The 57,671-nt window shown below is 42.3% G+C and carries 57 protein-coding genes, 1 pseudogene and 1 riboswitch (1 of these 59 running past the window's edge); of the genes and pseudogenes, 43 read left to right on the forward strand and 15 right to left on the reverse strand.

The genetic code is table 11. The features are described from left to right. From J7E32_RS19355 to J7E32_RS19395, 9 genes and pseudogenes are all read left to right on the forward strand, one after another. Window positions 1-326 (forward strand): annotated as a pseudogene (locus J7E32_RS19355) (hypothetical protein); the annotation flags it as partial. A 530-nt stretch (window positions 327-856) separates the two neighbouring features. Then, on the forward strand, window positions 857-1,219 hold the full coding sequence (locus tag J7E32_RS19360) for a hypothetical protein (RefSeq protein WP_214910831.1): 363 nt from the start codon (window positions 857-859) through the stop codon (window positions 1,217-1,219). 276 nt (window positions 1,220-1,495) lie between these two features. Next, on the forward strand, window positions 1,496-1,594 hold the full coding sequence (locus J7E32_RS19365; RefSeq protein ID WP_079508178.1) for a YjcZ family sporulation protein: 99 nt from the start codon (window positions 1,496-1,498) through the stop codon (window positions 1,592-1,594). A gap of 37 nt (window positions 1,595-1,631) precedes the next feature. After that, window positions 1,632-1,763: a YjcZ family sporulation protein gene (locus tag J7E32_RS19370; RefSeq protein WP_192472635.1), complete on the forward strand. Its 132-nt coding sequence runs from the start codon at window positions 1,632-1,634 to the stop codon at window positions 1,761-1,763. Window positions 1,764-2,015: 252 nt separating this feature from the next. Next, window positions 2,016-2,543: an RNA polymerase sigma factor gene (locus J7E32_RS19375; RefSeq protein WP_214910833.1), complete on the forward strand. Its 528-nt coding sequence runs from the start codon at window positions 2,016-2,018 to the stop codon at window positions 2,541-2,543. Next, window positions 2,527-3,144, forward strand: coding sequence for a hypothetical protein (locus J7E32_RS19380; RefSeq protein ID WP_214910835.1), 618 nt, complete (start codon window positions 2,527-2,529; stop codon window positions 3,142-3,144). The genes J7E32_RS19375 and J7E32_RS19380 overlap by 17 nt, the downstream gene beginning before the upstream one ends. Before the next feature lie 133 nt (window positions 3,145-3,277). Further along, the gene (locus J7E32_RS19385; RefSeq protein ID WP_214910837.1) at window positions 3,278-4,573 is read left to right on the forward strand and encodes an ABC transporter substrate-binding protein; all 1,296 of its coding nucleotides are present in this window, start codon (window positions 3,278-3,280) and stop codon (window positions 4,571-4,573) included. Between the two features lie 192 nt (window positions 4,574-4,765). Continuing rightward, the gene (locus J7E32_RS19390; protein WP_483297624.1) at window positions 4,766-5,707 is read left to right on the forward strand and encodes a carbohydrate ABC transporter permease; all 942 of its coding nucleotides are present in this window, start codon (window positions 4,766-4,768) and stop codon (window positions 5,705-5,707) included. After that, complete coding sequence (locus J7E32_RS19395) at window positions 5,704-6,573, forward strand: carbohydrate ABC transporter permease (protein ID WP_214910841.1); 870 nt, start codon at window positions 5,704-5,706, stop codon at window positions 6,571-6,573. The genes J7E32_RS19390 and J7E32_RS19395 overlap by 4 nt, the downstream gene beginning before the upstream one ends. Before the next feature lie 132 nt (window positions 6,574-6,705). On the opposite strand, the gene J7E32_RS19400 is transcribed toward J7E32_RS19395, so the two are convergent. Both J7E32_RS19400 and J7E32_RS19405 read right to left on the reverse strand, forming a co-directional pair. Continuing rightward, entirely contained in the window at window positions 6,706-6,942 is a 237-nt protein-coding gene (locus J7E32_RS19400; protein WP_214910843.1) for a hypothetical protein, read from the reverse strand. Window positions 6,943-7,130: 188 nt separating this feature from the next. After that, window positions 7,131-7,583 carry a YkvA family protein gene (locus J7E32_RS19405; protein WP_214910845.1) on the reverse strand — a complete coding sequence of 151 codons (453 nt, stop codon included), beginning with the start codon at window positions 7,581-7,583 and terminating at the stop codon, window positions 7,131-7,133. A 293-nt stretch (window positions 7,584-7,876) separates the two neighbouring features. Here J7E32_RS19405 and treP point away from each other — a divergent pair, with 293 nt between their 5' ends. The 5 genes from treP to J7E32_RS19430 all read left to right on the forward strand — a co-directional run bounded on the left by treP (window position 7,877) and on the right by J7E32_RS19430 (window position 13,451). Further along, window positions 7,877-9,283, forward strand: coding sequence for a PTS system trehalose-specific EIIBC component (gene treP, locus J7E32_RS19410; RefSeq protein WP_214910847.1), 1,407 nt, complete (start codon window positions 7,877-7,879; stop codon window positions 9,281-9,283). 43 nt (window positions 9,284-9,326) lie between these two features. Further along, window positions 9,327-11,012, forward strand: coding sequence for an alpha,alpha-phosphotrehalase (gene treC, locus J7E32_RS19415; RefSeq protein WP_214910849.1), 1,686 nt, complete (start codon window positions 9,327-9,329; stop codon window positions 11,010-11,012). Between the two features lie 265 nt (window positions 11,013-11,277). Further along, window positions 11,278-11,688 carry a YugN family protein gene (locus J7E32_RS19420; RefSeq protein ID WP_214910851.1) on the forward strand — a complete coding sequence of 137 codons (411 nt, stop codon included), beginning with the start codon at window positions 11,278-11,280 and terminating at the stop codon, window positions 11,686-11,688. Between the two features lie 176 nt (window positions 11,689-11,864). After that, the gene (locus J7E32_RS19425) at window positions 11,865-13,013 is read left to right on the forward strand and encodes an alanyl-tRNA editing protein (protein WP_286183582.1); all 1,149 of its coding nucleotides are present in this window, start codon (window positions 11,865-11,867) and stop codon (window positions 13,011-13,013) included. Window positions 13,014-13,238: 225 nt separating this feature from the next. Then, entirely contained in the window at window positions 13,239-13,451 is a 213-nt protein-coding gene (locus tag J7E32_RS19430) for a hypothetical protein (protein ID WP_214910855.1), read from the forward strand. A 119-nt stretch (window positions 13,452-13,570) separates the two neighbouring features. On the opposite strand, the gene J7E32_RS19435 is transcribed toward J7E32_RS19430, so the two are convergent. Next, the gene (locus J7E32_RS19435) at window positions 13,571-14,440 is read right to left on the reverse strand and encodes a metal-dependent hydrolase (RefSeq protein WP_214910857.1); all 870 of its coding nucleotides are present in this window, start codon (window positions 14,438-14,440) and stop codon (window positions 13,571-13,573) included. A 449-nt stretch (window positions 14,441-14,889) separates the two neighbouring features. Between J7E32_RS19435 and J7E32_RS19440 the strand changes: the two genes are divergently transcribed. The 9 genes from J7E32_RS19440 (at window position 14,890) to J7E32_RS19480 (ending at window position 29,469) form a co-directional block, all read left to right on the forward strand. Further along, complete coding sequence (locus J7E32_RS19440; protein WP_286183594.1) at window positions 14,890-16,464, forward strand: peptide chain release factor 3; 1,575 nt, start codon at window positions 14,890-14,892, stop codon at window positions 16,462-16,464. 405 nt (window positions 16,465-16,869) lie between these two features. After that, window positions 16,870-18,267 carry a Na+/H+ antiporter NhaC family protein gene (locus J7E32_RS19445; protein WP_214910861.1) on the forward strand — a complete coding sequence of 466 codons (1,398 nt, stop codon included), beginning with the start codon at window positions 16,870-16,872 and terminating at the stop codon, window positions 18,265-18,267. Window positions 18,268-18,983: 716 nt separating this feature from the next. Further along, window positions 18,984-22,247 carry an efflux RND transporter permease subunit gene (locus tag J7E32_RS19450; protein WP_214910863.1) on the forward strand — a complete coding sequence of 1,088 codons (3,264 nt, stop codon included), beginning with the start codon at window positions 18,984-18,986 and terminating at the stop codon, window positions 22,245-22,247. A 352-nt stretch (window positions 22,248-22,599) separates the two neighbouring features. Beyond that, complete coding sequence (locus J7E32_RS19455; protein WP_214910865.1) at window positions 22,600-23,697, forward strand: SDR family oxidoreductase; 1,098 nt, start codon at window positions 22,600-22,602, stop codon at window positions 23,695-23,697. Window positions 23,698-23,725: 28 nt separating this feature from the next. Continuing rightward, a complete protein-coding gene (locus J7E32_RS19460) occupies window positions 23,726-25,273 on the forward strand; it encodes an aldehyde dehydrogenase family protein (protein ID WP_214910867.1) in 1,548 nt (515 codons plus the stop codon). 329 nt (window positions 25,274-25,602) lie between these two features. Continuing rightward, window positions 25,603-26,037: a hypothetical protein gene (locus tag J7E32_RS19465; RefSeq protein WP_286183595.1), complete on the forward strand. Its 435-nt coding sequence runs from the start codon at window positions 25,603-25,605 to the stop codon at window positions 26,035-26,037. Window positions 26,038-26,361: 324 nt separating this feature from the next. Further along, window positions 26,362-27,531 carry a DUF5667 domain-containing protein gene (locus J7E32_RS19470; RefSeq protein ID WP_214910871.1) on the forward strand — a complete coding sequence of 390 codons (1,170 nt, stop codon included), beginning with the start codon at window positions 26,362-26,364 and terminating at the stop codon, window positions 27,529-27,531. 109 nt (window positions 27,532-27,640) lie between these two features. After that, a complete protein-coding gene (gene sigI, locus J7E32_RS19475; protein WP_483297623.1) occupies window positions 27,641-28,396 on the forward strand; it encodes an RNA polymerase sigma factor SigI in 756 nt (251 codons plus the stop codon). Further along, complete coding sequence (locus J7E32_RS19480; protein ID WP_214910875.1) at window positions 28,393-29,469, forward strand: anti-sigma factor domain-containing protein; 1,077 nt, start codon at window positions 28,393-28,395, stop codon at window positions 29,467-29,469. Before sigI ends, J7E32_RS19480 begins: the two co-directional genes overlap by 4 nt. Before the next feature lie 106 nt (window positions 29,470-29,575). On the opposite strand, the gene J7E32_RS19485 is transcribed toward J7E32_RS19480, so the two are convergent. After that, entirely contained in the window at window positions 29,576-29,776 is a 201-nt protein-coding gene (locus J7E32_RS19485) for an alpha/beta-type small acid-soluble spore protein (RefSeq protein ID WP_214910941.1), read from the reverse strand. Between the two features lie 274 nt (window positions 29,777-30,050). Between J7E32_RS19485 and J7E32_RS19490 the strand changes: the two genes are divergently transcribed. Further along, window positions 30,051-31,406 carry a TrkH family potassium uptake protein gene (locus tag J7E32_RS19490; RefSeq protein ID WP_214910877.1) on the forward strand — a complete coding sequence of 452 codons (1,356 nt, stop codon included), beginning with the start codon at window positions 30,051-30,053 and terminating at the stop codon, window positions 31,404-31,406. Between the two features lie 78 nt (window positions 31,407-31,484). Here the strand turns inward: J7E32_RS19490 and J7E32_RS19495 are convergent, their stop codons facing one another. Next, window positions 31,485-31,832 carry a DUF3905 domain-containing protein gene (locus J7E32_RS19495; RefSeq protein WP_214910879.1) on the reverse strand — a complete coding sequence of 116 codons (348 nt, stop codon included), beginning with the start codon at window positions 31,830-31,832 and terminating at the stop codon, window positions 31,485-31,487. Between the two features lie 137 nt (window positions 31,833-31,969). On the opposite strand from J7E32_RS19495, the gene J7E32_RS19500 reads away from it, so the two are divergent. Next, the gene (locus J7E32_RS19500) at window positions 31,970-32,131 is read left to right on the forward strand and encodes a hypothetical protein (RefSeq protein ID WP_214910881.1); all 162 of its coding nucleotides are present in this window, start codon (window positions 31,970-31,972) and stop codon (window positions 32,129-32,131) included. Beyond that, window positions 32,131-32,274, forward strand: coding sequence for a hypothetical protein (locus tag J7E32_RS19505; protein ID WP_214910883.1), 144 nt, complete (start codon window positions 32,131-32,133; stop codon window positions 32,272-32,274). The genes J7E32_RS19500 and J7E32_RS19505 overlap by 1 nt, the downstream gene beginning before the upstream one ends. 33 nt (window positions 32,275-32,307) lie before the next feature. Here the strand turns inward: J7E32_RS19505 and J7E32_RS19510 are convergent, their stop codons facing one another. Both J7E32_RS19510 and J7E32_RS19515 read right to left on the reverse strand, forming a co-directional pair. Beyond that, window positions 32,308-34,068: a B12-binding domain-containing radical SAM protein gene (locus J7E32_RS19510; RefSeq protein WP_214910885.1), complete on the reverse strand. Its 1,761-nt coding sequence runs from the start codon at window positions 34,066-34,068 to the stop codon at window positions 32,308-32,310. Between the two features lie 165 nt (window positions 34,069-34,233). Beyond that, a complete protein-coding gene (locus tag J7E32_RS19515; RefSeq protein ID WP_214910887.1) occupies window positions 34,234-35,277 on the reverse strand; it encodes an acyltransferase family protein in 1,044 nt (347 codons plus the stop codon). Between the two features lie 328 nt (window positions 35,278-35,605). Between J7E32_RS19515 and J7E32_RS19520 the strand changes: the two genes are divergently transcribed. The 4 genes from J7E32_RS19520 to J7E32_RS19535 all read left to right on the forward strand — a co-directional run bounded on the left by J7E32_RS19520 (window position 35,606) and on the right by J7E32_RS19535 (window position 41,832). Further along, entirely contained in the window at window positions 35,606-36,619 is a 1,014-nt protein-coding gene (locus J7E32_RS19520; protein WP_214910889.1) for a 2-oxoacid:acceptor oxidoreductase family protein, read from the forward strand. After that, complete coding sequence (locus J7E32_RS19525) at window positions 36,619-38,913, forward strand: thiamine pyrophosphate-dependent enzyme (protein ID WP_214910891.1); 2,295 nt, start codon at window positions 36,619-36,621, stop codon at window positions 38,911-38,913. Before J7E32_RS19520 ends, J7E32_RS19525 begins: the two co-directional genes overlap by 1 nt. A 580-nt stretch (window positions 38,914-39,493) precedes the next feature. Continuing rightward, window positions 39,494-41,077, forward strand: a complete 1,584-nt coding sequence (locus J7E32_RS19530) for a PAS domain-containing sensor histidine kinase (RefSeq protein ID WP_353654077.1) — start codon at window positions 39,494-39,496, stop codon at window positions 41,075-41,077. 170 nt (window positions 41,078-41,247) lie between these two features. Further along, on the forward strand, window positions 41,248-41,832 hold the full coding sequence (locus tag J7E32_RS19535; RefSeq protein WP_214910893.1) for a DUF2087 domain-containing protein: 585 nt from the start codon (window positions 41,248-41,250) through the stop codon (window positions 41,830-41,832). A gap of 84 nt (window positions 41,833-41,916) precedes the next feature. Here the strand turns inward: J7E32_RS19535 and J7E32_RS19540 are convergent, their stop codons facing one another. Beyond that, complete coding sequence (locus tag J7E32_RS19540) at window positions 41,917-42,144, reverse strand: hypothetical protein (protein ID WP_214910895.1); 228 nt, start codon at window positions 42,142-42,144, stop codon at window positions 41,917-41,919. A gap of 54 nt (window positions 42,145-42,198) precedes the next feature. Beyond that, the gene (locus J7E32_RS19545; RefSeq protein ID WP_214910945.1) at window positions 42,199-42,981 is read right to left on the reverse strand and encodes a carbon-nitrogen family hydrolase; all 783 of its coding nucleotides are present in this window, start codon (window positions 42,979-42,981) and stop codon (window positions 42,199-42,201) included. A 127-nt stretch (window positions 42,982-43,108) separates the two neighbouring features. On the opposite strand from J7E32_RS19545, the gene J7E32_RS19550 reads away from it, so the two are divergent. From J7E32_RS19550 to J7E32_RS19575, 6 genes are all read left to right on the forward strand, one after another. After that, entirely contained in the window at window positions 43,109-44,284 is a 1,176-nt protein-coding gene (locus J7E32_RS19550) for a pyridoxal phosphate-dependent aminotransferase (RefSeq protein ID WP_214910897.1), read from the forward strand. A 79-nt stretch (window positions 44,285-44,363) separates the two neighbouring features. Beyond that, window positions 44,364-44,470, forward strand: a riboswitch (SAM riboswitch). A 91-nt stretch (window positions 44,471-44,561) separates the two neighbouring features. Continuing rightward, window positions 44,562-45,785, forward strand: coding sequence for a 2,3-diketo-5-methylthiopentyl-1-phosphate enolase (gene mtnW, locus J7E32_RS19555; RefSeq protein WP_214910899.1), 1,224 nt, complete (start codon window positions 44,562-44,564; stop codon window positions 45,783-45,785). Next, window positions 45,782-46,444, forward strand: coding sequence for a 2-hydroxy-3-keto-5-methylthiopentenyl-1-phosphate phosphatase (locus J7E32_RS19560; protein WP_214910901.1), 663 nt, complete (start codon window positions 45,782-45,784; stop codon window positions 46,442-46,444). The genes mtnW and J7E32_RS19560 overlap by 4 nt, the downstream gene beginning before the upstream one ends. Then, window positions 46,441-47,076 (forward strand): methylthioribulose 1-phosphate dehydratase, encoded by a 636-nt coding sequence (locus J7E32_RS19565; RefSeq protein ID WP_214910903.1) that lies wholly within the window; start codon window positions 46,441-46,443, stop codon window positions 47,074-47,076. The genes J7E32_RS19560 and J7E32_RS19565 overlap by 4 nt, the downstream gene beginning before the upstream one ends. A 64-nt stretch (window positions 47,077-47,140) precedes the next feature. Then, window positions 47,141-47,674, forward strand: a complete 534-nt coding sequence (locus J7E32_RS19570) for a 1,2-dihydroxy-3-keto-5-methylthiopentene dioxygenase (protein ID WP_214910905.1) — start codon at window positions 47,141-47,143, stop codon at window positions 47,672-47,674. 155 nt (window positions 47,675-47,829) lie between these two features. Continuing rightward, window positions 47,830-48,075, forward strand: coding sequence for a Spo0E family sporulation regulatory protein-aspartic acid phosphatase (locus J7E32_RS19575; protein WP_353654078.1), 246 nt, complete (start codon window positions 47,830-47,832; stop codon window positions 48,073-48,075). Between the two features lie 5 nt (window positions 48,076-48,080). Here J7E32_RS19575 and J7E32_RS19580 read toward each other — a convergent pair whose 3' ends face one another. Beyond that, entirely contained in the window at window positions 48,081-48,284 is a 204-nt protein-coding gene (locus J7E32_RS19580; protein ID WP_214910907.1) for a hypothetical protein, read from the reverse strand. Window positions 48,285-48,551: 267 nt separating this feature from the next. Here J7E32_RS19580 and J7E32_RS19585 point away from each other — a divergent pair, with 267 nt between their 5' ends. From J7E32_RS19585 to J7E32_RS19600, 4 genes are read left to right on the forward strand one after another with little or no spacing between them, the layout of a single operon-like run. Then, window positions 48,552-49,379 (forward strand): electron transfer flavoprotein subunit beta/FixA family protein, encoded by an 828-nt coding sequence (locus J7E32_RS19585; protein WP_214910908.1) that lies wholly within the window; start codon window positions 48,552-48,554, stop codon window positions 49,377-49,379. Window positions 49,380-49,406: 27 nt separating this feature from the next. Continuing rightward, window positions 49,407-50,432 (forward strand): electron transfer flavoprotein subunit alpha/FixB family protein, encoded by a 1,026-nt coding sequence (locus J7E32_RS19590; RefSeq protein ID WP_214910910.1) that lies wholly within the window; start codon window positions 49,407-49,409, stop codon window positions 50,430-50,432. Further along, window positions 50,425-51,720, forward strand: coding sequence for an FAD-dependent oxidoreductase (locus J7E32_RS19595; protein WP_214910912.1), 1,296 nt, complete (start codon window positions 50,425-50,427; stop codon window positions 51,718-51,720). Before J7E32_RS19590 ends, J7E32_RS19595 begins: the two co-directional genes overlap by 8 nt. After that, window positions 51,720-52,004, forward strand: coding sequence for a ferredoxin family protein (locus J7E32_RS19600; RefSeq protein ID WP_023615122.1), 285 nt, complete (start codon window positions 51,720-51,722; stop codon window positions 52,002-52,004). The genes J7E32_RS19595 and J7E32_RS19600 overlap by 1 nt, the downstream gene beginning before the upstream one ends. Before the next feature lie 287 nt (window positions 52,005-52,291). Here J7E32_RS19600 and J7E32_RS19605 read toward each other — a convergent pair whose 3' ends face one another. After that, complete coding sequence (locus tag J7E32_RS19605; RefSeq protein ID WP_214910913.1) at window positions 52,292-52,627, reverse strand: hypothetical protein; 336 nt, start codon at window positions 52,625-52,627, stop codon at window positions 52,292-52,294. A gap of 215 nt (window positions 52,628-52,842) precedes the next feature. Here J7E32_RS19605 and J7E32_RS19610 point away from each other — a divergent pair, with 215 nt between their 5' ends. Together J7E32_RS19610 and J7E32_RS23040 are read left to right on the forward strand one after the other, a co-directional pair. Next, the gene (locus J7E32_RS19610) at window positions 52,843-53,370 is read left to right on the forward strand and encodes a hemerythrin domain-containing protein (RefSeq protein ID WP_214910915.1); all 528 of its coding nucleotides are present in this window, start codon (window positions 52,843-52,845) and stop codon (window positions 53,368-53,370) included. A gap of 116 nt (window positions 53,371-53,486) precedes the next feature. Then, complete coding sequence (locus J7E32_RS23040) at window positions 53,487-53,621, forward strand: hypothetical protein (RefSeq protein ID WP_286183586.1); 135 nt, start codon at window positions 53,487-53,489, stop codon at window positions 53,619-53,621. A gap of 55 nt (window positions 53,622-53,676) precedes the next feature. Here the strand turns inward: J7E32_RS23040 and J7E32_RS19615 are convergent, their stop codons facing one another. Next, the gene (locus J7E32_RS19615) at window positions 53,677-53,871 is read right to left on the reverse strand and encodes a hypothetical protein (protein ID WP_214910917.1); all 195 of its coding nucleotides are present in this window, start codon (window positions 53,869-53,871) and stop codon (window positions 53,677-53,679) included. Window positions 53,872-54,034: 163 nt separating this feature from the next. Further along, window positions 54,035-55,270: an MFS transporter gene (locus J7E32_RS19620; RefSeq protein WP_214910919.1), complete on the reverse strand. Its 1,236-nt coding sequence runs from the start codon at window positions 55,268-55,270 to the stop codon at window positions 54,035-54,037. Window positions 55,271-55,411: 141 nt separating this feature from the next. On the opposite strand from J7E32_RS19620, the gene J7E32_RS19625 reads away from it, so the two are divergent. Beyond that, a complete protein-coding gene (locus J7E32_RS19625; protein WP_214910921.1) occupies window positions 55,412-56,401 on the forward strand; it encodes a phosphotransferase enzyme family protein in 990 nt (329 codons plus the stop codon). Between the two features lie 49 nt (window positions 56,402-56,450). Here the strand turns inward: J7E32_RS19625 and J7E32_RS19630 are convergent, their stop codons facing one another. Together J7E32_RS19630 and J7E32_RS19635 are read right to left on the reverse strand one after the other, a co-directional pair. Continuing rightward, window positions 56,451-57,182 carry a TPM domain-containing protein gene (locus J7E32_RS19630; protein ID WP_214910923.1) on the reverse strand — a complete coding sequence of 244 codons (732 nt, stop codon included), beginning with the start codon at window positions 57,180-57,182 and terminating at the stop codon, window positions 56,451-56,453. Between the two features lie 2 nt (window positions 57,183-57,184). Next, window positions 57,185-57,671: the 3' portion of a LemA family protein gene (locus J7E32_RS19635; RefSeq protein WP_214910925.1), read on the reverse strand. 83 nt of this gene lie beyond the right edge of the window; only the last 487 of its 570 coding nucleotides appear in the window; the start codon falls outside the window, past its right edge — the gene reads right to left on this strand; the stop codon is at window positions 57,185-57,187.

Here is a 57,671-nt window from a genome sequence, read left to right on the forward strand (position 1 = left end):
TCATCGCGAAGTCACACCAGGTTCGGACAAAAGGCCGTCTCCGTCTCATGAATTTGTCCGAAGTCGCACCAGGTTCGGACAAAAGGCCGGCTCCGTCTCATGAATTTGTCCGAAGTCACACCAGGTTCGGACAAAAGGCCGTCTCCGTCTCAAGAATTTGTCCGAAGTCACACCAGGTTCGGACAAAAGGCCGGCTCCGTCTCATGAATTTGTCCGAAGTCGCACCAGGTTCGGACAAAAGGCCGGCTCCGTCTCATGAATTTGTCCGAAGTCGCACCAGGTTCGGCCAAAACACTGGATCCATCTCAAGAATTTGTCCGAAGTGACACCAGGTTCGGCAAAAAGGCCGTCTCCGTCTCAAGAATTTGTCCGAAGTCGCACCAGGTTCGGCCAAAAGGCCGGCTCCGTCTCATGAATTTGTCCGAAGTCGCACCAAGTTGGGACAAAACACTGGTTCTAACTTAAGATTTTGTCCGAAGTCACATCAGGTTCGGACAAAAGGCCGGCTCCGTCTCATAAATTTGTCCGAAGTCACACCAGGTTCGGACAAAAGGCCGGCTCCATCTCATGAATTTGTCCGAAGTCACATCAGGTTCGGCCAAAAGGCCGGCTCCATCTCAAGAATTTGTCCGAAGTCGCACCAGGTTCGGCCAAAACACTGGTTCCTTTTCAGGAATTTTGTCCGAAGTGACAACAGGTTCAGACAAAACACTGGTTCCAGCTCAAGATTTTGTCCGAAGTCACACTTGTTTCGGACAAAACATCCATGGAATTTTTTCCATACCCTAATATAATCTTACGTTTATTCGAATTGTCTTTTAGAATAAGAGTTGGGGGAATAATGGAGGCATTTAAAATGATATATAAAAAAATAGCTGGGATCAGCATGTGGCAGTTGAACAGGACTCTTAAGAAATTGGCTTTCGCAAGGATGGAGCTGGAAAAACAGATGCGGAAGGAATTGATTGTGGTCCTTTTAGAGCCTAAAAAAGAGAAAGTACTAGCTACTGAGGAAGAGAAGAAAGAAATCGAGCAAGCGGTACAGGAATTAAGCGGGTTCGAGACACTAAGGTTGTGTCTGCTGGAAGATTGCAAACCAGTGTACATGGAGAAAGTGAACAATAATGGTGTTTCAAGATGGCTGGAAATCCCGGTCAAACCTTTGATTACATATGAATTTTTAAATGAAACACAGGAAAGTCAGGTAAAAGTAGGATAGGCATAATCTGCGAAGAAGAGGACCAATTAAGGTTCTCTTTTTTTATGTCCAAGTTATTTAGCAATCCTTATTAACTACATTTAGATTAGTTTCTAGCTCCAGTGCCTTGCTCCTCGAGACGCTTGTCTACTGCGCTCCTAACTCCTCGAGACGTTTCGGTCCTGATCAATGCGCTTGCGTTTTTCATAATTGGGCTAGTATTTTTTTCGGTGTTCAATTGCACAAATGTCCCGGTCTGAATAGGATATAGGGACACAAAAAAAGGAGGTTGTTACGATGTCTGATGGATGCGGCTATGGTGGCGGTTTCGCCCTGCTTGTAGTATTGTTCATTCTTTTAATCATAATCGGAGCTTCTTGGGGTTTCGGTTACTAAATTTTCAAATAAGTAAACTTCATTAGGAGGTTTTATCATGTACGGATACAGCGGAGGCTGTGGATATGGCGGTTACGGCGTAGGAGGAGCAGGATACGGCAGCGGTTTTGTTTTGATCGTTGTCCTGTTTATCCTCTTAATCATTGTCGGCTGCGCATGCTACCGATAATAAAAAATGGAAAGAGGCTGTTACACGGGTCATGATGACTGTTGACAGCCTCTTTTTTTTGCCCAGGATTTTTTCTGAGATTTTCGTAATGATCCACTAGTGATACTCATTTTCACAGCGGGTTAGTCAATTAGAACGATGAAAAAAGAGTGAATTATTGTTATTTTTAAATAAATTATAAATATTCCGAAAAAAAGTGATTCTTTTTTTGTGCTTGTTCGTCTAACTGTCTGTAAAAAAGGGGGGAGAATTTTGAGCGATCACTACAGCATTCATTTCCAAAAGGTTTACGAGGAATATAGTGACAAGGTTTATGGCTATCTCCTGTTATTGACCGGTAAGAAGGAAGTCGCAGAGGATTTAACCCAGGAAACTTTTTTAAGAGTGTACAAGCATATTCATCAGTTCAACGGTGATTCGCAGATTTTCACTTGGATCGTGAAAATTGCACGAAATATTGCCATTGACCATTTAAGAAGAAGAAGACGGCTGCGTTTTTTTTCACTGGATAAGTATGTCATCGAATCATGTCAGCCGTCCCCTGTCGAAATCATCGTAAAAGGGGAGAAGACATCCATCCTTTACAAAGGAATCAAAGAACTGAAGCTCAACTACCAGGAGGTATTGATTTTAAGGAAAATTAAAGAGTTTTCAATTAAGGAAACCGCACTGATCCTTGGCTGGAGCGAAGGTAAAGTGAAAATCACTACTTCCAGGGCAATGGCTGCCTTAAAAAAAGAGTTAAAGAGAAGAGGGGAAATCATTGAAGAAATCATTTGAACTTGAAGATAGCTTCAGGAGGCTTAGCCAAATTCCTAGATCTGAAATCCAAAAACGAAAAACTTATAATACAATAATCCAGACCGGGAGGCCGGATAGGCCCATTGGCTACATAGCAAGGAATTGGACCGGCAGTCTCCTGACAATTGTGATGATATTGGTTTGTGCAGCTTACCTTCTGACAGAAATCAAAAGCCCTTCTCGGGAAGGGTTAGCTGCTTTATCCCCAGTTGAGTTATTTGCATCAAGCGAAATTGTGATTACGTATCTTACAAAATCTGATTCTCCGGAACAATTTAATCTCCATTCAAACCTGACGAGGAAGGGAATTTCAATCATTGATGAACCCGGATGGCTCGAGATCATGAATGGAACGGTCAACGGACAAAATATAGTGAAAGATGCCCCTGAGGCGCAGAGGGCCTATGATTTATTGCTGATATATGATGGAAAAAAGCCGGATAAATGCAAGTTATGGATAAGTAAAAATAATGTATATATTAAAAGAATAAAAGAACAAAAAGTTTATAAAGTGGATGAAAGTAAGGCAGCACTGGTGGTCGCAATGATAGAAGACATGGAAAAACAGGTTCAATTCTGAATCTGTTTTTTTATTATGAAACTTTACTACTATTTTTTATAAAAATCTTACAAAATAGTTTATTTCGTTGACAGAGGTGGTAAATATAAGTTTGTACTTATTAAACAACTTGAATATACAGGAGGAAGGGTTTATGAAGAGGGGTCTAGCATTCATTTTTACAGCAGTTCTGCTGATTGGCCTGCTGGCTGGTTGTTCTGGTGAGCAGAAGGCTGAAGCGGAAAAAACGAAAGACGGAAAGGTAGTAGTCGATTTCTGGACATTCTGGGGTTCAGAAACACGCCGTCCAATCATAGAAAAAATCATCGATGATTATAACAATTCCCAGGATAAGGTGTTTGTTAAACATACTTTCCTGCCGTGGGGCGATATTTGGACAAAAAACCTTGCATCGGTCGCAGCCGGCAATCCTGCAGATGTCATTATCAACGATATCAATACAGTTGCCCAGCGTGCTGAAAACAAGCAGGTAGAGGACTTAAGCCAATATATAGATGATTCATTCAAGCAAAGATTCCACCAGCATTTATGGGAAACTGTCGAGTATGACGGAAAGTCTTATGCTGTCCCTTTCAATACTGACACACGCCTTCTTTTCTACAATAAAACAGCATTCAAGGAAGCGGGACTTGATCCCGAAAAGCCGCCTGCAACTTGGGCGGAGCTGGAGGAGTACGCAAAGAAGTTAGATATTAAGAATGGCGATAACTATGAACGAGTTGGATTCTATCCTTTATGGGGCAGTGTCGGGGCATCCAGCTGGATGACAAATGCAGATAACGGCAAGGGTTTTATTGAGAATGGAGAACTGACAATCAACACCCCGGAAAAAATTGAAGCGCTTAATTGGATTGTGGATTGGAAGGAACGTCTCGGAGAAAACACTGTTCAAGCTTTCCAGGCAGAATTCGGAAGTGAACAGGCAAATCCATTCATTGCAGGAAAAGTTGCTATGTGGGTTGATGTGGGAACATTCTACACACAATTAAGAGACTATGGACAGGATGTCGATTTTGGAGTAGCACCCATCCCTGCCAAAGAAGAGGGTTCAGGTAACTGGGCTGAAGGCGGCGGATTCGTTGTTGAAATTCCGAAAGGTGCCAACCAGCCAGAGGAAGCAATGGACTTTATTAAGTATCTGACAGATGTTGAAGCTCAGAAGTATTGGTCTGTTAAAAACTATGACAATGTAGCGAACATTGAAGCAGCTGAGGCAGCCCTTAATGAACTTGAAGGTCCGGATAAGATGGTCTACGAAGCTACTGTCAAAAACCTGGAACAAACAAAGATGTTCCCAGTGCCAGTTGAGTATCCTGATTATCATAGCAGATTGAACCCGCATATCGACAATGCACTGTTAGGAAAAACTTCTCCTGAAAAAGCACTGGAAGAAGCGGAAGAAGATATAGCAAAAATGAAAAAGGAATAATCACATAAGGAGAAGGCGCATTACGCCCTTCTCTTTTTAATAAAGATTTTAGATGACTGCCAAAGTGAAAAAATGCAAGTTGTTTTTGTCGGAATATTCACCAAACTAGAGGTTAAATGCAACAAGGGGGTTCAGGAAGGTATGAAGTCATCGGATAGTACATTAGCACACACAGAAGCTGGGTCTAAAGTAATGAGAAGTCGTAAAACTGCCGGGGCAGCCCGGAAGAAAGCTCTTACTAGAAAAGCAAAAGACAATTTGGCTGGATATTTATTCATTTCACCGTGGATCATTGGGTTTCTGGGTCTGACCTTAGGCCCTTTACTTTTCAGTCTGGCCGCAAGTTTCACAGATTACAATATTACTTCAAAAATGAATTTCATTGGTTTGGAAAACTATAAACGCATGTTTACGATGGACGATTTATTCCGCACTTCTCTTTTTAATACTATTTATTATGTTATTTTCTCGGTTCCATTGACGACTGCTGGAGCTATTATACTAGCCGTTCTGTTGAATCAAAAGATAAAAGGAATGAAGTTTTTCCGAACAATCTATTATTTGCCGGCTGTTTTATCCGGTGTGGCCGTGTATTTTCTCTGGATGCAGCTTTTAAGTCCATCCACGGGGCTTGTCAACACGATGTTAGCCTGGTTCGGGATTGACGGTCCGGCATGGCTGTTTGATCCTGAATGGACAAAGCCGGCATTGCTATTGATGAAAATGTGGAGTGTAGGCGGGGGAATGCTTTTATACCTGGCAATCATGCAAGGGGTGTCGCCTCAGATGTATGAAGCAGCAGATATTGAAGGGGCATCACCGTGGCAGAAGTTTTACCATATTACGCTGCCAATGATTTCACCAATCATCTTTTTTGATGTGATCACAAGTACGATTGGTGCTTTTCAAATCTTCCAGGAAGCTTATGTAATGACGGAGAATGGAAGCGGCGGACCGGGTAACTCTCTGCTTTTCTATAATTTGCATATGTGGAACAATGCGTTTGAAGTGTTTGATATGGGTTATGCTTCAGCCATGGCCTGGATTCTCTTTATCATCGTCATGATTTTAACTGTGTTGAATATGAAGCTTGGCAAACGCTGGGTGCATTACGAAGGGGGTGACAGCAAATGAGTTCAACAACAGCCCCGAAATTTTATGAGACTAAAAAATTCAGAGAAAATGTTAGGCTCTCATTTGTGACCTTGCTGCTGCTTGCCGGCAGTACATTAATATTAATGCCTTTATGGTGGATGATTTCCACTTCGCTTAAATCACCCGCAGAGATTGCGCAATATCCGCCGACGTTTTTTCCAAAAGAATTCAATTTCAATAATTATATCGAGGCCTGGCAGACTGCACCTTTCACTCGTTGGGCATTAAATACAATTTTTCTTGCAACAGTCGGCACAATCGGAAGTGTGCTTGTCAATTCACTGGTTGCATATGGCTTTGCAAAAATTAAATTCAAAGGGAGAAACGCTCTCTTTGTCCTGGTACTTTCTACGATGCTCATCCCGGGATTTGTGACGATGGTTCCCCAATATATCCTGTTTTCAAAGCTGGGCTGGGTGAACACCTATCTGCCGCTTCTTGTTCCGGCTTTTCTCGGGAGTGCCTTTTTCATCTTCCTGCTTCGCCAATTCATGATGGGAATTCCGAATGAACTGGTCGAAGCTGCCGTCCTTGATGGTGCAGGCCACCTCCAGATATGGTGGCATATTATGCTCCCATTGACAAAGCCAGCATTGATTACAGTAGCAATTTTCTCATTTAATGGCGCATGGAACGACCTGTTAGGACCGCTGCTTTATATCAATGATGAAAGTATGTACACCTTGCAGATTGGATTGCAGACCTTCAAGGGTACGGTCCAGACACAATGGCATTACCTGATGGCAATGTCGGTTTCGGTCCTGCTGCCAGTAATTCTGCTTTTCTTCTTTTTCCAAAAATATTTTATTGAAGGCTCGAATATCTCATCGGGAACAAAAGGATAAAAGAAAAAGGATGCTGACATTTAGCATCCTTTTTTGTTTGACCGCCCAATGAAGTCAAAGAACGACTTCATTGGGCGGCTCTCCAGCGCTTGTCGGGGCTGAACGAGGCGCTTGCGCTTTTTGTTCATCTTATTAATTCATGACAGGGCAGGTTGTGAGCCATACGCCAGATACACAAGTCCGGTAACCATTATGGTAGACATACTTAGTGCATTGCCAGCATAGATACCCTTCCAGGCTTACTTCGGATTTAGCCCGATAATCCTCTGCTGGGCTGGCAGTTCTATTTTGATTTTGTGAAGAAGAGGCAATGACAGAACCAGAGAAAACGAGCAAGAGTACAAAGGTCAACATGAACAGTTTTTGCATGATTCATCCCCCTTATTGTTTAAGAATCATTAAAATAGTAAACCTTGTAAAAAATTTACTATTTATAATAAAGTACGGAAAGGGAGGTTGAATTAGAATAGGACAAAGTGTTTATTCCATAAAAGCCCACTTTTGAACTATAAGATGAACTCGAATTTTCCCAATAAAAAAGCCCGTTGAAAATCGGGCTAATTCAGCCTTTTCGTATCTTTTTCGACTGGGATATCCTCAATAATCGTATTGCCCGCTGGATGACTCACCCTCCAAATGTGGAATCTTTCCAAGTCCATACTGATTTGTTTTAAAACAAATCCGATTACGGCCGCATCATCGACGATTCCAAGCCCAATAAGGAAATCGGGAACTAAATCGATGGGAGACACAAAATAAATAATCGAAGCGATGATGGTCACGATGGACCTTGTCGGTATATTTCGATACTCTCCTCTGCGCCAGGCCCCAACTAAATCAAACAGCAGCTGCAGATTGTCCCAAATCTCTGAAAGTGCCCCTTTTTGATCATCCGCCTTTTTGCCTGCATCCTTTAATAAAACATCCGTTTTCTCAGGTTTTTTTATATATTCTTTTGCCTTGGATTCAAACTTTTTGTACCCTTCTTCAAGTTTCTTTGTGCCTAACATTTCCGAACACCCTTCCTGCTAAAATTCCATATCTCTTATTTTTACCCTATCACTGCTTCGAACAAAACATCTCTAGCAACTGGTAAATTTTTGCCCTGAGAGCAACACAAGTCCAATCGCTGTTTGAAATTAATGGTTTTGGGAATTTTAAATGAGGATTAAAAATAGTTGACTATTCATGTATATACAAGTAAAATGAAAACGTAAACAAACAACATGTATATACAAGAGTTTCTATTTTATAGCAATTTTTTTAAAAAGTTAATGAAAACGGTAACAGGAGGAGAGTAAATATGAATCGACAAGCAGTTGAGCAAATTGTTGAGGCAGTTGGCGGCAAAGAAAATATTGCTGCTGCCACCCACTGTGTTACAAGGCTGCGCTTTGCCTTGAAGGATGAAGGAAAAGTAGATAAGGATAAGCTCGAGAATATTGATCTTGTAAAAGGATCTTTTTCCGCAAATGGACAATACCAGGTCGTTATTGGACAGGGGCTTGTTGACAAGGTGTACGCAGAAATGGTTGCGATTACCGGAATTGGAGAAGCTTCAAAAGAAGAAATCAAAGATGCAGCAGCTCAAAACTTGAATCCTCTTCAAAGGGCAATCAAGACGCTTGCGGATATCTTCATTCCAATCCTGCCGGCGATTGTTACTGCTGGTTTGTTGATGGGGATTAATAATATCCTGACTGGAAAGGACATCTTCTTTGAAGGACAGGCATTTATTGATGTTTATACCGGCTGGGCCGATTTTGCCAGCATCATTAATTTAATTGCAAATACAGCCTTTGTATTCCTGCCAGGTTTGATTGGATGGAGTGCGGTTAATAAATTCGGCGGAAGCCCGCTTCTTGGTATTGTTCTGGGACTCATGCTTGTGCATCCCGATTTGTTGAACGCATGGGGTTACGGGGCAGCAAAAGAAATTCCTACATGGAATTTGTTTGGACTGACAGTTGAGAAAGTAGGCTATCAAGGTCAGGTCTTGCCAGTATTGTTAGCTTCCTATGTCCTGGCGAAAATGGAAATTTTCTTGCGAAAGCGGATTCCTGATGCGTTCCAGCTTTTGACCGTTGCACCAATAGCTTTATTGTTAACAGGTTTCTTATCTTTCATCGTAATCGGACCGATTACTTTTGCAATTGGGAACTTGATTACTGACGGTGTTGTCGGAATTTTTGATGCAGTGCCTGCTATTGGCGGATTGATTTATGGCGGCCTTTATGCACCGCTCGTTATCACAGGTATGCACCATACATTCTTAGCGGTGGATCTGCAATTGATTGGTACAATCGGCGGTACATTCTTATGGCCGATGGTCGCTTTATCTAATATCGCACAAGGTTCAGCTGCATTCGCCATGATGTTTGCAGAGAAAGACAATGAAAAACTCAAAGGTTTATCACTGACATCAGCCATTTCTGCTTGGCTTGGAATTACTGAACCGGCTATGTTCGGAGTTAACCTTAGATACAAATACCCGTTTATCGCGGCGATCATCGGTTCTGCAATTGCTGGTATTGTCATCACCCTTCGAGGGGTAATGGCGCCTTCGATTGGTGTCGGCGGATTGCCTGCATTCCTGTCTATCTTTACTGAGTTCTGGGGAGTCTTCTTCATCGGGATGGGAATCGCGCTTGTCGTACCATTCGTACTGACATTCATTATGGCCAAAACAAGAAAGAAAAAAGAAGCGTAATCGCAACTTGAGAGTGAATCCTGATGGAGGTGGATGTTTTATTATGACTGAACCATGGTGGAAAAAGTCGGTTGTCTATCAAATTTATCCAAAGAGTTTTTATGATACAACTGGCAATGGAACAGGCGACCTGCAGGGGATTATCGCCAAGCTTGATTATTTGAAGGAGCTGGGAGTGGACATAATCTGGCTAACGCCTGTTTATGACTCACCTCAGCGTGATAATGGATATGATATTAGAGATTATTATCATATATATGAAGAATACGGGACAATGGAAGACTTCGACCGACTGCTTGAGGAATCACATTCACGCGGCATCAAGGTGATCATGGATTTAGTCGTGAACCATTCGTCTACTGAGCATGAGTGGTTCCAGGATGCCCTGAGGTCTAAGGACAGCCGATACCGAAACTATTATATTTGGAAGGACCCAAAGGAAGACGGAAGTGCTCCGACTAATTGGGAATCCAAATTCGGCGGGAATGCCTGGGAGTATGATGAAGATACAGGACAATATTATCTTCATTTGTTCGATGTGACCCAGGCCGATTTGAACTGGGAAAATGAAGAGCTCCGCAATGATGTATATGAAATGATGCATTATTGGTTCAAGAAAGGCATTGATGGCTTCAGGCTTGATGTTATTAACCTTATTTCAAAGGATCAGAATTTCCCTGATGATGATGGCTCGGTACCGCCGGGAGATGGCAGGAAATTTTACACAGATGGACCGAAAGTGCACGAGTATTTGCAGGAAATGAATTCTGAGGTTCTTTCCAAGTATGACAGCATGACGGTTGGCGAGATGTCTTCCACAACAATCGAAAACTGCATCAAATACTCGAATCCAGAGCGGCATGAATTAAGCATGACTTTCAACTTCCATCATTTAAAAGTGGATTATAAAAATGGTGATAAATGGACTCTTGCAGACTTTGATTTCCTTGCTCTTAAACGGATTCTGTCTTTATGGCAGGTGGAAATGCACAAAGGCGGCGGCTGGAACGCTTTGTTCTGGTGCAACCATGACCAGCCAAGAGTCGTCTCCCGATATGGTAATGATGGTGAATACCATCTGGAATCAGCAAAAATGCTGGGTACTGCAGTCCATATGATGCAGGGGACTCCATATATCTACCAGGGAGAAGAAATCGGCATGACCAATCCTTATTTTGATAGGATTGAGGATTATCGCGATGTTGAATCCTTGAATATTTATAAAATCAAAATGGATGAAGGCATGTCCAAAGAAGAAATCCTGAAGATCCTGCAAAGTAAGTCGAGAGATAACTCGAGAACACCTGTCCAGTGGAATGCCGATAAACATGCAGGTTTTACAAGCGGCACCCCATGGATAGAAGCTTCAAGAAATTATCAAACTGTGAATGTCGAAAATGCACTTGCTGATAAAAACTCAGTGTTCTATCACTATAAAAAGTTGATTCAACTGAGAAAACAGTATGACATCATCACATATGGTGACTATCAGCTTATCCATGAAGAGCATCCTGACATTTTTGCATATGTTAGGAACGCACAAAATGAAAAACTGCTGGTCGTGAATAATTTTTATGGAAAAGACACAGTCTTTGAATTGCCTGATTCGGTAGATGCTGATGGATATAAGGTTGAAATACTGCTTTCCAACTATGCGGATTCAAGTGAGGATATTTCGCGAATTAACCTGCGCCCGTATGAATCAGTTGTTTATCATTTAAATAAATAAAAATGAAAAGTAGAGGCCTCATTTAAGGTCTCTACTTTTTTTACTATTTTTGTAAAAAGTAGTGATTGTGACCGATTTCGAAGTGATTATATCTTAAAACGTAGTGATTGTGCCTTTTTTCGTAGTGATTTTAGCGGTAAATGTAGTGATTTTCGTTCATTTCGTAATGATTAGATATTTTTTCGGTGTGCTGCTGCATGTTTGAGATCCTTTTTCTGGTGGAAAAAGCTAAAAGACTAATCCAATATGAAATGAGGTTTGAACTATGATTCCAATTCAATCTAATATAGACGGAAAAGAGCTCACTGTCGGTGATTTGAAGCAGAAGCTTAGTCCCCTGGGGTTCAATGTCAATGGTCAGTGGGAATATGACCATGCATACATCGATTACAAGATGAACGACGACCATGGTGACCGGCAGTATGTACGTATTCCCTTCAAGTCGACTGGTGGTCCGTTGGATGATGATGGCACATTTGTCCAGATAGGAACGCCTTTCTTGCTTGATCATCAATTTCAGACAGATGTTGATGAGGAAGGGAATATCGGAGCGGTTTCCGGTTCTTTCAACCAGTTTAAATCGCCTGAAGATAAGGATGCTCCTTTCCCCAAAGGACTTGTAGAACGAGGAAAGACACTGATCAGCAAGGCCGAGCAGGCTTTAGGAACTTTATAGTAAACAGCAACAGCTTCCCGGTATATAGGAAGCTGTTTTTATGTGGATATGCCTTGTTTTTCTACATCCTGGTACGTCTACTTACTATGTGAAAAATGCTATACTGGTTAGCATAAGTTTTATTTCGGAGTGTGAAGATTGCCATGGAAAACAAATTATATTATCACGATGCCTACATGAAAAAATTCTCTGCGGAGCTGACTGCGCAAAAAGAAGACGAATCTGGGAGGATCTACGCAGTCCTTTCTCAGACAGCTTTTTACCCGACCGGTGGTGGTCAGCCATTCGATACCGGGTTCTTAAATGGGATAGAAGTAGTGGATGTTGAGGAAGTTGATGGAGAAATCCGCCATTATACAAAAGAAAAATTGACTGCAGGAAATCCTGTTGAAGGGGCAATTGATTGGGAACGCCGATTTGACCATATGCAGCAGCATGCTGGACAGCATATTCTTTCCGCTTCGTTCGAGGATTTATATGGATATAAAACGGTCAGTTTTCATCTTGGTAAAGATACACTGACAATAGATTTGGATACAGAAAATCTTTCAACCGATGAGGCTGCAAAGGTGGAAGGCCTAGCTAACCAGGTGATTCTAGAAAATCGCCCTATCGTCACTAAATGGGTCGATGAAGAGGAACTTAAGCAATACAGACTCAGGAAAGAATTATCCGTATCTGATAACATCAGGCTCGTCATAATTCCTGACTTTGACTACAATGGCTGCGGTGGCACACATCCAAACAGCACTGCAGAGGTTGGATCATTGAAAATCCTGGGATGGGAAAGGCAAAAGAAAATGATGCGTGTTGAGTTTGTTTGTGGCAAAAGGGTTCTGAACAAGCTTGGTCAAAAGCATGAAGTTATCAAGGAGCTCACAGCCCAGCTGAATGCACCTGAACAGGATTTAAGTGCAGCAGTAAATAGACTTCTAGGGCAAAAGAAAGAACTTGAAAAATCAATTGAAGAAATGAAGAGCCAATTATTAGAATTCGAAGCAAACAAGATTATAGGATCAGTAACAAGCGATATAGCCAGCTCCGTATATCAGGACAGGAGTATCCAGGAACTTCAAAACCTGGCGAGGCTGCTTGTATCGAATGCAGAAGATAAGGTTTTTTTGCTTGCTTCAGAAAATGATGACAAGCTGCAATTCGTGCTGGCAAAAGGGAAAAAAGCAGAAGGCAATTTAAAAGAATGGTCAAAGCATGCTCTATCCCTCATTGATGGCAAAGGCGGTGGAAACGAAACGCTAGTACAGGGAGGAGGAAAGCTTATACCAGGAAATGAGTTCATCAGGAAACTTACCGAATTTATCCAATAAATTGAATGGAAGATGACAAAATAAAGGTAAAAGGACCTGGTTCTAAAGTGGTGATTTTAGTTAGATTATCTACTTATTTAACATTTTTATAGTTAAATCATTTAAATTACAGACTTATAACCTAATTTTTACAATGGGATTGGTTATAGATGAAATTTTTACCATTTAAAAATAGGTTTAACTCCCTCATAATGGAATTCAACCAGAGAAATAGGGGGAATCAGAATGTTTGAAGTTGAAAGAGGATCTGTAGAAGAGGCAATCATGATCCTGCAAAATCTCGGTCTTAAAGTGAACGAATACGAGAAGACGAATTCAATGATTCCAGTAGAAAAATATAAAGAGTTGTTGGAATTCACCATTGCTGTAGCGAGGAAAACGAATGAAGTTACTATGACTATAGATGAAATGATGGATGATATAGCAACAAAAATGTAAAAGTATATCGCAAGAGCAGCCAACTTTCGGCTGCTCTTTTTTATTGATTGTATGGTCCAAACCTTTTTTCAGCTGAAAGTGCCTGTCAGTTCTCTGCAAGGCATTTTTGCTTTTCTTCCTTATTGTGTTTTATCGATATATTCAAACAGGAAGGATTGTCCGTTTCGGTAAAAGCGTGGATCGTAGACTCCTATTCTATCTCCATCGTCAACGATCACGACAAATGGGGACCATTCAGTAAGCGTCTTAGCTTCAGGTTTTTCAGAGAATAATACATTGAGATCTGCATCCTCCGCGGATGTAAGCTCATATTGAAGCTTTCTTTCTGAGAAGAGATTATCCTGATAAATGTTAACTTCACCATCATTCTTGGCGATTACGGTATATGTCCATGGAATGAAGCCAGCAGAAAGTGCAATCTGTTCATAATCGTCCTCATATTGATTATAAAGCATCCAGCCCTGTACACTTTGGATAATGACATGCAGAGCAATAAAAACCCATGCAAGTTTAAAGTAAGATGGACTTTTTATTTTATTGAATTTTGAAGCAACAAACGCTGTTCCGAGAACCACCCAGAAAACGAAATCAATGATGGGAATTGTTCCAAATGTGATTCTCATATTGGAAAATGGTTCGAGATAGCCAGTCCCCCAGGCGTTGAATAAATCACTTGTATTATGGATGATGACTGCGATCCATCCAAGGAAAAAAAGTTTCACATCCCTTACTTTAAATAGAAGGAAAGATAGTAGAATAAATAATGCGGCCCACAATGGTGTCAGGAAAATCGAATGGGTGATGCCTCGGTGCCACATCTGGTAAAGCCCTTCATTATCCCATAGCTGTGATATGACATCGATGTCCGGAATCTGGCTTGCGCCGACCGCGGTAAGTAAATAAGCACGCTTCTCCGATTTTTTCATATGTTTTTTATCAACGGCGCCATATAAAGCCAAACCGAAAAGTGTATGTGTAACTGAATCCATGCTGCACCTCCTGGAGTTATTATAAACGTAAAAGGAAAATATTTAAAAGTTCTGATATGTAACTGCAGGATTGCAAACTTACCGCTAGAAAGATAAGATTAAATTTATAGTGAAAAAGAATGGATTTTTCGACTCGAGAATTGTCCAGCTCCAGCGCCTAGCCCCTCGAGACGTTTGTCTAGTGTCGCCTCCTAGAAACTCCGAANNCTTCTTTGTCGGAGTCTCCAGTTTCTGTGTTTCTGGACAGTCGGCTATACTTTTCGATTTCGGTCAGGCCAATGAAGTCAAAAAGCGACTTCAATGGCCGGCCCTCCGAGGCACACGATGTGCTAGACCCGCCAGCCACAGGACGTGGCGTTATAGGCGGGCAACGCTTGTCGGGGCTGACCAAGGCGCTTGCGCTTTTCTATGAGGAAATTTGCCTTTAAACAGAAAGGATACATTTAATGATGAAAAAATTAAAAGATGAAGTACAATCGCGTAGGACCTTTGCGATTATTTCCCACCCGGATGCCGGGAAAACAACGCTTACGGAAACGCTATTGCTGTTCGGCGGCGCCATCCGTGATGCAGGTACGGTAAAAGCGAAGAAGACTGGAAAGTTTGCCACAAGTGACTGGATGGAAATTGAGAAGCAGCGTGGAATCTCCGTTACCTCAAGTGTCATGCAATTTGATTATGATGGCTTCAAGGTCAACATCCTTGATACACCAGGCCACCAGGATTTCTCTGAGGACACCTATAGAACGTTAACTGCGGTCGACAGTGCCGTGATGATCATAGACTCAGCAAAGGGTATCGAGGATCAGACTCTCAAACTTTTCAAGGTTTGCCGCATGAGAGGAATTCCGATCTTTACCTTTATCAACAAGCTTGATCGCCAGGGTAAAGCCCCTCTTGAGCTTCTTGCTGAATTGGAAGAAGTGCTTGGAATTGAATCTTATCCAATGAACTGGCCGATTGGCATGGGTAAGGAGTTCCTGGGGATCTATGACCGATTCAACAACCGGATTGAGCAGTTCCGTGTAGATGAGGACGAACGGTTTGTTCCATTGAATGAAGAAGGCGAAATAGCTGGAGATCATTCTATAAAAGAGTCTTCCTTATATGACCAGACATTAGAGGAAATCATGCTATTGAATGAAGCAGGAAATGAATTCTCCAAGGCAAGGATTGCAGATGGAACATTGACACCTGTATTTTTTGGGAGTGCCCTGACGGCTTTCGGTGTCCAAACATTCCTGGATTCTTACCTGCAGTTTGCGCCTGAGCCTCAGCCAAGGAATTCGACTGCAGGGGAAATCGATCCCCAATCAGAGGAGTTTTCTGGCTTTATCTTTAAGATCCAGGCAAACATGAACCCGGCTCATCGCGACAGAATTGCCTTTCTGCGCATCTGCTCAGGCAAGTTTGAACGAGGAATGACCGTCCAGCTTAGCCGTACAGGAAAATCAATGAAGCTTGCGCAGTCTACGCAATTCATGGCTGATGATCGCAGCACTGTTGAGGAAGCTGTAGCAGGAGACATAATCGGGCTATACGACCCGGGCACATATCAGATTGGCGATACGATTGTTTCTGGAAAGGAAGCATTCCAGTATGAAAAGCTTCCACAGTTCACACCAGAACTTTTCGTAAAGGTTTCAGCAAAGAATGTCATGAAGCAAAAACATTTCCATAAAGGAATCCAGCAGCTTGTCCAAGAAGGGGCCATCCAGCTATTCAAAACATTGAAGACGGAAGAGTACCTTCTTGGTGCTGTCGGACAGCTTCAATTCGAAGTATTCGAAGCAAGGATGCGCAACGAATATAATGTAGAGGTTCTGATGGAAAGACAGGGATCCAAGATTGCCCGCTGGATTGAAGGCGACGATGTGAACGAAAACCTGTCCAGCTCGAGGAGCCTGCTTGTCACTGACCGTTATGACAAAAAAGTATTCTTGTTCGAGAATGAATTTGCCTTAAGGTGGTTCCAGGACAAGAATCCTGAAGTAAAACTTTATAATCCTATGGATGCTTCATAATAAGCTGAGCCGGCATTGTTGAATGCCGGCTCTTTTTTATATTAAAAAAGGGCTGTCGGGGGCAAAAATCTCACTTTATTTAGTTCAATCTATTGACATTTTCAATATCAGATACTATATTAATATTATTCTATATCGCTTTTATGCATAAAAGCGTTTAAGTATAAAAGTTATATATTCAGTGCCGGCAGAAACTAGTAAAATCTCCATAAGCAGCAAAAAAGAAACTGGATGGTTGATGAGAATCCAGGCAATGGCTGATTTGAATTACACCTGTCACAGATAGGCACTGTTAATGAAGTGGGCAGATCTCATTGTTTGCCAATTAGGGTGGTACCGCGGAGCTCCTTCGTCCCTAGACTTAGTGGAGCTTTTTGTATTTTACGACTAATTGGGGGAATCAACATGTTAAACCAAAGCCAATCAATCACGTTAAAAACTTCTGAAGCTGCTGCAGTAATATTATTGCTGCTGGCAGGAATCGGTTATGGCATGATAAAACTAGAATTAATGCCGCACATTCCGGTCCTGATAGGTATAGGGTCTTTGATCATTTATGGGCTGCTGAAAAAAATCAAGATGAATGAACTTGAACAAAGTATGATTGAGGGTGCCAAGGCGGGTCTTGGAGCTGTGATGATTTTTTTCTTTATTGGAATGCTGGTCAGCAGCTGGATTGCCGCTGGTACCATTCCTACTTTGATATATATCGCATTTGATTTAGTGACTGGAAAATGGTTTTATGCAATTGTCTTTATCGTCACATCTGTTATTGGGTTAAGTATTGGCAGTTCATTGACTACCTCTGCTGTGATTGGTGTAGCGTTCATAGCGGTTAGTGAAAGTTTGGGATTCTCATTGGCAATAACGGCTGGTGCGGTGGTATCGGGAGCATTCCTTGGTGATAAAATGTCGCCGTTGTCGGATACAACCGTTTTAGCGTCTGCTACAGTTAAAGTAGATCTTTTTGAGCATATCAAAAACATGAGCTGGACGACGATACCTGCGTTCTTCATTTCACTTGTGATGTTTGCTGCCTTGTCGCCAGATTTAGGTTCAGCAGACTTCACAAAGCTTGGCAGCTTGCAGGATACTCTTTTAGAGATGAATCTTGTAAACTGGTACTCGCTCATTCCGCTCGCTATCATTGCGATACTTGCAGTGAAAAAAGTATCTTCAATTTTGACACTGGGAGCAGGAACCCTTTCAGCGATGATCATCAGTATGATGGTTGTCCCGCAAAACGAGTGGGGCGGACTTCCGGGGATTTTATATTCAGGTTATGTTTCTGAGAGTGGCAACGAGCAGCTTGATTCCCTGCTGAGCCGCGGGGGGCTTGAGAGCATGTTTTTCTCAGTCTCGCTTGTACTCCTTGCTTTAAGCATGGGTGGATTGCTGTTCAAGCTTGGTGTTCTCCCGGCTTTATTGCGAGGGCTTGCCAGCAGACTTGAAAAGTTGCCTGTGCTAATTGGGTCAACAGCTTTATCTGCAATCGGAATCAACTTCTTGATCGGTGAGCAATATCTTTCAATCCTTATAACAGGAAATACATTTGCTGGCCATTTCGAAAAAGCTGGCCTGCATCCGAAAAATCTTTCGCGTATTCTGGAAGATGCGGGGACAGTAATCAACCCGCTTGTCCCATGGAGTGTGTGCGGTGTTTTCCTTAGCAGCGTCCTTGGGGTCAGCACAATGGATTATGTTCCATTTGCTTTCTTTTGCCTGCTGTCACCCGTACTGACACTGGCAGCAGGATTTACAGGAATAACCTTATCGAAGACAGGGAAAAATGCGGTGGCATAAGCTGCCGCTTTTTTGCTGCTTTTTTTCCGTTTTTAATACGGATTATTCCGAACCATAGGGGAACTCACTTTTTTTTTCAAAAGATACCCTTATGAGAGTGGGGTGTGCGTCATAAGGGCATCTTTCCAGCCTAAAGGTACCCTTATATGAGTGGACTGACCGTCATAAGGGCATCTTTCCTGCCTAAAGGTACCCTTATATGAGTGGAGTGTGCGTCATAAGGGCATCTTTCCAGCCTAAAGGTGCCCTTATATGAGTGGAGTGTGTGTCATAAGGGCATCTTTCCAGCCTAAAGATACCCTTATGTGAGTGGACTGACCGTCATAAGGGCATCTTTCCTGTCAAAAGATACCCTTATGTGAGTGGACTGACCGTCATAAGGGCATCTTTCCTGCCTAAAGGTACCCTTATATGAGTGGAGTGTGCGACATAAGGGCATCTTTCCTGCCTAAAGGTACCCTTATATGAGTGGAGTGTGCATCATAAGGGCATCTTTCCTGCCTAGCCAAACTGAAGTTTCAGCGCCTTAAAGTTTCATTAATCCTTTTATTACTATAAAATGAAAGGTATGCTTAAGGGATGAAAATGTTAAAAATTGTTCTTTTAAATTGCACGCTGGATAGTTGAATTATCCAGTGAGCTTCACTATATTAAGTATGGTAGAGTAATAACCGTCCGGTCAGTCACTGTGTTTTACCGCCGAAAGGAGTTAGCGTATGAAAATCAGCAATTTTTCGATTAGAAGGCCTGTTTTTACATTAGTGACCATGTTTTTGGTCCTGATTCTTGGGGTTGTTTCATTGATGAGGATTCCGTTGAAACTGATCCCGGATATAAATCCGCCTGTTGGGGTAGTTGTGACAAATTATCAGGGAGCCAGTCCTGAGGAAGTTTTGGAAAAGGTAACGAAGCCTCTCGAGGCTAATTTGGCTACGCTGCCGGGAATCAAGACGATGACCTCTACTTCACAGGAAGGTGCCAACCTAATCCTGATGCAGTTTTCCTGGACAACCAATATTGACGATATCCAGGATGAAGTCATCCAGAGGCTGGATATGACGCCGGTTCCAGACGACGCCAATAAGCCGAGATTCATGAAGTTCGACCCGTCTCAATTTCCAGTCATCCAGCTATCATTAAGCTCTGGGCAGGATGAATCTGCGTTAAGGGAGCTGGCGGAAGAGCTTGAACTGGAGCTTACCAAGGTCGAAGGAGTCGCAAGCGTCAATTTATCAGGTACATCCGTACAGGAAGTAAGGGTGGAACTTGACCAGGAAAAGTTAAAGAGCTATAAACTGAGCCAGTCCGACATTGTAGACCTGATCAGAGCTAATGATGTGTCGATGCCTGGTGATACGATTTTGACAGAAGGCAAAGAATTGACGACCAGGATCATAAGTACTTTGGATTCATTAGATACGTTAAAGAATCTGACAGTATTCAACAATCCGGTGACAAACCAGAAGGTCAAACTAAAGGATGTTGGAACAGTTGAGCTGCAAAAACAGGATGATAATACGATTACAAGGACGAATCAGACTCCTTCCGTACTGTTGAGTGTCCTGCAGCAATCTGATGCCAACACGGCAGAGGTTTCTGAAGCTTTTCTTGATGAGCTGGAGACATTGCTTGAACGTGATAAATATGCTGGGATAGAGTCGGAGGTACTCTTTGACCAGGGAGATTATATCAAAATGGCAATCGGAAATATTTCAAACTCCCTGATTGTCGGGGGATTGCTAGCGATGGCCGTTCTGTTTTTCTTCCTTAGAAATGTGAAGAGTCCACTTATCATCGGGATAGCGATTCCGTATTCAGTCATCTTCACCTTCGTATTAATGTTCTTTGCTGATTTTACATTGAATATCATGACGCTTGGCGGGCTGGCTCTTGGAATCGGGATGCTGGTAGATAATGCTATCGTCGTCATCGAAAATATATATCGCCATCTTTCAATGGGCAAGGATCCGAAAACAGCGGCAAGGGATGGAGCCAAGGAAGTAGGAGCTGCGATTACTGCGTCAACTTTGACGACCGTAGCAGTGTTTTTGCCAGTTGTCTTCATCTCAGGTATCATCGGCGAGCTGTTTACAGAGTTCGCTTTGACGATTTCATTCAGTTTGTTTGCTTCATTGGTGGTTGCTTTGACCGTTGTCCCAATGTTAGCCAGCAGGCTATTGAAGGCGCCGAAGAAAAATCTCGAAGCGAGAAGGCAGCGTTCAGGCTCATTGAGAGGATTGGAAAAGTCGATCAGGTGGGCACTTCGCCATCGATTCATCGTCATTCTGATCACTTTGCTGATGCTGGCCGGAGGAGGGTATGGTCTGACAACCGTTGGAACCCAGTTTATTCCTCCTACGGATGAAGGATTCTTCAGCATCAGGGTGAATCTCGAAAACGGAGCTGCTCTTTCTGAAACTCAAAAAGTCATGGCTGCTCTCGAAGATAAATTGAAAGATGAAGAAGAGGTCGATGTTTATGTAAGCCTGGTTGGTACTACTCAAGAGGCTTCATTCAGAGGCACGACGAATGCTAATGTCGGTGAATTGTATGTAAAGATGGATGAGCTTGAAGAACGGGAAATCAGTACCTTCCAGTTTGTCGATGATGTAAAAAAAGAGCTGGAACAAGCTGCTGCAAATGCAAACAGCAGTGCTGAACTAGGTTTTAATATGCAGTCTACATCCGGTTCTGCTCCGAACACGCTTACTTTCAATGTTCGCGATTCAAGTGAAAAGCGCCTGAATGAGTCTGTTGATAGAATATATGAATCCCTGAATGAACTCGACGATGTCAATGAGCTGACAACTAGTCAGAATGATACTGTTGAGGAAATCAAGATTACGGTTGACAGGGAAAAAGCACTGGAGCAGGGACTGGCACCAGCGCAAATTGCCATGATTGTCAACAATGTAACTCGAGGGGATATGGCAACACAAATGCCAAGTGAAGATGGAAAAATTCTTGGTGTATATGTCGAGTATGATAGTGAAGTAACAAAGAATATCGATGAGCTGAAAAAGCTTTTGATCAAGAAACCTGACGGTAACTATGTTACCCTTGGCCAGGTTGCGAATATTGAAACCGGCAGCGGTCCTGTCAGAATCCAGCGGATCAATCAACAGGGTGCAGTTGAATTCACGATGAAATACAAGTCATCAACAAACCTTGGTGATATATCCAAAAAGGTGGATGAAAAGATAGAAGAACTTGATTTACCAGAAGAAACTGAAGTAGTTTTCAGTGGGGACAGAGAGCTGCTACAATCATCAATAGATGATCTTGTACTGGCTTTTGTTCTGGCCATCATTTTGATCTATCTTGTAATGGCAGCCCAGTTCGAGTCACTGAAGTATCCATTTGTCATCATGTTCACGGTTCCGCTGATGGTAATTGGTGTTGCACTGGCGCTGACGGCAACGAGAACCCCAGTAAGCTTGACGGTGGTTATTGGTATCATAGTGCTTGCAGGTATCGTGGTTAATAATGCAATTGTGATCGTTGACTACATCAACCAGAAGAAAGAGCGTGGTTTGATACCGCACGAAGCGATTGTCCTTTCGGTCAAAGACAGGGCACGTCCAATTTTGATGACGGCGCTGACGACCATTCTTGGACTTCTTCCGCTCGCGCTAGGCATTGGGGAAGGCACCGAAATCAACCAGCCAATGGGAATTACCGTCATTGGCGGCCTGATCAGCAGTACATTCCTGACGCTGTTTGTCATCCCGGTAGTCTATAGTTTCTTTGACAAAGATTATCGAAGGAGAAATAAAATGTACGCGACACCAGATGGCCATCTGGTACCAGCCTATCTGCTAAAAGAGCATACAGAATCAGATTATGAAACGAGAACAGAAGAGGGCCAGACATACTTCCAAAAGGGAAAATACTCGAAAGAAGAAATGGCCGGTATGTTAGAAGAACTCCTGCAACGCGTAAAAGAAGAAGATTCAAATAAAGATTTTAGAAGAAGATAATGCGAGAGGCCTGGCAATTTGCCAGGTCTCTTTTTAATGGATAAGAAAGTATAAATTTATCCACTTAGATTAGTGTCTAGCTCCAGCGCCTAGCCCCTCGAGACGCTTCGGTCCTGCCAATGAAGTCAAAGAGCGACTTCACTGTCATGCCCTCCAGCGCTTGTCGGGGCTGACCAAGGCGCTTGCGCTTTTCTTACGAAGGCATAAATCTCTCATAATAACGAGTAGCTGCCTTGAAGTATTGTTCCCCCCCCCTGGTATTAATCGTATTTTTCAGAATAGTCAGCAAAGTTATTGCGGATGTAAGCGCTTACCGTTAAAATAAAGCTAATTAAAGGTGAGGAGGACATTCATGGAGTACGGGTACTTTTTTACAGGATTTCCTGGATTCATCAGCAATCAATTGATACGAGAAGTGTTTAGGAAAAATGATGGTAAAGGAAAGTTTTATGTATTGGTACTGCCGAATATGGTTGATAAGGCAGAAACTGAGAAGGCGGCGATCATTCGGGATTTCAGCATGCCTGAGAGTCAGTTTGAGATTATCAAAGGCGACATTACGGCTTATGGTTTGGCTATTGACCCAGAAATACAAGTACAGCTTGAGACAGCAGTAACCCATGTATTCCACCTTGCAGCGATATACGATCTCGCGGTTCCAAAGGAAATTGCCTACCGTGTCAACGTAGATGGTACAAGGAACGTGAATGAATGGGCGAAGACCCTGAAAAATATTAAGCGCTATACGTACTTTAGCACCGGCTATGTTGCCGGCAAACGGGAAGGTATACTATATGAGGATGAATTAATCAAACCACCCGGTTTCAAAAACTACTATGAAGAGACTAAGTATGAAGCAGAAGTCCTTGTAGAATCATTGAAATCCGACGTTCCCATAACCATCATCAGGCCAGGGATTGTTAAAGGTCATTCAGCAACAGGAGAAACCATCAAGTTTGATGGACCGTATTTCATCATGAATTTTATCGACCGCCTCAGTTTCATGCCATTCCTGCCAAAGCTTGGAAAAGGCGATACTGTTGTCAATCTTGTGCCAGTGGATTATATTATTGAGGCGACAACCTACTTAACCTTTGCTGATAAGGGAGCAGGGAAAACATATCATCTTACAGACCCCAAACCATACAAAGTGTCTGAGCTTTATGAAATGATGATGTACGAATTGTTGAAGAAGCAGCCCAAAGGCTCTGTACCACTGGCCCTCGCAAAAAGAGGACTCAATTTCCGGGTGCTTAGGAGGTATCTTGGGGTTGAAAAAGAAGCACTTGACTATTTTACATGGAGAGGCCATTTCGATTCATCCCAGGCACAGGATGACTTAAAGGATTCAGGGATTGCATGCCCTGACTTCAAGGAAGGGATTGCTGCTATGACGGCTTTCTATCGGGAAAATAAAAATAATACTCAGTACCAAATAAACATTATATAAAACTTTAATGATTGGCAGGTGAATAAACATGCATTCAGTTGAAGAAGTGCAAAAGATGTCGGTTGTTGCCCCAGCGACTGGTGAGGTTATTGCCGAAATCGAGGAGACGCCTGTCCATGAAGTTCCGTTCTTCTATCAGGAGGCGAGGAAGGCTTTTGGGACTTGGAGCAGTCTTGCCATTTCAGAGCGAACGGGATATTTAAGAAAGCTTAAGCAGTTGATGGTCGAGGAAATGGATGAAATAGCAAAAATAATCTCAGACGATACAGGCAAGGTATTGACCGAGTCTATCGTAGCCGATATCATGCCTACACTTGATGCAATCGATCATATTATCAAACATGCTGAAAAGGTTCTTAGCAGGCAAAAAGTTAAAACGCCTTTATTGCTCATCGGGAAAAGATCCTTTGTTGAATATATGCCGCGTGGTGTCGTACTTGTAATATCACCTTGGAATTATCCACTGCAGCTGGCGATGGTACCGATGATCAGCGCTCTGGCAGGAGGGAATTCTGTCATTCTGAAGCCATCAGAGGTGACTCCGCTTGTTGGTACATGCATCGAAGACTTATTCCGGCGCTCTGGATTCCCGGAAGGAACTGTACAGGTGGCTCATGGCGGCAAGGAAGTTGGTGCTGCATTCACATCGGGGAAGCCGGATTACATCTTCTTTACAGGCTCTGTCCGTACAGGGAAGATCATCCAGCAGCAGGCTGCGAAGGATTTGATTCCAACAACGCTTGAGCTCGGCGGCAAGGATCCGATGATTGTATTTGAGGATGCCAATCTCGACAGGGCAGTTAAGGCAGCTGCTTGGGGGGCTTTTACAAACAGCGGCCAGGTTTGTATGAGCGCTGAGCGGTTATATGTGCAACGGTCAATTTATGGAGAGTTCCTTGAAAGACTGAAAAAAGAAGTGAATTCTCTTCAGCAGGGAAACGATATAAATTCAGATGTTGGGTCAATGACTTTTCCTGCCCAGAAAGATGTGGTGAGAGAACAGCTGGATGAAGCACTTGAACGGGGAGCGAAATTGGAAACTGGATTGAAACCTTCTGAATGGAAGGAAGGCATGTTCCTGCCGCTTACCGTCATTACTGAAGTCGAGCAAGACATGAAAATCATCCAGGAAGAATCTTTCGGCCCATTGCTTCCTGTTGTCCCATTCAATACGGAAGAAGAAGCAATAGCATATGCTAACGGAACCGTGTATGGACTAAATGCAAGTGTCTGGACCCAGGATAAAGCGAAGGCCCGTCGCGTCGCTTCCAAACTGGTTTCTGGAGCTGTCGTCATCAACGACGTGCTTATTACTGTAGCCAACCATGGTCTCCCTTTCGGTGGCACTAAGGAAAGCGGCATAGGCCGATATCATTCAGAGGCAGGTTTAAGGATCTTCTGTCATGAAAAAGCAATCATGGAAGACATGGGTTTTATGAAATCTGAAATTCAATGGTATCCGTATAAAGGTAAATATCCGTTGTTCCTAAATTTATTCAAAAGCTATTTTGCCGAAAAAAGAGATTGGCCCAATTTCGCTAAAAATTATATCGCCCTCTTAAAAAATAACAAATAATATTCAACCGTCCCGTTACTATACTAGGGGCGGTTTTATTAATTTTGCCGAATTTTCCTATCCAGCTTATTGGTTACCGTTTAAAAATATACAACATGAATCGGGTAATTTTCACGAAAAAGATTTAACAAATAACTGGAAAAATGATAATTCGAAGCACAAATTGGACAATCTAAAACAAGTAGCAAAATGCGCAGCAAAATGTAATTCCAGGTGATGTTCTTTTGACACTGTGGAAAAACTAGCATTCATAAAGGCACCAATAATAAGACTAAAGGATGAAGCGTGACGTGGCGATTAAAAAGAACTTAACCAAACTAGAAGCGGTAATGTGGAGCATCGCACTGCCAGGGTTTGCCCAGCTGCTGACGGGGAACCTTGTAAAGGGCATTTTATTTGTCCTGCTAGAGTTCCTTGTTAACGTTTATAGTAATTTTAACAAAGGGATAATGTACAGCTTCCTTGGGGAGACGGAAAAGGCTATGCATGTCATGGACTTCCAGTGGCTGATGTTTTACCCATGTTTATATATGTTCGCCATGTGGGATGCGTATAGAAGCGTGATGCCGGAGGAAGAGAAAATCACCTTTTTGCCTTTTGTTTTCTCGGCCTATTTCGTAACAGTTGGTTTGATGATATCACCGAAGATAAAAATACTCGGATTATTTCCAGGGCCAGTTTTCCTTCCCATGCTTTTTGTCATTCCCGGAGTGATTACCGGATTCTTGATCAGGAAGTTATTACTTAAGTTTTATTACAACTAGAATACATATTGCGCCTTTCTGCATGGGAGAAATCTTTAATTGTTATTTGCTCCCGGTGGTATGGTCCTTTATGTGGACCATGCCAATAAATCAGAACAGGATGGGAAGATTGCAGCCTGAAGTCGCCGTTGCCACATTAATTTTTTTTACAAGCTAAAATTCCTTGTAATATCTTATATATCAACAATATTCTTAATACTTCGGTCAAATTTTGACTGAAGCTTTTTATTTTTTTCTAAAAAACCCCCATAACATAGTAAGCGCAAACGTAACCTTGTAGTGATTAAAGCGGCCGCTCCTAAAAACTTACGAGGTGAACTGAGAATGAAGAAACTTTCTAACCAAGAGATGAAAAAAATCGCCAAGAGTACATTGGCTTTAGTGCTTGCTGGAACATTTACATTTTCCCCTGTTGCAATGGCAGAAGAGAACAGTTCTGAGGTTGAAACGGTAGAACTGCAGAATGTAAGCCCTGAGGAGCTTGAAGAAGCAAAGACACAGGTCGATGAGCTTCAAGAAATCAACCCATCTTTGATACCGGGAGATTTCTTCTACTTTGCTAAAATTGCACTTGAGAAAATCAGGCTTGCATTCACATTTGATAACGCTAAAGAAGCAGAATTGCTTGCTACATATGCAGCTGAACGCCTTCAAGAGGCAGGAGCTTTATTCGCTGAAGGGAAAGAAGACGAAGCCCTTGAAGTGATCGAAGCTGCTGTACAATACATGGAAACTTCACAGGGAATTGTGGATGAAGAAGTATCACAAGAAGAGGTTGCTGATACTGAAGAAGGAACAGAGGTTGAAGAGGGTACAACATCTGATGAAGATACAGAGGAAGCAGATTCTTCAGAATCGACTGAAGATGGAGAAGAGCCTGCTGACGATGTTGTAGCTGAAGAGCCTGGCGATGAGGAAGGGTCTGAGGAAGAAGATGTTGTAAGTGAAGATCCTTTCGAAGAAATCGAAGGAATGCTCAGACAGAATATCATTGCATTAAAAGCGGCGATGGAACACGTTGGCAATGAAAATGCAAGAGCGCAACTTCAAAAGAACATTGACAAGACATATGCTAAGATGGCAAAGAAATTGGCTAAATTAGAAGAAAAATATGCAGAGAAGCCTGTTGAGGAAGAAGATACACAAACAACTGAGCCGGTAGAACTAGAACCAGTGGTTGAGCCAGATCTATTGCCTGCTGATGAAACACCAGTTGTTGAAGAGCCTGCTGAAGAAACAATGCCTGTAAATGACGACACAACTGTAGTACCGGTAGTGTCACCAAAAGCTGAGAAAGAAAAAGCCAAACAAGAGCGTAAGGCACAAAAGGCTGTTGAAAAACAGGAACGCAACGAAGCTAAACAGCAAAAGAAAGAAGAAAAACACCAGGCTAAGCAAGATAAGAAACAAGAAAAGAATACAAAGAAACATGAAAATAAAGGCAATGGAAATGGCAAAGGTAACGGTCACGGAAAAGGTAACGATAAAAACTAATTCATAATGAACAATAGACTCGAAAAGGTAGCCATCTGTGGCTATCTTTTCACTGCCTAACCACATAAAGATTAATTGACAGTCATGATATAATGTGGGGAGAAAAGAGGTGAGGCTATTGCTAAGTTTATTGTTCATGGCAAAGAAAAAGCGCAGGCCACTGGAAGAAACTGTAGAGAAAATCCACCAGGGGGATGCTGCTTTAAGAGAAGAATTAATTGATTCATATAAGCCATTTATCGCGAAGACTGTTTCGTCTGTCTGCAAGAGATACATACATGAGTCGGACGATGAATTTAGCATTGGCCTCATTGCTTTTAATGAGGCAATCCAGAAATATTCTTCTGAAAAAGGGAATTCATTATTAAGTTTTGCAGAAGTGATGATTAAGCGGAGGGTAATTGATTATATCCGCCAGCAGAGCCGGAATCAAAACCTGAGCTTCAACATATACAATGATCCAAATGAGGAAGAACAGCAAAGATCGACAATTGAAGATGAGCTTTCTCTCGATGATTTCCGAAGAAAAACAGAACAGGAACTAAGAAGAGAAGAGATTATTCAATTTCAGTCGATATTAAAAGATTTTGACCTATCTTTCCAGGATTTGCTCGAGCAGTCGCCGAAGCATGCAGATGCCCGGAAGAACGCTATGCTTGTTGCAAAGTCCATGGTTGAGAACGAGGAACTAAAGAATTTACTTCTAGATAAAAAGCGTCTTCCAATCAAGCAACTGGAAGACATGGTCAATGTCAGCAGAAAAACCATAGAGAGAAACAGAAAATATATCATTGCAATTGCACTTATTTTAATTGGGGATTATGTATATTTAAAGGATTATATTAAAGGGGTGTTAGAGACATGAGAAAAGGGGTTATCCTTGAAATCAATGATCTTTACCTAACATTGTTGACCCCCGAAGGCGAGTTTTTACGGGCCCGAAAGCTTCAACAAGATTATCAGGTAGGAGAAGAAATTCATTTTTTTCCAGAAACGCTAACTGTTAAGAAGAAAAGATTCAATCTATCGTTTTTAAATAGCTATAAGGCAAGGAGTATTGCGCTTGCAGCAGTATTTATGCTTGCCATGACTGCGCTAGTTCCTGCGTATCAAAACGGACAGGTTTACGCATATATGTCCATTGATGTGAATCCAAGCATTGAATTGGCAGTCAATGATGATTTAAAGGTCCTTCGCCTGAAAGGGTATAATCCAGAAGGGGAAGAAATCATTGGGGAATTAAAAGACTGGAAAAAGAAGGATGCAGCCGTGGTTGCAGAGATGATCATTGAGGAAATCAAGGATGAAGGTTTCTTAAAACAAGAAAAAGACGTTGTCATCGCGACTGTTCATAATAAGAAAGCTAAAGCATCTGTGGACCAAACACTTGAAAAGAAGATATCAGAAATAAAAAAATCAACACAAAATGAAAACTTAAACCTTAAGGTAATGGAAGCAACAATTGAAGACAGAGAGAAGGCACAAAAGCAGGGTGTTACGACTGGTGTATACAAAGAAAAGCAAAAGGAAACGCTGAAGCCTGCAGGCAAGCCGGATGAAAAGCAAAAAGCCAAACCAGAGTCTGGAAAGAAAGAGCCTGTTCCTTCTGTTGTTCCACAGCCCGAAAAGAAGGAACCACCAGGTCAAATGAAGAAGAAAGATCCTCAGGTTCCAAATGAAAAACCGGACAAGGCGAAACTGCCTGAACAAGATAAAGCCAAAGGAAATAACAATCCCGGAAAGAACGGTAATGGCCAGGATAACAAGAAGAATTGGCAGGGGAACAACAACCCACATGCTGATAAAGGCAATAACAATCAAAATGGCCAGAGCAGAAAACAATTTAATGATGAAAAAAAGTCTCGCAGCCAACAGAGCCAAAAAAGTGACAGCAGGGGCCAATCCGGGAAAAATAAAGACAATCCTGGAAATAAATAGTTAATTGTAAAAGTCCGGAATTTACTCCGGACTTTTTTCCATGTTCATATTCAATTGTGTTTTTGGAGATAGTGGATATGCTACATACAATAATTACTCCGTCAATTTATTGCCGGTTTTGGCCAGAGATCTGTGCCTGAGCTTGCTGAACAAGGCGTTTCGTGATTTCTCCTCCGACTGAGCCATTTGCTCTTGAGACGGTATCGGAACCAAGGTTCACTCCAAATTCCTGAGCGATCTCATATTTAACCTGGTCCATGAATTGTTCAACGCCTGGAACCAGCAATTTATTTGAATTACGAGCCATCATTATCAACTCCTCTGTTAGTATACAGAGAAAAATTTCTCTGTATAGATAGTTTGAACATTGCAGGTGAATTCATAAGTGGTAATCTTTTATTCTTTTGGATAATGTTTACCTGATTTTTTGGCTATGTTAAGGCTTAAGGGTGAGATTGGACACTGTTGATTCTTCCGGAAGGCATATAGTATGATTGGAAACTGCAAGAAAATACTTTATTAATCAGATGATATTCTTTATCATAGGTATGGTAAATTAATCAGGGCTGAAAGGAAGCACTATGTGGATTAACATTAGAAGAAAATTAAACAAATTATCTCCAGCGCAAATTATCGTTGCGTATTATATGATTGCGGTATTAGTCTCGATGAGCTTATTAAGTTTGCCTATTGCCATACAGCCCGGGGCAAAATGGTCTTTCATGGATGCGTTATTCACTGCCGCAAGTGCTGTCAGCGTAACCGGACTTTCGGTAATAACAATCCACGAAACGTTTACTGTGCAGGGGATTTTTATCCTCATGTTTGTCCTGCAGTTCGGCGGGATTGGCGTCATGGCACTTGGCACATTTTTCTGGCTGATTATTAGGAAGAAAATAGGGCTGAAGGAACGAAGATTAATCATGATGGACCAGAACCAGACTTCGATGTCAGGGCTCGTTAAAATGCTGAAAGAAATCCTTATAATCATAGTCATTATTGAATTGATCGGTGCACTGCTATTGGGTTTATATTTCTTAAAATACTATCCGACATGGCAAGAAGCCTTTCTTCACGGCCTTTTCGCATCCATTAGTGCGACAACCAATGGAGGGTTTGATATTACCGGAGCCTCCATGATCCCATATGCTCAGGATTATTTTGTGGTTACAATCAATATACTATTGATTACGCTTGGTGCGATTGGATTCCCAGTACTGGTCGAATTGAAGAGCTTCCTTTTCAGAAGCAAGAAAAGTGGTCCATTCCGTTTCTCTCTATTTCTTAAGATTACTACGCTTACATTCCTTGCCCTGCTTATCTTTGGAACAGTTGCGATATGGGTACTGGAATATAATCATTTCTTGTCCGACAAATCCCTGTTGGATTCATTCTTTTATGCCTTTTTCCAATCCACGACAACCAGAAGTGGTGGTTTGGCGACAATGGATGTGAATGATTTTACTGATCCTACCTTATTCCTGATGGCAGCTTTGATGTTTATCGGGGCGTCACCGAGTTCGGTCGGCGGAGGGATCCGGACAACAACTTTTGCGTTAAACCTCTTGTTCCTTTACCACTTTGCACGGGGGAGAAGGGCAATCAAAATATTCAATAGAGAATTGCATCAGGATGATATAATCAAGTCATTGGTTGTATCCATCATGGCTGTTCTTATTTGTTTCTTTGCGGTCCTTATTTTGATGGTGACAGAAAATCAGGCGCTATTGGCGATCATATTTGAAGTCGCATCGGCTTTTGGAACAACTGGGCTATCCATGGGAATTACCCCAGAGCTATCGAATACAGGGAAAATGGTCCTGATTATTCTGATGTTCATCGGAAGGGTTGGTGTTATTTCTTTCTTGTTAATCATTGGAGGGAAAACAGAGAAAGAAGCCATTCACTATCCGCAAGAACGAGTGATCATAGGTTAAAGACAAAAATCCGGGTTATCCCGGATTTTTTTTGTACACTTTATATATTAATTGCCCTATTGCGTGACGAGATTTTATTTAGTCCTGGCCTTTGCTCACATCTTTTGTAGGATGCATGAATGGATAGGCCTGCGGCTTTCTTTTTTCCTCCAGAAGCTCTCTGTTTTCTGCTGTGTTCCAGCCAATATCGTTGGTAGGATGAACCCATTCATCTCCAGCCATGACAGCCGGATCGGTCTCATCAGACCAATTCTCAAGAGGGGAGTTGTCGGACGCGTAAAGGCTGTCTCCAATGATGACGCCATGCTCATTCTCGAAAGGCCCCTTCATTTCAATGCCAGTGTCCTTGAAGCTAGGAGCGTTAATTTGGTGAGGCAAGGTTTCCTCAATATCCAATGGTTTTAGCTCTCGTTCTTTTCGTTCCATTTTAGCTCCTCCTTTTTGAGCTTATTTTTTGTTTCATTCTGTTTTTTATCAAGAAATCCGCTTTGTAAAATTAGGTAATCAAATCAGTACATAGCTAATCTTTTATTGAAAAAAATAAGAGTATGGAGGTGGTTAGAATGGCTAAACGGAAGGCAGAAAGAAATGCTTTGGCTAAATATACAAACACACCTAAGAAAAACCTTCAGGAGAGCGAATTCTCTGCAGAGTTTGCACACGGTGAAGATCCTGGCAAATTTGCAAACAGAAATTCAAAGCAAGGCAGGAAAGGAAGAGCGTAATGAAAAAGCATGAGGCTCGACACCAAAAACCATTGAATGTTGAATTTGGAATGGAATTCGGCGATATAAATGCTGGAAAACTGTATGAAATTCCTTTTAGCAGCAAAAAAGCGAAAAATAAAAATGAAAAGGAATGCAAATAAAAAATAGAGTCAAAAATAAAAAGCCGGCTGAAACTAAGCCGGCTTTACATCTTCCATTTTAAAAGTGAAAAACTGAGGACGATCTAATTTAGAATCGAAATAAACAAGCATATAGGAAGGGGAGTGTATGATTTCTCCATCTTCCATAAACTTCTTCATGTCAATATTGATATCCTCTAGCAGTGTGTGTTTATATAAATCCTTTTCACTAATATTCATTTCAGCATACTGATTGCCAAGGGCGTAAGGTTTCTGGATGATCCCACGGTATAGCTCAGAACGATCCTGCTTGTCCAGACTCAGTTCCCACCATGGCTTTCGAGGCTTGTGTTTCATGCTGGCCAAGTAATCATACTTCATCAAGCTTTCGATTGCTTTTAGATCTTCCACACCTTTTTCTTGTAAGAAGTTGAAAAGTCTTTTGAATAAGTCCTCTAGCTGGTGGCCAATCCGCGACCATCCTTTTGCCTCCCAATAAGAGCCGAAGTCCTGGAAGAAATCAAATGGTGAAGGAAATACCTTTGTGACCAGATATTCAACGGTAAAATCCATTCGGTGATCATTCCAGTATTTTTCCAGAACATCCTCAACCTGCTTTATTTTTATGATGTCATTGAAATCAAGGACATTATTTCCGAGAATTTCATATGGAGAATGATCCATGTACACATAATCATGCTGTTCAGCTCTCATTCTCAAACCTGTCCCTCTGAGCATTTTTAAGAAGCCAAGCTGCAATTCTTCCGGACGCATGGCAAATACATCATTAAACGTTTTTTTGAACGATTGATAATCTTCTTCTGGCAAACCTGCAATTAAATCAAGATGCTGATCAATCTTGCCGCCATCTTTTACCATGGTGACGGTTCGCTTCAGCTTATCGAAATTCTGTTTCCTCATGACCAGCTCATTTGTGTAATCATTAGTTGATTGGACCCCGATTTCAAAACGGAACAACCCGGCAGGTGCTTCATCGTTCAGGAATTGAATGACCTCAGGCCGCATGATATCAGCTGTGATTTCAAACTGGAACACTGTGCCAGGCAGATGCTCATCTATCAGGAAACGAAACATTTCCATTGCATAGCTTCGGCTGATATTGAACGTCCTGTCGACGAATTTGATTGTTTTCGCACCATTTGCCATTAAATAACGAATATCTTCCTTGATTTTCTCCCTGTCGAAGTAGCGGACCCCGACTTCAATGGAAGATAAGCAAAATTGACAGCTGAAAGGGCAGCCGCGGCTTGTTTCGAGATAGGTTACCCTTTTAGAAAGATGGGGGATGTCCTCGTCAAAACGATATGGGGACGGAAGCTCCTTTAAATCCAGCTTATTCTGTTGAGGATTCATTGAAATGCTCTCGCCTTTTCGATAGGCTATTCCAGGTACTTCCGTAAAACCTGCTCCAGAAGCTATTGCGGATAGAAGCTGCTTGAAGGTCTGTTCACCTTCACCGATGACGATAAAATCAAACTCCGGCACTTGCTTCATCCACTCTAGTACATCATAAGTAACCTCAGGGCCACCAGCGACAATTTTAATGTCAGGATTGATTTTTTTAATCATCTTGATGACTTTGATACTCTCTTCAATATTCCAAATGTAGCAGCTGAATCCAATAACATCAGGCTGTTTTTGAATCAAATCTGAGACAATATTGATCACAGGATCCTTGATGGTATACTCAACAAGATGTACGTCAAACTCAGGCTGAGCATATGCCTTAAGGTACCTGATCGCAAGATTTGTGTGTATATATTTCGCGTTAAGCGTTGTTAAAACAATATTCATTTAAGAAAATCTCCTTTATAAAAATCCAGCAGCAAATCAACTTTTAATTATACCTCAGTTTGGACAAAAAAGACAGGTTGAATGCAATAGGAGAATAAGGAAAAGAGGCTGTCAAAAAGGAAAATATAGTCCTTTTTAACAGCCTCTTCAAATTTTTATCCTAAATTACTCGCTTAATAGCTTCCGACGATAGAAGCGAAGTATAGCGTTAAACCTTATTTTTAGACGGCTGATCCGTGAGGTCTTGAATTCAATCAGCGGCTGTGCGATGGCTGCTGCGTATTTGCTGGACAGCAGGAAGGTCAATAGCAGTGCGATGACTGCAAGCAAAAGGATTCGTTCAGGACTATGGAAGAAGTCCTGTACTTGGCTTTCGCGAAAGGTTCGTACAAAAAAGCCATGAAGCAGATATACATAAAGTGTATTTTTACCCAGGTCTGTAAAGAAATATTGCTTTTTCGGAACTATTGTCAAGAAACTGAACACCATCAGCAAGCTTAATAAGTAAAAGCCAAGTCGTGTGAACATGCTTGATAATGAAGCTGCTTCCATCAATGAGTAAGGTTTGGAACCAAGAAGCCATTTATAGTCTATATCTGGATTGAAATAAAATCCTAAAAATACTATCACGAACGTTACCAGTGCTCCAGCTTTGAAGGCTGGCCTTGTAAGTGTTCTGATATGGTCCTTTGTCAAATGGTACCCAAGCAGGAACAATGGGAAGAACACAAAGGTCCTTGATAGGCTCAGATAGTTGGATATCCAGTCGACATAGCCGACACCCAACCCTAATCCAAAAGCAACCAACAATCCAATAGGTGCGTTAAGTCTTGTAAAGCCAATCAGCATGATGTTCCAGCAGAAAAGACTGATCAAAAACCATAGGGACCAGTGTGGATTAAGCGGATCCATCGTAAAAGTAGACTTGCTGTACAGGAAATAATAGAAAACCGAATAGATCAGCTGAAAAATAAAGTATGGCAGTATTAATTTTTTGGCAATTTTCATTACATAGCCTTTTTTGTTAAAGCCTCTTGCAAAAAATCCAGAAACTAGGATGAACGCCGGCATGTGAAATGTATAAATGACTTTATAAACATTATAAATCATTTCATTGTCTTCAATGAACGAGCGCAAAAGATGGCCAAATACGACAAAAAAAATCAAGATGAACTTGGCATTATCAAAGTAGTAATCTCGTTGTTTCATATTTCCTCCCTTAATTAGAGACCCCCAAAATACTAACCCTCTTTTACCCCAGTCAGGATAAATACAAACTAGGCTAATTGCTCAAAATTAAGGAATAAAACCCTGAATCAGGAATAAATATTTCTGTACTATTACAAAATTCTCTCTGTTATATAAAAGTTTTTCATTATAGGATACGGCTTAAATTGAATATTTTTGGGTGTGTTCCATTAAAAAACTTCAAATGTTTGATATAAGTCACAGCTTAATTATTTTAAAGTCTATAAAATTATTAGTGGGGAATGTTTTAAAGTCAATTACCTTAACAACCAAATTGGGGAGGGAGATTATGTCTATCTTACCGAAAAAGAATGAATTAGGTTTTTACGAGATAAGACTTGAATCGATTGGAGGGCTTGGTGCAAACCTTGCAGGAAAGATGCTAGCGGAAGCAGGTGTTCTAGGTCTTGGTTTGAACGGATCCAACTTTTCTTCATATGGATCGGAGAAAAAGGGATCACCGGTGAAAAGCTTTGTCCGTTTCTGTGAACCAGACACTGAAATCAGGGTCCACAGTCCAATAGAAGAGCCGCATGTTGTCGGCGTATTTCATGAAGCACTTTATAAAATGGTCGATGTTGTCAGCGGCTTGCGTCCGGACGGAATCCTGCTGGTGAATTCGACGAGGGATTTTGACGACATCAAGAAAGATCTTCATCTGGAGCATGGAACACTTGCAATTGTTGATGCACTATCCATCGCTGTCGAGGAAAAAACGAAGGTGAATACTGCGATGCTTGGAGCGTTATACCGCATCATTGATTTTCTTGATCCCGAAGCGATGAAAAATGTTATTCGCAAAACGTTTGAAAAAAAATATCCTCATTTAGTAGAGCCGAACATCAGAACGTTTGAAAGAGGCTATAATGATGTTCAATTTAAAACATACGCTCCAGAAGAAGGAGCACAGGGCAAGGAATTCAAGCGCCCAATGCCGCTTCTTGGCTATGAAACACAGGAAATCGGCGGAGTGATTACAACACAGGCAAACAGCATCCTTAAAGATTTAAGCGGTTCCAGACAAGGATTCCTGCCCCAATTCAATCAGCAGGAATGTATCAATTGTGCAGCATGTGATACTGCATGTCCTGATTACTGCTTTGTATGGGAAGAAGGGGAAGACAAACGCGGCAGAAAGCAAATGTTCCTAAAGGGAATCGATTATCAATATTGCAAAGGCTGCCTGAAGTGTGTTGAGGCATGTCCAACTACTGCGCTCGGCGAGCTGAGGGAAATGATCGGCTATGCTGAGGAGAATCAAGTTAAACATAACTATCCATATGTGACTGGAGGGGTTTCTTAATGTCCGTTCTTGAAGAAAACGTAAAGGCAATGAGTACAGCAGAACAGGTGACAACTTTTGAATCCGGAAATGAAATGGCCGCAATGGCCGCAGCCCAGATCAATTATCATATCATGGGCTATTTTCCGATTACCCCTTCAACAGAAGTTGCTCAATACCTGGATATGATGAAATCCAGGGGCGAGCATGATATAAAATTGATTCCTGCCGATGGGGAGCATGGTTCTGCGGGTATTTGTTACGGTGCTGCAGCAACTGGTGCCCGCGTGTTCAACGCAACGAGCGCGAACGGGTTGATGTATATGCTGGAGCAACTTCCTGTTCAATCAGGTACGCGTTATCCAATGGTCTTGAATCTGGTAACTCGTTCGATCAGCGGTCCGCTGGACATCCGCGGCGACCATTCAGATTTGTATTTTGCGTTAAATACAGGATGGGTGATCCTCACTGCCAGGACACCGCAGGCAGTTTACGATATGAACATCATGGCACTGAAGATTGCTGAACACTCAGATGTGCGCCTGCCTGTAATGGTTGCATATGATGGCTTCTTTACATCCCACCAAAAGCGAAAAGTGAACTATTTCAAGGATCGTGCTGTAGTCCAGAGATTTGTTGGCGAAGCGCCGACTGAATATAACTTTGCCAGAGATCCTAAGAAGCCGCTGACAATTGGAGCCCACATGAATGGCGACGATTTGATGAACAACCACTTCCAGCAATCAGAAGCAATGTACAAAGCGAAAGATGTTTATAAAGAAGTGGCTGCTGAATATGCAAAACTATCAGGACGCAACTATGATATTCTTGACCTTTATCAAATGGAAGATGCTGAGGTAGCGCTGTTTCTATTGAACTCTGCGGCAGAGTCCGCGAAGGATGTTGTAGACAGACTTCGTGAGAAGGGTATCAAGGCCGGTGTCATCAGCCCTAATATCATCAGGCCATTCCCTGCGCAGGAAATCAGGGAAGCACTGAAGAATGTGAAATCACTTCTTGTAGGTGAGCGCGCTGATTCCTACGGCGGCCATGGCCCTAACCTGACACATGAAATTAAGTCAGCGCTGCAGGGAGACAGGGACAATGAAACAATCGTCCAGAGCAGGGTGTTCGGACTTGGCGGGAAAGACTTCTATGCAGACGATGCTGAAGCATTTTTCGGCATGGCGATAGACGCTATGGAAAAGGGATACGCAGAGAAGCCGTTCGATTACTACGGACATGTTGCTGGCGATCCAGAAAAAGCATTGAAGCAAGTCATTGAGCCACAGCATGGAGATGTTTTTAATTCAGGACTTATCCAGGTAACAAGAGATGAAGAAAAGAATAAACTGAATGTCAAAATTCCGCCTTTGAGAGCCTTGACTACAAAGCCGAAACGAATTGCATCAGGCCATGGCGCATGTCCTGGCTGTGGAATCTTCGGCGGACTGGAACTATTCTTTAAAGGAATTGAAGGAGATCTCGTCATTCTTTTCCAAACGGGCTGCGCGTATGTTGTTACAACAGCGTATCCTCATACATCCCATAAGCAGACGACGATCCATAACCTGTTTCAGAATGGTGCTGCAACATTATCAGGAACGCTCGAAGCCTTCCTTGAACTGAAACGCCGCGGTGAAATCGAAGTGTCTGCAGATGCTACCTTCGTTATGGTAACCGGTGATGGCGGTATGGACATCGGCATGGGATCGGCAATCGGCACGGCACTTCGCGGACACAAGCTAATTATGCTTGAGTACGATAACGAGGGCTATATGAATACTGGTTCCCAGCTTTCATACTCCACTCCTTTTGGCCATATGACGAGTACATCGAACGTCGGCAAGGCACAACAGGGTAAGGCGTTCCACCATAAGGATACTGCCCAGATCATGGCTTCTACCAATATTCCGTACGTATTTACTGGAACCGAAGCCTTCCCGCAAGATCTAGTAAAAAAGGCTGCGAAGGCACAGTGGTATGCACAAAATGTAGGAACTGTATACGGTAAGCTTTTAATAACATGCCCGCTCAACTGGAAATCGGAAGACCGCTTTGGCCAGACAATTGTCGAGGCAGCAGTGAATTCGAACTTCTTCCCGTTATACGAAGTCGAGCAAGGTGTCACAAACATCACTTACGATCCAGAAGCAAAAAACAAAAAGATTCCATTATCAGATTGGTTGAAATATATGGGTAAAACCAAGCATCTGTTAAAAGAAGAAAATAAGGATATGCTAGTGGAGTTTGAAGAAGAAGTCGAAAAAAGGTGGCAGCGCCTAAAGGCTAAGCACGAAAACGAATATCTTTAAGACAGAGAAGCCAGGGAAACCTGGCTTCTTTTCATATACACTTTAAAGACACAGGAAAGAGACCCTTATGCAGGACTTGGATCCGCTATAAGGGTACCTATCGGCAATAAAGAGGTCCTTATGCAGCAGTTGTGACCGCTATAAGGGTACCTATCGGCAGGAAAGAGACCCTTATGCAGCAGATGTGACCGCTATAAGGGTACCTATCGGCAATAAAGAGACCCTTATGCAGCTGATGTGACCGCTATAAGGGTACCTTTCGCCAGGAAAGAGACCCTTATGCAGCAGTTGGGATCACTATAAGGGTACCTATCGGCAGGAAAGAGACCCTTATGCAGCAGATGTGACCGCTATAAGGGTACCTATCGGCAATAAAGAGACCCTTATGCAGCTTATGTGACCGCTATAAGGGTACCTTTCGCCAGAAATGGTAGCCTAATGCAGCATATTACTCCTCATAAGGTGATTTTTTATTTGAAAATTTGCAGGATGACCAGGAAATAATCACGATTTTAAAGGGATTTTTACCATCTATGTAGAAATTACTAGAAAAATGGGAATCCGGCAAGGAGGCTTTCTGGTGAGTAGTGCTAATATGGCAGATGAGATTGAGGCACTGAAAGAGAAAATAGCCACTTTAGAACGAGAAAATTCCTCTTTAACAGAGTGGAAGAATAAGCAGCAGCGGGCAGCCAATGACTGTTCTGTTCAAATGGTCCCAGCTGAACGTCCAGCAAAAAGTTTTAGTGAAAGATTTATTGAAGACGACGGTTTGTTAAAAAACTTATTCCTCGAAACATTGGATGGGATTGTGTTTTGGGGCAGGTGTGGACGAATCATTGCTGCTAATGAAGCAACCTGCAAGATTTTCGGGCTCACTCATGAAGAGCTGTTAAAGCATAAAATTTCGGACTTCATTTATCAAAAAGATGAGAAATATAGTAAGATGAAACAAATTATCAATGAAAAAGGTGCTCTGCGCGAAGAAACGTTCTTTCTGTTGCCAAATGGTGAAAAGAGACTGCTGGAGTTTACTGTCAAGCTCAATGCGGGCGACGGTTATCATATGACTATTGTCCGTGACGCAAGTGAGCGTTACCAAATGGAACAAAAGCTTCGGAAAAGCGAAGAACGATTCAGGAGGATTTTTGAAGGATCTCTAGAGGGAATGATTCTCTGGGATGAAAATTGCAAACATTATGAAATCAACCCGTCTGGAATGGCAGAACTGGAACTGAAGCCGGAAAACCTGGAGGAGAAAAACTTCCGGAAGCTTTTCATGAATCTTGGGTTTTCAGAAGAATTAATCGATGAAAAAGTGCAAGCACTGCTTCGAAAAGGCAGGCTGGATGGAAGGATTACCATTCCTTATGAAGAAGGCAGGATGAAGCACTTTGAATACACTGTCAAACACCAATTGGCAGACAGTTTGAATCTTATTGTTTTCAGGAATATCACTGAAAAAATAGAGATGGAAGCTCAGCTCCATAAATCAGATACGCTTAATATGCTGGGTGAGCTGGCAGCGGGCATTGCCCATGAAATCCGCAACCCAATGACCGCGCTAAAAGGGTTTATCCAGCTGCTCGAAAATAGTACAGGCGATGCGTATTCTTTATATTTCCAGGTCATCAAGACTGAACTCCAAAGAATCGACTCGATTATCAACGAGTTCCTGATTTTGGCTAAACCTCAGTCAATAAAATATGAGAATACCAATATTTCTAAAATAATGAATGAGACGGCAGCCCTTCTTACTGCTCAGGCTGTGCTGCATGATGTGCAGATTAGGACTTTATATGACGATGATTTACCAGAACTCCTGTGTGAACCTAATCAACTAAAGAAGGTCTTTATTAATATTATAAAAAACGCGATAGAAGTGATGCCTAAGGGCGGGTTAGTCAGTGTGATGATCAGCCAGGCACCAGGAAACAGGTTACATATATGCATCCAGGATGAAGGAGAAGGAATTCCTGCTGAAAAGATCAAAAAGCTTGGAGAACCTTTTTACACAACCAAGGAAAGAGGAACAGGCCTCGGATTGATGGTTAGCTTCAAAATCATTGAAGAACATGGTGGCACAATCGAAATAGAGAGCAAGGTCGGGGACGGAACAAGCTTTCATATCTATTTGCCTATAACCAGGGAAATGTCTGATTAAATTCAATCAGGCGTTTTTTTTTTGCCAAAAGTTATGTTTAAAACAGTCTAAAAAACCTAATGCAGTAATTTCTTTAAAAATTTTACTATTTCCCTTTTAAAATAATGAAGAGTGTATTATATTAGATATATAACTAATTAGATAAATATCGAATTGATTGGAGTGGTTTCATGCAGCTGGATAAAATTGTTGCTTTTCATAAAGCAATGGGGGACCCGACAAGGTTAAGAATAGTGGCTTTGCTAGCAAATGGGCCGCTTCATGGCCAGGCAATTGCCGGAAAGCTTGGCCTTACCCCTCCGACAATCACACATCATATAAAAAAATTGCGGGATATCAATGTTATCTTCGAGCGCAGGGACAAGAACACAATTTATTTTCACTTAAATGAGTCATTAATCAAGCAACAGGCTCAAACACTTGGTAAGTGGATCGAGAAAAAGGAAGGGGAGGTGGAAGCAATGATTCAACAGAATACCGAAAGACAAAAGGTTATCGAGAATTTCTTTACGAAAGACGGTAAATTAAAGAACATTCCGGCACAACGTAAAAAGAAACTAATGGTATTTGAATATATGGTCCGCGGGTTGAAGGCCGGAAAAAAATATCCGGAAAAGGAACTGAACGAATATATACAGAAGTTCCATGAGGATTATGCGACAATCAGAAGGGAATTCATCATCAATCACTATATGTATCGTGAAAATGCGATTTATGAAATGAATCCTGAAGAGATGTGGGCAAAACCGGAATGATTTACAATACACAGTTAAAACCGCCTAAGGCTTTGTCCCTGGCGGTTTTGTTGTTAAATATAAAATAAACTGATTGTGATAACTTCAATTGGTTTTCTTAATCCAGCTCCAGCGCCTAGCCCCTCGAGTCGCTTCGGTCCGCCCAATGAAGTTAAAGAACGACTTCACAGTCAGGCACTCTGAGGCACACGATGTGCTAGACCCGCCAGCCACAGGACGTGGCGTTTTCGGCGGGCAGCGCTTGTCGGAGTTGGGCAGTCGCCTCCGCTTTTCGTTTTCGGTCCGCCCAATGAAGTCAAAGAACGACTTCACCGGTCGGTCCTCCAGCGCTTGTCGGGGCTGAACGAGTCGCCTCCGCTTTTTGTATTAATACAATTCAGGCCGGCGATCAGTGAAGATGGGGATTTTACTTCTTGCTTCCTTAACCTCATCAAGGTCGATTTCTGCAATGAGGATTTCCTCATCTTCTCCACCTTCTGCAATCACGTCACCCCATGGGCCAATCACCATGGAATGGCCAGCGAATTTATTGTTGGGGTCTGAACCTGCCCGGTTGCAGGCTATAACAAAGCATTGGTTCTCAATCGCACGGGCGATGAGCAATGCCCGCCAGTGTTCTAAACGCTGGATGGGCCATTCAGCAACAACAAACATGGCTTCGACTCCCTGGAGTGCATGGGCACGGACCCATTCCGGGAACCGGATATCATAGCAAATCAGGCCGGCAAATTTGTGGTTATCTAAAGAAAATAACCCTTTTTCCTTTCCTGCAGCCAGATACAGATGCTCATCCATGAGCTTGAACAAGTGGAGCTTGCTGTATATTCCTGCCTGCTCACCTTTTTTGTCGAACACAAGCAGTGTATTTTCTATGCCAGCTTCTGTTTTATTGGCAACAGAACCGCCAATAAAATGGGAATTGTATTTCTCAGCTGCATCCTTGAAAAACACTTTGGCTTCTTGTGCTTCTTCTTCTGCAGTGCCTTTTAAATTATCGAGATCATATCCGGTAGTCCAGAGCTCGGGAAGGACAATGATATCAGGTTTTTGAGCATTTGCCTTGTCGATCAGTTCGGAGGCTTTTTTGTAATTTTGCTCAGGATTCCCAAAGGCAATGTCCATTTGCAGGCATGCTATTTTATATTTCATCATTAAACACCGCCATACTTTCTGAAAATTATATCTTTACAAGTTACTATTTACGTTATATCATTTGTGACTAGAATTTCAAATTAAAATTTTTAAATACTAATATATTTCCTAAGCAGGTGAGAAAATGGAATTCGCACAATCAGATTTATTGAAAAACCTGCCCAAGCAGTTTTTTGCTTCACTCGTGCAAAAAGTGGGCGCATATACTGAAAAAGGGGCAGATGTTATAAATCTTGGACAGGGAAACCCTGACCAACCGACTCCACAGCACATCGTTGAAAAGTTGAAGCAAGCTGGAGATAATCCGGCTAATCATAAGTATCCGCCGTTCAGGGGATTGCCTTCGCTGAAGGAAGCTGCAGCAGCATTTTATAAAAGGGAGTATGGAGTCGATCTTGATCCAGAAGAAGAGATTGCCATATTATTCGGTGGCAAGGCTGGCCTGGTTGAAATTCCTCAATGCCTGTTGAATCCCGGGGACACCATTCTCGTTCCAGATCCCGGCTACCCTGACTATTTATCTGGAGTCGAACTTGCAAAGGCAAAAATGGTGACCATGCCCCTAAGAGAAGAGAATGACTTTTTGCCTGATTATGCTGAATTATATGCAGAGGATTTGGATCAGGCAAAACTGATGCTTCTGAACTACCCCAATAATCCTACGGGTGCAGTGGCACATCAGGAATTTTTTGATCAGACAATCGAGCTGGCACGAAAAAATGAAATTTGTGTTGTCCACGATTTCGCGTATGGAGCGATTGGCTTTGACGGAAAGAGACCACAAAGCTTTTTACAGTCAGAGGGTGCCAAAGAAGTAGGAATCGAAATTTATACGCTCTCAAAAACGTATAATATGGCTGGATGGCGCGTTGGCTTTGCAGCGGGGAATAAGAGCGTGATTGCCGCGATCAACTTGCTTCAGGACCATATGTATGTCAGCCTGTTTGGTGCTGTCCAGGAAGCTGCAGCAGAAGCTTTGCTTGGACCGCAGGAATGTGTTGCTGAATTAAATGATTTATACGAATCAAGAAGAAATATCCTCATTGATGGTCTGAAAAATATTGGCTGGCAGGTCGCTGCTCCAAAAGGGTCGTTTTTTGCCTGGCTTAAGGTTCCGGAACACTACACTTCGGTTGAATTCGCGGATTTCCTGCTCGAAAAAGCACATATTGCAGTTGCGCCTGGTGTAGGATTTGGTGAATATGGAGAGGGATTTGTGAGAGTTGGATTGCTGAGCTCCGAGGAGAGATTGCAAGAAGCAGTCAGCAGAATTGAAAGCTTGGAAGTTTTCAAAAAATAGTTGACATTGATTAGTGAACCTGACATAATCCTAATTAATAAATTTACTTTAACCAATTAAATAACTTGATTAAATTATTTTCTTATCAAGAGCAGGCGGAGGGACGAGCCCGATGAAGCCCGGCAACCGATCCAGCATTAGCTGGGCACGGTGCTAATTCTTGCAGCGAAAGCTGAAAGATGAGAAGAGTTTAGTGTATTTTCTAACCTCTTCTTTGTGAAGAGGTTTTTTTATGTTTATTACTGAAATCTAGATGTTTTGAAAGGATTTGATCTTCATGAGTGAAATTACAGCAACATATATCGTCCATGATGCCAAACATAACCCGGAGAAAAAAGCAGAGGGCATCGCGCTTGGATTGACAGTGGGATCCTGGACAGATTTGCCTGAATTGGACCAAAAACAATTAAAAAAACATAAGGGAAGAGTTGTTTCTGTAGAAGGTTCTGGCCTGGACACCAATTCAGAAACAGTGGCAACAATCAAAATCGCTTATCCTTCCATCAATTTCTCACCGGACCTGCCAGCCATTCTCACAACTGTATTTGGAAAACTATCGCTCGATGGCAAGGTGAAGCTGGTAGACCTTGAATTCGGAAAAGAATTAAAAAAGGAATTCCCAGGTCCGCGCTTTGGAATTGAAGGAATAAGGAGAAAACTTGGCGTCTACGACCGGCCATTGCTTATGAGTATCTTTAAAGGCGTCATTGGAAGGGACATGGAGTTTCTGTTAAAGCAGCTAAAAGAACAAAGCCTTGGTGGAGTTGATCTGATCAAGGATGATGAAATTCTGTTTGATAATGAACTTACTCCTTTTGATAAGAGAATCACTCTTGGGAAAGAGGTTCTTGATGAAGTCTATGAGTCTACTGGACACAGAACCTTATATGCTGCCAACCTGACAGGAAGGACCACACAGCTTAGGGATAAAGCGAGAAAAGCGGCTGAGCTTGGAGCCGACGCCCTGTTGTTCAATGTGTTCGCCTACGGTTTGGATGTCTTGCAGGAACTTAGGGAAGATGACGAAATCGGAATTCCAATCATGGCTCACCCGGCCGTAAGTGGTGCTTTCACTTCAGCCGAAGAATATGGTTTTTCACATTCATTGCTTCTGGGAAAATTACTCCGCTATGCCGGAGCAGACTTCTCGCTGTTTCCGTCACCTTATGGAAGTGTGGCCCTCGAAAAGCAGCAGGCGATATCAATAGCCGATGCACTGACTGCAGAGGATCACTTCAAAAAGTCATTCCCGGTTCCGTCAGCAGGTATCCATCCAGGAATGGTCCCATTGCTTGTAAAAGATTTCGGAATAGATTCAATCATTAATGCGGGTGGAGGCGTCCATGGTCATCCTGGTGGAGCGCAGGGGGGCGGCAAGGCTTTCAGGCAGGCCATTGAAACAGTTCTTCAAGGAAAAACGCTTGAAGAAGGCGCCATCGAACATGAAGAGTTGAAAATTGCTATAGGTCTTTGGGGTTCAGCCGAGGCGGTGGCAAAATGAGCCGGCCAGTGATTTTTTGTGACTTCGACGGAACCGTAACTGAAAAGGATAATATCATCGCGATCATGAATGAATTTGGTCCTGAAGGATGGGACGAAATAAAGGAAGCAGTTCTTGATCGCAGCATTTCCATAAGGGAAGGCGTGGGGAAAATGTTTTCCCTGCTCCCCGTCCACCTTAAAGATGAAATCATTGAATTTGCCATTAAGAATGCAAGGATTCGCCCTGGTTTTCAGGAATTCCTCGATTATGCCAGTGATGAAGGAATTCCTGTATATATCGTAAGCGGCGGAATTGATTTTTTCATAGAGCCCATCATCCAACAGTTTGGCCCAATTGCAGAAATTTACTGCAATGGTTCTGATTTTTCAGGAAAAACAATCAGCATTGAATGGCCCAACAGCTGTGATGAACATTGTTCAAATGATTGCGGCTGCTGCAAACCATCAATCATGAGAAAGTTAGAACAAGGCGGAGCCTTTAAAATCGTCATTGGTGACTCCGTTACCGATCTTGAAGCCGCAAAACAAGCAGACTTGGTGCTGGCGAGAGATTACTTGAAGGATAAATGTGAAGAGTGGCAGATTCGTCATTTGCCATTTGAAACTTTTTTTGACTGCATTGAAGCTCTTAAAACTGAAACTGGGGTGAAAAGATGAGCATTTTAGAATCGAAGTGGGAAGAATTGGCGGATGTAAAAGCTGAACTTGCTGAACGTGATTGGTTTATGGGAACGAGCGGTAACCTTGCGATTAAAGTAAACAGCGACCCGGTGCAATTCCTTGTGACGGCAAGCGGAAAGGATAAGCGGAAAAGAACGGATGAGGACTTTTTGCTTGTTGACCAATTCGGCCGTCCGGTGGAGGATACCCATTTGAAGCCTTCTGCTGAAACATTGCTCCATGTAGAGGTATACAGGAAGACCAACGCTGGATGCAGCCTCCATGTCCATACGATTGATAACAATGTCATCTCTGAGGTTTATGGAGACCGGGGTGAGGTGCAATTCCAGGGCCAGGAACTAATTAAGGCTTTCAACATTTGGGAGGAAGATGCTGTCCTCAAAATTCCCATTATTCCAAATTATGCGCATATCCCTACCCTTGCTAAAGCTTTCTCAGAGCATGCAAAAGGAGACACCGGAGCAGTATTGATCCGTAACCATGGCATCACAGTCTGGGGAAGGAACGCATTTGAAGCTAAGAAAATTCTCGAGGCTACTGAGTTTTTATTCCGCTACCAGTTAAGATTACTGGAGCACAAGCCATTCCAATTATTCAAGGTAGTTTAATCTGGTTCTTTAGAGCAGATTTCATTAGGAAGAAGAAAGATATTATAAAAAGGGAGAGATTCACATGGCATATATCGTAAAGCAAAACACACAGGAAAAAATCGTTGATGAGCAGCAGGTAGAATCATTTTTGAACGCACAGGAAGTTATCTATGAAAAGTGGGATATCAATAAGCTCCCAGCAAACCTTCAGGAAAAGTTCCTTTTGACTGATGATGAAAAACAGCAGATTCTCGAAGCCTTCAAAACCGAGATTGAAGACATTTCTGCACGCAGAGGCTACAAAGCTCAGGACGTCATTTCATTGTCTGACAATACACCGAATCTTGACCAGCTGCTTGCCAATTTCAAGCAGGAACACCACCACACAGATGATGAAGTAAGATTCATCGTCAGCGGCCATGGAGTATTTGTCATCCAGGACAGAGAAGGAGAATTTTTTGAAGTGTTCCTGAATCCAGGAGATCTGATCTCCGTGCCTGAAAATACTCGTCATTACTTCACGCTTCAGGATGACCGCCAGGTAGTTGCGGTAAGAATTTTCGTGACAACTGAAGGCTGGGTTCCGATTTATGAAGAGGAAAAAGTAAGCCAGTAATCACGAGGAGCGCAAACATTGTCGAAGAAAAAATTATTTGCGGTGAATATTGTCTTATTTTGCGAATCTATTTACAATCAAACAAGCATTTGCCATAATTCTTCAAGTAAACTTTTATTTATTTAAGGAATTAAAGTAGTAGAGGAGATATTGACGTGTATCATTCGAAAAATGCTTTGTTAAAAGAAATTGATCGTGCCAGGGAATTGATGGTGGCTGCTGCAATGGAATCTGGATACACGAGTGAGGAAACAATTTATCGAAGCCAGGAGCTAGACCGTCTGATTTACGAATATCAAACTTTATGCAGAGAGACGGAAATACAGCGGCAAAAAGCAAAAGTTTTATTTAGGCAAATGATCCTGCTGACAAAGAAACAATATATTTTAGCGCATGCGTGATAACATTACCTCATATCGAAAAAATTAGCCACTGCCAGGAAACCGGCGGTGGCTAAAATGTTTCTATAAGGTGATTTCAATTGAATATCCCCCAGGTTCTTTCCAGCCCTCCGCCAATAATTTAACAATTTGCTCAATTTTTCACGTGAAAGTTGCTTTGTGTGATATTTATCATATTTTTTAATTTGTATTTTATATATTTTTAACATAGATAGGTTTTTATATCACCATGCGAATCACTCCATCATCATCTACATTTCAACGCACTGTCATCGTATAAAACTATAAGTTCATCAATGTCATAACCTCATTTTTTTACCATTAGAAATACAATTTTGCTTTCCGTTTTTTTAATTGTTGGTACTATGCATGTAATGCGATTCATATATCGTACTACATAGCATTTTATTTTTTAACTGCCAAAGTAATCGCTTACAAGTTAATAGTTTTACATTTTGAGGAGGGGAAAAGAGAGTATGCACATTGTCGTATGTGTCAAGCAAGTGCCCGATACAAAGATCATTAAAATCAATCCTAAGACAAATACTCTGGACAGGCGAAGCGCACCAGCAATTTTGAACCCTTATGACGCACATGCTGTACAGGAAGCAGTCAAAATCAGGAACAAAACCGGCGGAACGATTTCCGTTCTTTCAATGGGACCGCCCCAGGCAGTAGCAGTTATAAAGAAAAGCGTTGAAATTGGCGCAAACCGCGGATATCTGATTTCTGACAGGGCATTCGCAGGGGCAGATACCCTGGCTACAAGCTATGCGCTCTCCAAAGCGCTTGAAAAAATATCGAAGGATAATCCGATTGACCTTGTAATCTGCGGGAAGCATGCGATTGATGGGGATACCGGACAGGTAGGGCCAGGAATTGCCCGCAGGCTGGATATACCGCCAATTACGAATGTTATCGAAGTTTCAGAGGTTAATAAAGCAGAAAAATATGTTCATATCAAGCGTAAGCAAATCGATGGATACGAAGTTATTCAATCACAGCTTCCTTGCTTACTGACTGTTGAAAAGGAGATCAATGACATAGAGTATGCTCCGCTTACAAATATGATCAATGCGGCACGTTATGAACCGATTATCTGGTCTGTGAATGATCTTGAGGAAGTTGACAAGACACAGCTGGGTTTAAAAGGATCTCCAACGATTGTTGGCAAGATGTTCAGTCCTCCAAAGCTTGAAGGCGGAAAAAGAATTGAAGGCAACTCCGATTCTCAGGTAGAACAGCTTATGGGAGTTTTAATGGAAAGAAAAGATTTATTAAAAATAAAAACAGCCAACTCTTGATTCCGATTATAAAGGGGGAATAGCAGGATGGAAGAAAACCAGGGAGTCTGGGTATTCATTGAAGTAAATGATGGAATTATTGAAGGTGTTTCACTGGAATTACTGGGTGCGGGAAGGAAGCTTGCAGACAAGCTGGAAGTTCCGCTTTCCGGAGTGATGCTCGGTGAAGGTGTCATGCCTTTAGCTAATGAAGTAATCTATGCTGGCGCAGATCAAGTCTATGTTGTTGATCATCCGGTACTGAAGAATTATCGGACTGAATCATATATGAAGGGTGTCTGTATACTGGCTGAAAAATATAAGCCGGAAATCTTCCTTTATGGAGCAACGCCAAATGGCAAAGACCTGGCGAGTGCTGTTGCAACAGATTTAAGTACAGGTTTGACAGCTGATACGACGATGCTCGATGTCGATGTTGAGAAAAGATTGCTTGAGGCTAGCCGTCCTGCATTTGGCGGAAATATCATGGCTACGATTCTATGTAAAAAACACAGGCCGCAAATGGCAACGGTACGCCCAAAGGTGATGAAAGCCCTCGAAACGGATGAAGACAGGAAGGGAGTCATCATCGAAGAAGAGTTAGAACTTCGGGAAGAAGATATGCGCACTAAAGTGCTTAAAATTGTGAAGGATGTAACAAAAAAAGCAAGCCTTGCAGAAGCCCATGTTATCGTGGCCGGCGGAAAAGGACTAGGAGACATTCAGGGATTCCAGCTGATTCATGAGCTGGCCGAAGTAATTGGTGCGAGTGTCGGTGGCACAAGGGATGTCGTTGAGGCGGGCTGGCTGAAGCATGAGCAGCAAGTTGGCCAGACCGGCGAGACTGTCACTCCGAAAATATATTTTGCTATCGGAATTTCAGGGGCAATTCAGCATGTTGAAGGAATGAAAAACTCTGAGCTGATTATCGCAATTAACAAGGACCCGAACGCTCCAATTTTCGATGTTGCCACCTATGGCATTGTCGGTGATGCAATGGAAATTGTGCCTAAACTAATCAAGCAGTTCAAAGAGCTCAGCAAAGAGAAGGGCGGGGAAATGAGCTATGTCTGAAAAATTTGATGTAATCGTCGTAGGAGCCGGCCCTGCTGGAACTTCATGTGCCTACAATTGTGCAAAAAGCGGACTGAAGGTTTTGTTGATCGAGCGCGGTGAATACCCTGGATCAAAGAATGTTATGGGTGGAGTCCTTTACCGAAAACAGATGGAAGATATCATTCCGGAGTTTTGGAAGGAAGCTCCTCTCGAAAGGCCTGTGGTTGAACAGCGATTCTGGATGATGGATAAAGAATCGGTTGTCCAGTTTGGTTACAAAGGTCTTGAATGGGCAGTTGAGCCATATAATAACTTTACAGTGCTGCGTGCACAGTTTGACCAATGGTTCGCACAGAAAGCGGTTGAACAGGGTGCACTGTTGATAAACGAAACAGTTGTTAATGAATGTATTGTTGAAAATGGCAAGGTTATAGGTGTCCGCACCGATCGTCCTGATGGAGAAGCTTATGCAGATGTTGTCGTACTTGCAGATGGTGTTAACTCCCTGCTTTCCAAGCAGCTCGGCTTCCATAGGGAATTTCGCCCTGATGAAGTTGCCCTGACGGTTATGGAAGTAATCAATCTGCCGAAGGACAAAATCAATGACCGCTTTAATCTTGAAGGAAATCATGGTACTACGATAGAGATTTTTGGTGATTCAACACAAGGGAATCTTGGTACAGCCTTCCTTTATACAAACAAAGAAAGCTTGAATATCGGGGTAGGAACGACACTCTCAAGCATGATCAAAGCCAAATTGAAGCCATATGAGCTGCTTGATTACCTGAAAAAACACCCGATGGTGCGTCCTTATCTTGAGGGCGGAGAGTCAGCAGAATACCTTGCCCACTTGATTCCTGAAGGAGGATTCAATTCTGTGCCGAGAGTTGCCGGTAATGGTGTGCTAGTAGTAGGGGATGCCGCCCAGCTAGTCAATGCCATTCACCGTGAGGGATCAAACATGGCGATGGCTTCGGGACAAATGGCGGCGGAAGCAATCGTTGAGGCCAAAAAAGATGGCGACTTCAGTGAGAACAGCCTGAATCGTTATAAGGAAGCATTATTCGGAAGCTTCATTATCAAGGACCTTGAAAAATATAAGGATGCAGCACATACCTTTGAGACCTACCCGCAATACTTCAAAGAATATCTGCCAATGATGAACAAAGCGATGAGCAAGTTCTTCACAGTCGATGGAACACCGAAAAGAGAAAAGCAGAAGGAAATCATGCGCAGCGTGACGGCTGAAAAAGGAACCTTTAAGGTAATGCAGGACATCTATCGTGCCTGGAAGGCGGTGAAATAATGTCAACGACAAACATCGAGGAAAAACAATTTCTTTTAAGGTTTAAGTGTGACACAAAATCGCATCTGACAGTTTTGGATCATGACGTCTGCATGACTCAGTGCCCTGATAAACTCTGCACCGTATTCTGCCCGGCTGAAGTATACAAGTGGGAAGGTAAGAGGATGCAGGTGGGCTATGAAGGCTGTCACGAATGCGGCAGCTGCCGGATCGGCTGCCCATATCAGAATATCAAATGGGAATATCCGAAAGGTGGACACGGAATCGTATTCAGGCTTGCTTAATAGTTAATGAAAAAGGGGATCGGCGAACATTTTTTGTTCGCCGGTCTTTTTGCTGTCTTAAATGCCATGGAAAATGAAAGGAAAACGGTATATGGCCAATGCCCGAATAGTAGTTGAATAACTTATAGGTTCAAGAAAATATCCAGAAATGATTTGAATGAGGATGAAGGGAAATATCTTTAAGAATTTGACAGTAACAATTATTCTATATTCATCATATGTAAGTTAATTCACAAATGGGTTCAAAAAAAGGTGGAGCTAAACAGCTGAGGATAAATGAGGGGGGATTAACTGATTTTTTCTTGCTGGCACACTGCGTGAAGCTGGTCACTAAGGATCTCTTTTTCTATATTCCGCGCTGCCTCAACAGCTTCATCAAAACAGTCATACAGTGTTGAAGCATATACTGGTTTACCAGCATCATAGATTCCGGATGAATCTGATTTATAAATCGTGACGTTCCAATGATAAAATTCCCGGCCATCTTCCTGGTGGCCCTGAAGTCCAATCAGTAAATGAGTATGCAGCATGTCAGGCTGGAGATCAAGGAAGGCTTTCTTGTCACTGAGTCCGGCTGGCATAAGTGCCTTCTTGTAAAAATCGCGATATAAATTATTTTGCAATCTAAATTCACTCCTTTTCCTTTAGCTATAAATTTATTATATGTAAGGATTTATAATATTTGAAGGTAAAATGTTAAAATTTTTAGAAAATTTAACAAAGTGTCATTCTTTCTTCACATTTTCTGAAATTAAATTTTATTGTGATGCCTATCACAACCTCGAATGCGTTCGCTTCCTATAATAAAACTATCAAAATAAATAGGAGGCCGATCAGGATGACAGGCTGTATGAGTGGTATCAACCAGGATTCAAGTTTTACATTAAGTGCAGGTCTTCAACAATTAAAAAATGAACATCCGCCTTTATTGGAGATGCTTGCGAACCTTTTGGATATATCAGTGAAGATTGAGGAAGGTGAGCAAATGGAGGAGAATTTTACGAAGCTGAGAGACCTGGTCATAGAATTCCTTGCTGAGCTTGAACCGCATTCAGAGCGTGAAGAAGGCGTTTTGTTTGAGATGATGGCTGTTTATATTGGAAGGGAAATGGGACCGATTGCCGTAATGGAATATGAACATGATCAGGCAAAGCGCTTTATTGGAACCTTCCTCCACAATACAAAGGAAGGCACAAAAGGCTTTACAAATGAAAAAATGATTGAGAATGCTCAAATGATAAAAAATGCTAATTACACACTTGTGAGCCATTTCGCTAAGGAAGAAAGCATCCTTTTCCCTATGGCAGAGAATATGTTCAGCGAGGAAGAGAAGCAAGAGCTGGCAGCACGTATTAAAATAATTTAACAATAAGAACAAAAAGCGCAAGCGCCTCGTTCAGCCCCGACAAGCGCTGCCCGCCTAAAACGCCACATCGTGTGGCTGGCGGGTCTAGCACGTCCTGTGCCTCGGAGGGACGACCAATGAAGTCGTTCTTTGACTTCAATGGGCGGCTCGAAGCGACTCGAGGGGCTAGGCGCTGGAGCTGGATTAAGAAAACCACAGTTAGTTATCCACACCTAAATAATTTTATAATTTCCTGGTGTATGAAATACTAATTTCAGACACAAAAAAGGGTGAAGCCATTGAAGCTTCACCCTTTTTGTATATAAATTAAGCTTCTGTAATCGTTACAAGTTTAATGTCTTTCGTATCGAATCTATAGAAAATATTATCTTCACCAGTGAATTCAATCTGGCCTTCTTGATCCTTGGCATCCTGGATGGCTTCTGAAATATTTTCTACCTCGATTGGTCGTGAAACTTTAAAATCTTTTTCAAAAAAATAGTTAATCTTAAACTTAGACATGATGATCTCCCTTCTTTTATCTTCATTATCTTTTTTTCCTTAACAGGAGCATGTCTAAACATAAATAGGCAAATGGAATATTTTTGTTAGACTTTTTTCGTAAACTTTGTTGCTTTCTCAACTATTTATCGCAACTTTGTTTCGACGTACCCTGAAAATAGACTTATTCATTATTCCATTCAGCAAGTTTTTCATCTTTTGGAAGGAACATGGTCAATAGTCCGAGCAAGGGAAGGAATCCGACACTGATGATCATCAATGGCAAACCGATTAAGTCAGCAAGATACCCGAGTCCGACAGAACCAATGGCGCCCATTCCGAATGCGAGACCTACTGTCAGTCCAGCCATCGTCCCAATTTTGCCGGGAACAAGCTCCTGGGCATATACCACTGTTACAGAAAAGCTCGACATCAGGATGAATCCGCTTATCGTCAGCAAAGCGAATGCAACTGCATAGGGCATAAAAGGGATGATTGCGGAAAGAGGCGCAGTAGCGATCATCGAAAGAAAAATAATGTTTTTCTTGCCGAAACGGTCTGCGAGCGGGCCTCCGGAAAAAGTGCCGAATGCACCTGCAACAAGGAATGCAAACAGGAAAATTTGCGCCTCCTTAATCGAAATGCCGTATTTATCGATTGCATAAAATGCATAGAAGTTCGTCATACCTGAAATATACCAGGAGCGTGCAAAAATCAAAAATAAGATCAGGACAAGCGCCATTTTGATATTTTTTGAAATCCCCTTGTTCACTTGTTTGCTAGCTTGTTTGGCTTTGGCGGCTAGTTTTTCATAATCCAATTTACGGCTGTACCAGGCAGCGATATATAAAAGCAGACCAACGGCGATTGCCGCTACAAGCGTAAACCAAACTGCTCCGAATTGCCCGAGTGGTACGAGTATGAGCGCTGTAATCAGCGGGGCGAGTGCCTGGCCGGAATTGCCCCCGACCTGATAAATGGACTGTGCCAATCCTCTGCGCGGTCCGGCTGCCATATAGGCCACCCTGGAACCTTCTGGATGGAAAACAGCTGACCCAAGACCAATGAATAAAACGGAAAGAATAACAAACTCAAAGCTCGGAGCGAATGCCAGTCCAAGAACACCGAACATCGTCGAAGTCAAACCAAGCGGAAGGGCATAAGGCATTGGCTTTTTATCAGTTGCCATCCCTATCAAAGGCTGAAGAATGGAAGAAACGATATTCAGTGAAAAGGCAATCATCCCTAATTGGGTGAATGAAAGACCCATTGATTTTTCAAGGATAGGGAACATTGCAGGAATGACGGATTGGATGGAATCATTCAATAAATGTACCAACCCGATGATGAAGAGTATCTTATACGCAGTATCGTTTTGATTCTGCGGTTTTGCACTGACGGCGGCAGCTGATTGGGTCATGATTGTCTCCTTCTTAAATTATTTCGGTTTCCTACATATCATTTTACAAAAAAAGTCACGAGATAAGAATAGCTTTTCTATTGAAATATATGGTCTAATATAATTTAGAAAATACAGATTATTTAACTAGGGGGGATTTTTATGGAGAAATCTGTGAGCGCATTGATGACCCAGGAGATTTTACACAATTTTTTGGAGCGTTTCGGCCTGGAGAGAGAATTTAAAAAGCTTGGTGATTTTGAGAATTATGTTTATGAAACTTATAGAAATGGTCATCCATTTATAATGAGGCTTACGCATAGTTCCCATAGGAGCAAGAATGAGGTTCTGTCCGAATTGGACTGGATGAAGCATTTAAACAGCAAAGGTCTGTCTGTCCCAGAAGTTTTTCCCTCGACACAAGGATACCTTGTGGAAGAAGTTCTGGCAGCAGATCAAAGTGGGTTTTATGGCTGCTTATATGCAAAGGCAAAAGGGAAGGCAGTCAGTGTCCGTTCTGATGAATTTAATGAAGAGCTGTTCAGGAAATGGGGAGAAATGACAGGTAGGATGCATCATGCCACCAAATCCTATAAGCCGTCTTCAGGCATAATAGCACGCAGCAGCTGGAACGAGGACGAACTTCTATCTGTTGAAAAATATTATCCTTCTGACGAGAGGGTGTTAATAGACAACGCGAATCAAGTGATTGCCGCGATTTCAGCACTGCCAAAAAATGTGGATAATTACGGCATAATCCATGGTGATATTCATTCCGGTAATTTTTTTTATGATGGAGAGCGGATTCACGTATTCGACTTCGATGATGCGAGTTACCATTGGTTCGCTTCAGATATTGCAATCCCTCTGTACTATTCAATCATATATCAAATTCCTGCCAGCGAGGACGAAGAGCGTAGCCGCTTTGGCAAGTTATTTCTAGAGGCTTTTATCGAAGGATACCAAAAAGCGAACCAGCTGCCAGAAGGCTGGAATGAGCAAGTGCCAATGTTTTTGATGCTTCGGGATATTCTTCTGTACGCAGTTCTGCATAAAAAAATCGCCCCAGAGGACAGGGACGAAAAATTACAGGTGATGATGGAGGAAATCGCAGACAGAATTAGAAACAAAAAGCCCATTGTGAATATATAAAAAATAAAAAGAAAACACCAGGGCAATTGCTTCTGGTGTTTTTGTCAATCTACCACCCACGACTGGCACCGCCGCCTCCGGAAGAGCCGCCGCCTCCTCCACGCGGGCCACCACCGCCGCCTCTCGATATGATTGATAACAAAAGGTAGGTTAGGGTGCCTCCGAAGAACATAAAATCGAGGACCACGACGCCGATTACAATGATGATGAGCAGCCAGGACGGTATAGGCAAGTCCTGCTGCTGCTGGACATCACGCGGAGCACTCCCGAATTCATTTGTGCCTGAGACTTCGTTTGCAAGCGCCTGGTAAGTATTCATGACAGCAAGGTTAGCCTGGTCATTTTGCAAATGTGGAATCGCATATTCATCAAGGATTCGCCCAGCTTTGCCGTCGGGAATAATTCCCTCAAGCCCATATCCGACTTCAATCCTGATTTTCTTTTCCTGCATAGCTATTACAAGCAGCACGCCATTATCGTTTTCTTCCGTTCCAAGTCCAAATTTACGGTAAGCTTCGACAGAGTATTCTTCTATATTTGACTCACCGATCGAGTCAACGGTAAGGACCCCAATCTGGGAAGTAGTCTGGTCGTCAATCGATTTTCCTATGTTTTTTAACTGTATTTCCTCGTTCTCACTTAAAACATTAGCGAAATCCTGGACATATATATCACCAACTGGGTCAGGTATCTCATTTGGTGCCGCGATTGCCCCGGCCGGAAGCAGCAATAGCAGGATGCCAATTATTGCAGCAAGGCCAGGGAATCTTTGCTGGTTCATCGTCAGCCTCCAAAATCAACCTCAGGGGCTTCCTGTGCCTGAGGGTCCGCCTTGAAGTATTCCTTCTCATCAAAACCTGTTATGTTAGCAATAATGGCACCTGGAAATTGCTTTACTTTCCTGTTGAAAACGGATACCTGGTCATTATAATCCTTCCTTGCTACAGCCAATCTGTTTTCAGTTCCTGCAAGCTCATCCATCAGTTGAGTGAACTGCTTGTCCGCTTTCAGGTTTGGGTAATTCTCAACAACCACAAGCAAGCGGCTTAACGCGCTTGACAACTCGGCATTAGCAGTTGCCTGTTCCTCTGGTGTGTTCGCTCCGGCTAATCTTGCGCGTGCATCTGAAATGGATTGTATGACTTCTTTTTCATGAGCTGCATACCCCTTGACTGAATTAACAAGGTTTGGGATCAGATCGAGCCTTCTCTGAAGCTGGTTCTCCACCTGGGCGTATGCATTATTGACATTCTCTTCTTCGGCAACGAAG

The sequence above is a fragment of the Bacillus sp. ISL-55 genome, assembly GCF_018613155.1.
Classification (GTDB): Bacteria; Bacillota; Bacilli; order Bacillales; family Cytobacillaceae; genus Mesobacillus.

Bases quoted from the DNA above. Each gene is read 5' to 3' on its own strand.
- J7E32_RS19365 (WP_079508178.1), top strand. From the start codon at position 1,496: ATGTCTGATGGATGCGGCTATGGTGGCGGTTTCGCCCTGCTTGTAGTA.
- J7E32_RS19400 (WP_214910843.1), bottom strand. From the start codon at position 6,942: ATGCAAAAACTGTTCATGTTGACCTTTGTACTCTTGCTCGTTTTCTCT.
- J7E32_RS19420 (WP_214910851.1), top strand. From the start codon at position 11,278: ATGATTCCAATTCAATCTAATATAGACGGAAAAGAGCTCACTGTCGGT.
- J7E32_RS19485 (WP_214910941.1), bottom strand. From the start codon at position 29,776: ATGGCTCGTAATTCAAATAAATTGCTGGTTCCAGGCGTTGAACAATTC.
- J7E32_RS19565 (WP_214910903.1), top strand. From the start codon at position 46,441: ATGAGCATTTTAGAATCGAAGTGGGAAGAATTGGCGGATGTAAAAGCT.
- J7E32_RS19595 (WP_214910912.1), top strand. From the start codon at position 50,425: ATGTCTGAAAAATTTGATGTAATCGTCGTAGGAGCCGGCCCTGCTGGA.
- J7E32_RS23040 (WP_286183586.1), top strand. From the start codon at position 53,487: ATGAAGTCGTTCTTTGACTTCAATGGGCGGCTCGAAGCGACTCGAGGG.
- J7E32_RS19570 (WP_214910905.1), top strand. From the start codon at position 47,141: ATGGCATATATCGTAAAGCAAAACACACAGGAAAAAATCGTTGATGAG.
- J7E32_RS19620 (WP_214910919.1), bottom strand. From the start codon at position 55,270: ATGACCCAATCAGCTGCCGCCGTCAGTGCAAAACCGCAGAATCAAAAC.
- J7E32_RS19385 (WP_214910837.1), top strand. From the start codon at position 3,278: ATGAAGAGGGGTCTAGCATTCATTTTTACAGCAGTTCTGCTGATTGGC.
- mtnW (WP_214910899.1), top strand. From the start codon at position 44,562: ATGAGTGAAATTACAGCAACATATATCGTCCATGATGCCAAACATAAC.
- J7E32_RS19450 (WP_214910863.1), top strand. From the start codon at position 18,984: ATGAAAATCAGCAATTTTTCGATTAGAAGGCCTGTTTTTACATTAGTG.
- J7E32_RS19505 (WP_214910883.1), top strand. From the start codon at position 32,131: ATGAAAAAGCATGAGGCTCGACACCAAAAACCATTGAATGTTGAATTT.
- treP (WP_214910847.1), top strand. From the start codon at position 7,877: ATGAATCGACAAGCAGTTGAGCAAATTGTTGAGGCAGTTGGCGGCAAA.
- J7E32_RS19480 (WP_214910875.1), top strand. From the start codon at position 28,393: ATGAGAAAAGGGGTTATCCTTGAAATCAATGATCTTTACCTAACATTG.
- J7E32_RS19560 (WP_214910901.1), top strand. From the start codon at position 45,782: ATGAGCCGGCCAGTGATTTTTTGTGACTTCGACGGAACCGTAACTGAA.
- J7E32_RS19430 (WP_214910855.1), top strand. From the start codon at position 13,239: ATGTTTGAAGTTGAAAGAGGATCTGTAGAAGAGGCAATCATGATCCTG.
- J7E32_RS19440 (WP_286183594.1), top strand. From the start codon at position 14,890: ATGAAAAAATTAAAAGATGAAGTACAATCGCGTAGGACCTTTGCGATT.
- J7E32_RS19465 (WP_286183595.1), top strand. From the start codon at position 25,603: ATGTGGAGCATCGCACTGCCAGGGTTTGCCCAGCTGCTGACGGGGAAC.
- J7E32_RS19625 (WP_214910921.1), top strand. From the start codon at position 55,412: ATGGAGAAATCTGTGAGCGCATTGATGACCCAGGAGATTTTACACAAT.
- J7E32_RS19535 (WP_214910893.1), top strand. From the start codon at position 41,248: ATGCAGCTGGATAAAATTGTTGCTTTTCATAAAGCAATGGGGGACCCG.
- J7E32_RS19580 (WP_214910907.1), bottom strand. From the start codon at position 48,284: ATGTTAAAAATATATAAAATACAAATTAAAAAATATGATAAATATCAC.
- J7E32_RS19630 (WP_214910923.1), bottom strand. From the start codon at position 57,182: ATGAACCAGCAAAGATTCCCTGGCCTTGCTGCAATAATTGGCATCCTG.
- J7E32_RS19490 (WP_214910877.1), top strand. From the start codon at position 30,051: ATGTGGATTAACATTAGAAGAAAATTAAACAAATTATCTCCAGCGCAA.
- J7E32_RS19615 (WP_214910917.1), bottom strand. From the start codon at position 53,871: ATGTCTAAGTTTAAGATTAACTATTTTTTTGAAAAAGATTTTAAAGTT.
- J7E32_RS19520 (WP_214910889.1), top strand. From the start codon at position 35,606: ATGTCTATCTTACCGAAAAAGAATGAATTAGGTTTTTACGAGATAAGA.
- J7E32_RS19510 (WP_214910885.1), bottom strand. From the start codon at position 34,068: ATGAATATTGTTTTAACAACGCTTAACGCGAAATATATACACACAAAT.
- J7E32_RS19525 (WP_214910891.1), top strand. From the start codon at position 36,619: ATGTCCGTTCTTGAAGAAAACGTAAAGGCAATGAGTACAGCAGAACAG.
- treC (WP_214910849.1), top strand. From the start codon at position 9,327: ATGACTGAACCATGGTGGAAAAAGTCGGTTGTCTATCAAATTTATCCA.
- J7E32_RS19460 (WP_214910867.1), top strand. From the start codon at position 23,726: ATGCATTCAGTTGAAGAAGTGCAAAAGATGTCGGTTGTTGCCCCAGCG.
- J7E32_RS19360 (WP_214910831.1), top strand. From the start codon at position 857: ATGATATATAAAAAAATAGCTGGGATCAGCATGTGGCAGTTGAACAGG.
- J7E32_RS19470 (WP_214910871.1), top strand. From the start codon at position 26,362: ATGAAGAAACTTTCTAACCAAGAGATGAAAAAAATCGCCAAGAGTACA.
- J7E32_RS19370 (WP_192472635.1), top strand. From the start codon at position 1,632: ATGTACGGATACAGCGGAGGCTGTGGATATGGCGGTTACGGCGTAGGA.
- J7E32_RS19550 (WP_214910897.1), top strand. From the start codon at position 43,109: ATGGAATTCGCACAATCAGATTTATTGAAAAACCTGCCCAAGCAGTTT.
- J7E32_RS19435 (WP_214910857.1), bottom strand. From the start codon at position 14,440: ATGGATTCAGTTACACATACACTTTTCGGTTTGGCTTTATATGGCGCC.
- J7E32_RS19405 (WP_214910845.1), bottom strand. From the start codon at position 7,583: ATGTTAGGCACAAAGAAACTTGAAGAAGGGTACAAAAAGTTTGAATCC.
- J7E32_RS19500 (WP_214910881.1), top strand. From the start codon at position 31,970: ATGGCTAAACGGAAGGCAGAAAGAAATGCTTTGGCTAAATATACAAAC.
- J7E32_RS19395 (WP_214910841.1), top strand. From the start codon at position 5,704: ATGAGTTCAACAACAGCCCCGAAATTTTATGAGACTAAAAAATTCAGA.
- J7E32_RS19495 (WP_214910879.1), bottom strand. From the start codon at position 31,832: ATGGAACGAAAAGAACGAGAGCTAAAACCATTGGATATTGAGGAAACC.
- J7E32_RS19545 (WP_214910945.1), bottom strand. From the start codon at position 42,981: ATGAAATATAAAATAGCATGCCTGCAAATGGACATTGCCTTTGGGAAT.
- J7E32_RS19390 (WP_483297624.1), top strand. From the start codon at position 4,766: ATGAGAAGTCGTAAAACTGCCGGGGCAGCCCGGAAGAAAGCTCTTACT.
- J7E32_RS19610 (WP_214910915.1), top strand. From the start codon at position 52,843: ATGACAGGCTGTATGAGTGGTATCAACCAGGATTCAAGTTTTACATTA.
- J7E32_RS19425 (WP_286183582.1), top strand. From the start codon at position 11,865: ATGAAAAAATTCTCTGCGGAGCTGACTGCGCAAAAAGAAGACGAATCT.
- J7E32_RS19445 (WP_214910861.1), top strand. From the start codon at position 16,870: ATGTTAAACCAAAGCCAATCAATCACGTTAAAAACTTCTGAAGCTGCT.
- J7E32_RS19515 (WP_214910887.1), bottom strand. From the start codon at position 35,277: ATGAAACAACGAGATTACTACTTTGATAATGCCAAGTTCATCTTGATT.
- J7E32_RS19455 (WP_214910865.1), top strand. From the start codon at position 22,600: ATGGAGTACGGGTACTTTTTTACAGGATTTCCTGGATTCATCAGCAAT.
- J7E32_RS19585 (WP_214910908.1), top strand. From the start codon at position 48,552: ATGCACATTGTCGTATGTGTCAAGCAAGTGCCCGATACAAAGATCATT.
- J7E32_RS19590 (WP_214910910.1), top strand. From the start codon at position 49,407: ATGGAAGAAAACCAGGGAGTCTGGGTATTCATTGAAGTAAATGATGGA.
- J7E32_RS19600 (WP_023615122.1), top strand. From the start codon at position 51,720: ATGTCAACGACAAACATCGAGGAAAAACAATTTCTTTTAAGGTTTAAG.